The organism is Vibrio sp. 1CM24A (genome assembly GCF_023161725.1).
Lineage (GTDB): Bacteria > Pseudomonadota > Gammaproteobacteria > Enterobacterales > Vibrionaceae > Vibrio > Vibrio coralliirubri.
Map to the genome: position 1 here is coordinate 1 of NZ_JALNTS010000016.1, position 57,575 is coordinate 57,575.

Annotated in this window: 55 protein-coding genes and 1 riboswitch; of the genes, 17 read left to right on the forward strand and 38 right to left on the reverse strand. The window is 45.0% G+C overall.

All coding sequences use genetic code 11. The features are described from left to right. The first annotated feature begins 441 nt into the window (after positions 1-441). Positions 442-894, forward strand: coding sequence for an RNA-binding protein (locus MSG38_RS23140; RefSeq protein ID WP_017061054.1), 453 nt, complete (start codon positions 442-444; stop codon positions 892-894). On the opposite strand, the gene murI is transcribed toward MSG38_RS23140, so the two are convergent. From murI to btuB, 3 genes are read right to left on the reverse strand one after another with little or no spacing between them, the layout of a single operon-like run. Continuing rightward, positions 857-1,663, reverse strand: a complete 807-nt coding sequence (murI, locus tag MSG38_RS23145; RefSeq protein ID WP_248402747.1) for a glutamate racemase — start codon at positions 1,661-1,663, stop codon at positions 857-859. The two genes, MSG38_RS23140 and murI, sit on opposite strands and share 38 nt — an antisense overlap. Positions 1,664-1,723: 60 nt before the next feature. Continuing rightward, positions 1,724-2,389 carry an adenine nucleotide alpha hydrolase gene (locus tag MSG38_RS23150; RefSeq protein WP_248402728.1) on the reverse strand — a complete coding sequence of 222 codons (666 nt, stop codon included), beginning with the start codon at positions 2,387-2,389 and terminating at the stop codon, positions 1,724-1,726. 48 nt (positions 2,390-2,437) lie between these two features. Then, on the reverse strand, positions 2,438-4,255 hold the full coding sequence (btuB, locus tag MSG38_RS23155; protein WP_248402729.1) for a TonB-dependent vitamin B12 receptor: 1,818 nt from the start codon (positions 4,253-4,255) through the stop codon (positions 2,438-2,440). 39 nt (positions 4,256-4,294) lie between these two features. Beyond that, positions 4,295-4,500: riboswitch (cobalamin riboswitch) on the reverse strand. A gap of 154 nt (positions 4,501-4,654) precedes the next feature. Between btuB and trmA the strand changes: the two genes are divergently transcribed. After that, on the forward strand, positions 4,655-5,764 hold the full coding sequence (gene trmA / locus MSG38_RS23160) for a tRNA (uridine(54)-C5)-methyltransferase TrmA (RefSeq protein ID WP_017061050.1): 1,110 nt from the start codon (positions 4,655-4,657) through the stop codon (positions 5,762-5,764). 81 nt (positions 5,765-5,845) lie between these two features. On the opposite strand, the gene MSG38_RS23165 is transcribed toward trmA, so the two are convergent. Continuing rightward, complete coding sequence (locus MSG38_RS23165) at positions 5,846-6,217, reverse strand: YijD family membrane protein (RefSeq protein WP_050649833.1); 372 nt, start codon at positions 6,215-6,217, stop codon at positions 5,846-5,848. Further along, positions 6,217-6,858: an HTH-type transcriptional repressor FabR gene (fabR, locus tag MSG38_RS23170; protein ID WP_010438693.1), complete on the reverse strand. Its 642-nt coding sequence runs from the start codon at positions 6,856-6,858 to the stop codon at positions 6,217-6,219. Before fabR ends, MSG38_RS23165 begins: the two co-directional genes overlap by 1 nt. Before the next feature lie 327 nt (positions 6,859-7,185). On the opposite strand from fabR, the gene sthA reads away from it, so the two are divergent. Beyond that, the gene (sthA, locus tag MSG38_RS23175) at positions 7,186-8,586 is read left to right on the forward strand and encodes a Si-specific NAD(P)(+) transhydrogenase (RefSeq protein WP_017061048.1); all 1,401 of its coding nucleotides are present in this window, start codon (positions 7,186-7,188) and stop codon (positions 8,584-8,586) included. Between the two features lie 183 nt (positions 8,587-8,769). On the opposite strand, the gene dinF is transcribed toward sthA, so the two are convergent. The 4 genes from dinF to MSG38_RS23195 form a co-directional block, all read right to left on the reverse strand. Beyond that, a complete protein-coding gene (gene dinF, locus MSG38_RS23180) occupies positions 8,770-10,125 on the reverse strand; it encodes an MATE family efflux transporter DinF (RefSeq protein WP_181949961.1) in 1,356 nt (451 codons plus the stop codon). Between the two features lie 117 nt (positions 10,126-10,242). Then, positions 10,243-11,121 carry a class I SAM-dependent methyltransferase gene (locus tag MSG38_RS23185; RefSeq protein WP_048610739.1) on the reverse strand — a complete coding sequence of 293 codons (879 nt, stop codon included), beginning with the start codon at positions 11,119-11,121 and terminating at the stop codon, positions 10,243-10,245. 97 nt (positions 11,122-11,218) lie between these two features. Continuing rightward, positions 11,219-11,839, reverse strand: a complete 621-nt coding sequence (gene lexA / locus MSG38_RS23190; protein ID WP_019820514.1) for a transcriptional repressor LexA — start codon at positions 11,837-11,839, stop codon at positions 11,219-11,221. Positions 11,840-11,933: 94 nt separating this feature from the next. Then, positions 11,934-12,296: a diacylglycerol kinase gene (locus MSG38_RS23195; protein ID WP_048615036.1), complete on the reverse strand. Its 363-nt coding sequence runs from the start codon at positions 12,294-12,296 to the stop codon at positions 11,934-11,936. A 220-nt stretch (positions 12,297-12,516) separates the two neighbouring features. Between MSG38_RS23195 and plsB the strand changes: the two genes are divergently transcribed. Beyond that, positions 12,517-14,940, forward strand: coding sequence for a glycerol-3-phosphate 1-O-acyltransferase PlsB (gene plsB, locus MSG38_RS23200; RefSeq protein WP_050649834.1), 2,424 nt, complete (start codon positions 12,517-12,519; stop codon positions 14,938-14,940). Between the two features lie 104 nt (positions 14,941-15,044). On the opposite strand, the gene ubiA is transcribed toward plsB, so the two are convergent. After that, on the reverse strand, positions 15,045-15,899 hold the full coding sequence (ubiA, locus tag MSG38_RS23205; protein ID WP_048610746.1) for a 4-hydroxybenzoate octaprenyltransferase: 855 nt from the start codon (positions 15,897-15,899) through the stop codon (positions 15,045-15,047). Beyond that, entirely contained in the window at positions 15,900-16,442 is a 543-nt protein-coding gene (locus MSG38_RS23210) for a chorismate lyase (RefSeq protein WP_170930220.1), read from the reverse strand. 162 nt (positions 16,443-16,604) lie between these two features. Here MSG38_RS23210 and MSG38_RS23215 point away from each other — a divergent pair, with 162 nt between their 5' ends. Continuing rightward, positions 16,605-17,012 carry a flagellar basal body-associated protein FliL gene (locus MSG38_RS23215; RefSeq protein ID WP_048610748.1) on the forward strand — a complete coding sequence of 136 codons (408 nt, stop codon included), beginning with the start codon at positions 16,605-16,607 and terminating at the stop codon, positions 17,010-17,012. An 86-nt stretch (positions 17,013-17,098) separates the two neighbouring features. Here the strand turns inward: MSG38_RS23215 and glpG are convergent, their stop codons facing one another. The 6 genes from glpG to ftsY all read right to left on the reverse strand — a co-directional run bounded on the left by glpG (position 17,099) and on the right by ftsY (position 22,751). After that, positions 17,099-17,941, reverse strand: coding sequence for a rhomboid family intramembrane serine protease GlpG (gene glpG / locus MSG38_RS23220; RefSeq protein ID WP_050649836.1), 843 nt, complete (start codon positions 17,939-17,941; stop codon positions 17,099-17,101). Between the two features lie 58 nt (positions 17,942-17,999). Beyond that, complete coding sequence (gene glpE / locus MSG38_RS23225; RefSeq protein ID WP_050649837.1) at positions 18,000-18,320, reverse strand: thiosulfate sulfurtransferase GlpE; 321 nt, start codon at positions 18,318-18,320, stop codon at positions 18,000-18,002. Between the two features lie 440 nt (positions 18,321-18,760). After that, the gene (rpoH, locus tag MSG38_RS23230; protein ID WP_248402730.1) at positions 18,761-19,618 is read right to left on the reverse strand and encodes an RNA polymerase sigma factor RpoH; all 858 of its coding nucleotides are present in this window, start codon (positions 19,616-19,618) and stop codon (positions 18,761-18,763) included. Positions 19,619-19,795: 177 nt separating this feature from the next. Then, positions 19,796-20,764 carry a permease-like cell division protein FtsX gene (gene ftsX, locus MSG38_RS23235; RefSeq protein ID WP_248402731.1) on the reverse strand — a complete coding sequence of 323 codons (969 nt, stop codon included), beginning with the start codon at positions 20,762-20,764 and terminating at the stop codon, positions 19,796-19,798. Then, the gene (gene ftsE, locus MSG38_RS23240) at positions 20,751-21,428 is read right to left on the reverse strand and encodes a cell division ATP-binding protein FtsE (protein ID WP_248402732.1); all 678 of its coding nucleotides are present in this window, start codon (positions 21,426-21,428) and stop codon (positions 20,751-20,753) included. Before ftsE ends, ftsX begins: the two co-directional genes overlap by 14 nt. A 78-nt stretch (positions 21,429-21,506) precedes the next feature. Then, complete coding sequence (gene ftsY / locus MSG38_RS23245) at positions 21,507-22,751, reverse strand: signal recognition particle-docking protein FtsY (RefSeq protein ID WP_248402733.1); 1,245 nt, start codon at positions 22,749-22,751, stop codon at positions 21,507-21,509. 230 nt (positions 22,752-22,981) lie between these two features. Between ftsY and rsmD the strand changes: the two genes are divergently transcribed. Continuing rightward, complete coding sequence (gene rsmD, locus MSG38_RS23250; protein ID WP_017061036.1) at positions 22,982-23,584, forward strand: 16S rRNA (guanine(966)-N(2))-methyltransferase RsmD; 603 nt, start codon at positions 22,982-22,984, stop codon at positions 23,582-23,584. A 10-nt stretch (positions 23,585-23,594) separates the two neighbouring features. After that, positions 23,595-23,861, forward strand: coding sequence for a DUF1145 domain-containing protein (locus tag MSG38_RS23255; RefSeq protein ID WP_016784000.1), 267 nt, complete (start codon positions 23,595-23,597; stop codon positions 23,859-23,861). Between the two features lie 117 nt (positions 23,862-23,978). Here the strand turns inward: MSG38_RS23255 and MSG38_RS23260 are convergent, their stop codons facing one another. The 4 genes from MSG38_RS23260 to MSG38_RS23275 all read right to left on the reverse strand — a co-directional run bounded on the left by MSG38_RS23260 (position 23,979) and on the right by MSG38_RS23275 (position 27,057). Continuing rightward, positions 23,979-24,563 (reverse strand): YhgN family NAAT transporter, encoded by a 585-nt coding sequence (locus MSG38_RS23260; RefSeq protein WP_009848232.1) that lies wholly within the window; start codon positions 24,561-24,563, stop codon positions 23,979-23,981. Between the two features lie 244 nt (positions 24,564-24,807). Beyond that, positions 24,808-25,044, reverse strand: coding sequence for a YecH family metal-binding protein (locus tag MSG38_RS23265; protein ID WP_017061034.1), 237 nt, complete (start codon positions 25,042-25,044; stop codon positions 24,808-24,810). Positions 25,045-25,134: 90 nt separating this feature from the next. Then, positions 25,135-25,755 (reverse strand): lysoplasmalogenase, encoded by a 621-nt coding sequence (locus tag MSG38_RS23270; protein WP_050645414.1) that lies wholly within the window; start codon positions 25,753-25,755, stop codon positions 25,135-25,137. Between the two features lie 927 nt (positions 25,756-26,682). Beyond that, on the reverse strand, positions 26,683-27,057 hold the full coding sequence (locus tag MSG38_RS23275; RefSeq protein WP_004736595.1) for a hypothetical protein: 375 nt from the start codon (positions 27,055-27,057) through the stop codon (positions 26,683-26,685). 244 nt (positions 27,058-27,301) lie between these two features. Between MSG38_RS23275 and MSG38_RS23280 the strand changes: the two genes are divergently transcribed. Then, positions 27,302-27,631, forward strand: a complete 330-nt coding sequence (locus MSG38_RS23280; RefSeq protein ID WP_017061032.1) for a DUF2500 domain-containing protein — start codon at positions 27,302-27,304, stop codon at positions 27,629-27,631. A gap of 60 nt (positions 27,632-27,691) precedes the next feature. On the opposite strand, the gene MSG38_RS23285 is transcribed toward MSG38_RS23280, so the two are convergent. The 7 genes from MSG38_RS23285 to rhtB all read right to left on the reverse strand — a co-directional run bounded on the left by MSG38_RS23285 (position 27,692) and on the right by rhtB (position 34,328). Further along, positions 27,692-28,705, reverse strand: coding sequence for an acyltransferase (locus MSG38_RS23285; protein WP_136981723.1), 1,014 nt, complete (start codon positions 28,703-28,705; stop codon positions 27,692-27,694). A gap of 169 nt (positions 28,706-28,874) precedes the next feature. Then, positions 28,875-30,095: an organoarsenical effux MFS transporter ArsJ gene (gene arsJ, locus MSG38_RS23290; protein WP_048610756.1), complete on the reverse strand. Its 1,221-nt coding sequence runs from the start codon at positions 30,093-30,095 to the stop codon at positions 28,875-28,877. Between the two features lie 221 nt (positions 30,096-30,316). Beyond that, positions 30,317-30,808: a cyclin-dependent kinase inhibitor 3 family protein gene (locus tag MSG38_RS23295; protein WP_048615023.1), complete on the reverse strand. Its 492-nt coding sequence runs from the start codon at positions 30,806-30,808 to the stop codon at positions 30,317-30,319. A gap of 21 nt (positions 30,809-30,829) precedes the next feature. After that, the gene (locus MSG38_RS23300; protein ID WP_017061027.1) at positions 30,830-31,831 is read right to left on the reverse strand and encodes an ArsJ-associated glyceraldehyde-3-phosphate dehydrogenase; all 1,002 of its coding nucleotides are present in this window, start codon (positions 31,829-31,831) and stop codon (positions 30,830-30,832) included. 173 nt (positions 31,832-32,004) lie between these two features. Further along, positions 32,005-32,346, reverse strand: a complete 342-nt coding sequence (locus MSG38_RS23305) for a metalloregulator ArsR/SmtB family transcription factor (protein WP_248402734.1) — start codon at positions 32,344-32,346, stop codon at positions 32,005-32,007. 98 nt (positions 32,347-32,444) lie between these two features. After that, positions 32,445-33,665 (reverse strand): EAL and HDOD domain-containing protein, encoded by a 1,221-nt coding sequence (locus MSG38_RS23310; protein ID WP_248402735.1) that lies wholly within the window; start codon positions 33,663-33,665, stop codon positions 32,445-32,447. Positions 33,666-33,710: 45 nt separating this feature from the next. Continuing rightward, positions 33,711-34,328: a homoserine/homoserine lactone efflux protein gene (gene rhtB, locus MSG38_RS23315; RefSeq protein ID WP_048610767.1), complete on the reverse strand. Its 618-nt coding sequence runs from the start codon at positions 34,326-34,328 to the stop codon at positions 33,711-33,713. A gap of 81 nt (positions 34,329-34,409) precedes the next feature. On the opposite strand from rhtB, the gene MSG38_RS23320 reads away from it, so the two are divergent. Together MSG38_RS23320 and MSG38_RS23325 are read left to right on the forward strand one after the other, a co-directional pair. Then, the gene (locus tag MSG38_RS23320; RefSeq protein WP_248402736.1) at positions 34,410-35,390 is read left to right on the forward strand and encodes an alpha/beta fold hydrolase; all 981 of its coding nucleotides are present in this window, start codon (positions 34,410-34,412) and stop codon (positions 35,388-35,390) included. A gap of 182 nt (positions 35,391-35,572) precedes the next feature. Next, complete coding sequence (locus MSG38_RS23325; protein ID WP_248402737.1) at positions 35,573-36,400, forward strand: Cof-type HAD-IIB family hydrolase; 828 nt, start codon at positions 35,573-35,575, stop codon at positions 36,398-36,400. Between the two features lie 87 nt (positions 36,401-36,487). Here MSG38_RS23325 and MSG38_RS23330 read toward each other — a convergent pair whose 3' ends face one another. Further along, positions 36,488-36,955: an EVE domain-containing protein gene (locus MSG38_RS23330; RefSeq protein WP_017633148.1), complete on the reverse strand. Its 468-nt coding sequence runs from the start codon at positions 36,953-36,955 to the stop codon at positions 36,488-36,490. 39 nt (positions 36,956-36,994) lie between these two features. On the opposite strand from MSG38_RS23330, the gene MSG38_RS23335 reads away from it, so the two are divergent. Together MSG38_RS23335 and MSG38_RS23340 are read left to right on the forward strand one after the other, a co-directional pair. Next, on the forward strand, positions 36,995-38,539 hold the full coding sequence (locus tag MSG38_RS23335) for a hypothetical protein (RefSeq protein ID WP_248402738.1): 1,545 nt from the start codon (positions 36,995-36,997) through the stop codon (positions 38,537-38,539). Positions 38,540-38,541: 2 nt separating this feature from the next. Then, on the forward strand, positions 38,542-39,138 hold the full coding sequence (locus MSG38_RS23340; RefSeq protein ID WP_248402739.1) for a DTW domain-containing protein: 597 nt from the start codon (positions 38,542-38,544) through the stop codon (positions 39,136-39,138). 137 nt (positions 39,139-39,275) lie between these two features. Here the strand turns inward: MSG38_RS23340 and MSG38_RS23345 are convergent, their stop codons facing one another. The 8 genes from MSG38_RS23345 to MSG38_RS23380 form a co-directional block, all read right to left on the reverse strand. Further along, positions 39,276-41,756, reverse strand: a complete 2,481-nt coding sequence (locus MSG38_RS23345; protein ID WP_248402740.1) for an EAL domain-containing protein — start codon at positions 41,754-41,756, stop codon at positions 39,276-39,278. Between the two features lie 192 nt (positions 41,757-41,948). Further along, positions 41,949-44,447, reverse strand: a complete 2,499-nt coding sequence (locus tag MSG38_RS23350) for an EAL domain-containing protein (RefSeq protein ID WP_248402741.1) — start codon at positions 44,445-44,447, stop codon at positions 41,949-41,951. Positions 44,448-44,615: 168 nt separating this feature from the next. Then, positions 44,616-45,332 carry a 5-amino-6-(5-phospho-D-ribitylamino)uracil phosphatase YigB gene (gene yigB, locus MSG38_RS23355; RefSeq protein ID WP_086971510.1) on the reverse strand — a complete coding sequence of 239 codons (717 nt, stop codon included), beginning with the start codon at positions 45,330-45,332 and terminating at the stop codon, positions 44,616-44,618. 15 nt (positions 45,333-45,347) lie between these two features. Next, positions 45,348-46,280: a tyrosine recombinase XerC gene (gene xerC, locus MSG38_RS23360; protein ID WP_248402742.1), complete on the reverse strand. Its 933-nt coding sequence runs from the start codon at positions 46,278-46,280 to the stop codon at positions 45,348-45,350. Continuing rightward, positions 46,249-46,947, reverse strand: coding sequence for a DUF484 family protein (locus MSG38_RS23365; protein WP_017061014.1), 699 nt, complete (start codon positions 46,945-46,947; stop codon positions 46,249-46,251). Before MSG38_RS23365 ends, xerC begins: the two co-directional genes overlap by 32 nt. A gap of 44 nt (positions 46,948-46,991) precedes the next feature. Then, positions 46,992-47,822, reverse strand: a complete 831-nt coding sequence (dapF, locus tag MSG38_RS23370; RefSeq protein WP_017061013.1) for a diaminopimelate epimerase — start codon at positions 47,820-47,822, stop codon at positions 46,992-46,994. An 11-nt stretch (positions 47,823-47,833) separates the two neighbouring features. Then, positions 47,834-49,087, reverse strand: coding sequence for a diaminopimelate decarboxylase (lysA, locus tag MSG38_RS23375; RefSeq protein WP_017061012.1), 1,254 nt, complete (start codon positions 49,085-49,087; stop codon positions 47,834-47,836). 42 nt (positions 49,088-49,129) lie between these two features. Then, positions 49,130-49,342 (reverse strand): lipoprotein, encoded by a 213-nt coding sequence (locus MSG38_RS23380; RefSeq protein ID WP_032554288.1) that lies wholly within the window; start codon positions 49,340-49,342, stop codon positions 49,130-49,132. Here MSG38_RS23380 and cyaY point away from each other — a divergent pair. Next, on the forward strand, positions 49,322-49,636 hold the full coding sequence (cyaY, locus tag MSG38_RS23385) for an iron donor protein CyaY (protein ID WP_017061010.1): 315 nt from the start codon (positions 49,322-49,324) through the stop codon (positions 49,634-49,636). The two genes, MSG38_RS23380 and cyaY, sit on opposite strands and share 21 nt — an antisense overlap. Before the next feature lie 71 nt (positions 49,637-49,707). Here cyaY and MSG38_RS23390 read toward each other — a convergent pair whose 3' ends face one another. After that, positions 49,708-52,236, reverse strand: a complete 2,529-nt coding sequence (locus MSG38_RS23390) for a class I adenylate cyclase (RefSeq protein WP_017066755.1) — start codon at positions 52,234-52,236, stop codon at positions 49,708-49,710. Positions 52,237-52,580: 344 nt separating this feature from the next. On the opposite strand from MSG38_RS23390, the gene hemC reads away from it, so the two are divergent. Genes hemC through MSG38_RS23410 form a run of 4 tightly spaced genes read left to right on the forward strand, consistent with a single transcriptional unit; the run spans position 52,581 to position 56,677 of the window. After that, the gene (gene hemC / locus MSG38_RS23395; protein WP_248402743.1) at positions 52,581-53,519 is read left to right on the forward strand and encodes a hydroxymethylbilane synthase; all 939 of its coding nucleotides are present in this window, start codon (positions 52,581-52,583) and stop codon (positions 53,517-53,519) included. 2 nt (positions 53,520-53,521) lie between these two features. Continuing rightward, on the forward strand, positions 53,522-54,250 hold the full coding sequence (locus MSG38_RS23400) for a uroporphyrinogen-III synthase (RefSeq protein WP_248402744.1): 729 nt from the start codon (positions 53,522-53,524) through the stop codon (positions 54,248-54,250). Between the two features lie 19 nt (positions 54,251-54,269). Continuing rightward, positions 54,270-55,496 carry a uroporphyrinogen-III C-methyltransferase gene (locus MSG38_RS23405; RefSeq protein WP_248402745.1) on the forward strand — a complete coding sequence of 409 codons (1,227 nt, stop codon included), beginning with the start codon at positions 54,270-54,272 and terminating at the stop codon, positions 55,494-55,496. After that, positions 55,496-56,677: a heme biosynthesis HemY N-terminal domain-containing protein gene (locus tag MSG38_RS23410; RefSeq protein WP_248402746.1), complete on the forward strand. Its 1,182-nt coding sequence runs from the start codon at positions 55,496-55,498 to the stop codon at positions 56,675-56,677. Before MSG38_RS23405 ends, MSG38_RS23410 begins: the two co-directional genes overlap by 1 nt. Positions 56,678-57,575 lie beyond the last annotated feature (898 nt).

Genomic DNA, 57,575 nt, shown 5'->3' on the forward strand with positions numbered 1-57,575 from the left:
TTTATCTAACGATAAAACGTTTTGATATTCATCAACGAGTGCCCACACAGATTGATAGGTTTAAATTGTTAAAGAGCGCTAGCGTTTTGTGATTCACATCTCAGTCGCTAGGGGTGCGTACTATACCTGCACCACTTTGAGAGTCAAGGGTTATTTTCAAACTCTTTTTCTCTACCGATTTCGCCGTGTGACTTTCGTCTCACTCCGTGTCGGTGAGGCGGCATTATAGAGAGATTGAGATGGAGCACAAGGGCTTTTTGAAATAAAAGTTTTGTTCGCCTAAAAAGCCACCAGATCCGCATTTTTCGAATAAAAACTAAACATTTGAGACGTATCACAGCAATACATTGGAAAAATGGAAGCCATGAACGTAAGATTCATGTGTCTATTTTGTTAATGGTAGATGCGTCTATTTCGTTTATTAATATGTAGTATTCCGATATGAACTCAAAAAAATCGATGTTGTTAATTGTCGCACTGGCTGTATTAGGCGGCATTGTTTTCTCTCAGGTAGATATATCGCCTGCAATTACCTTTATCCTTGGTGTCTTGGCTTCCGCTTTTGTTGTTAACTTTTCAAGCACCGACTCAAAATCAGATTCAGAACCTAAGGCTTCAACCAAAACACTTTATGTGGGTAACCTTCCATACAAAGCGAACGAATCACATGTACGTGAATTATTCTCAGAGCATGGTGAAGTATTTGCAGTACGTTTAATGAAAGACAAACGTACTGGTAAAAGAAGAGGCTTTGGATTTGTTGTTATGGCAAGTAATGATGTGAATCATGCGATCTCTGCACTTAACGATAAAGATTACATGCAACGCACTTTAAAAGTACGTGTTGCAAATGATCCTAAACATCCTGAAGCGGACGAATCTGAACTGAGCTAAACCCTAACTGCTTTAACATACTATTTAGTGCACTTTCTTTTTTAGGAAGTGCACTACAAAAAACCTCACGCACTCCCCCTTCTTTATTAATGCTTTCCAAACCCAACAAATCTTGAACCCGTTTAGCTATCGCTTTACCAGAATCTATCAGCACTACACTTTCACCCAGTACTTGTTGAATCTCTGATTTGATCAATGGGAAATGGGTACACCCTAATACGGCTACATCAATTGTGTTGATCATCGGTTGAAGGATTTGCTGCAACTCTTCAAGGTTAATCTCCTCACCTCTGAGTTTATCTTCGGCCATATCCACCAGCCGAGTAGAACCTAACAGCTCTACTCTTTTATTACTCGAGAAGTTTTTGATGAGCTCGTGTGTGTATTCACGAGTAATCGTCGCGGGAGTCGCAATAAGGCCAACCGCTTTATTAGCCAGTAACGAAGCAGGTTTGATTGCCGGGACTACGCCGACAATAGGGATAAGGTTATTAGCGCGAAGTGTCGGCAGGACTATCGTACTAGCCGTATTACAAGCTATCACCACGATATCAATAGCGTGACTCGCCACAAAACTGGCGACGATACTTGGGACTCGCTGAATGAGGACTTGCTGATCGAGCTCACCATAAGGGTAAGCCTCGTTATCGAATACATAGATATAGTTGTGATTGGGTAGTAACTGGCTTATCTCTTTATATACAGACAGACCGCCAACACCAGAATCAAAGACCAATATGTTTTTTTGTATGCTTTCCGACACAACCATTACCTGTAAGAAGTTCCGCAGCAATGATACCCCTTCACTTAGTTTTCGCCAATCATCACTCTATATAATGCAAGCTCGGTAGCGTTGATGCACAAAGCGCTCACCCTGCTCTGTATTTTCTAGCGCTATCTTAAGCTTTCCTTTAAAGCATGGCGCTGACGTGACTAAGGTATGAAACTCACCATCTTCACCACATGGGTCGACGTGGTTTGGTAAACTATCTATTAGTTCAGGCGTGTATTGTTGCCCACAATAGCCAACACCTAATGCCTCACTATCAACCGTGACGAGAAAGGTTTCGATTCCTCTATTTATGATTTCTTGAGCCAGCGCTTGGCTACTCTCTCCCAGTAGAGGAAATACACACTCCCAACCCGCAGGTTCTATATAACTTCTTCGGTAATCAGCAATACCATTGCAAAACATATCGCCGAATGCCACGGCATCAATTGATAAACCCGACTCTTTAAGCGCCGTAACAATCGTACTTTGATAGATCTCGTTACTTGGGAAGACTTCCGGCAGCTCAATCGCTATTAATGGCAAGCCGATCAATGTTGCCTGCATTCCGACAACCTCGATTGGCGTGACTTGGAAAGGAACCTCATCTCCCACATACGTAGTATAGAGAGCAACAACTTCATACTCGGTGCTTTCAAGTAGACGTTCTAGGGTTAATGTAGAGTCTTTACCTGACGACCAACTTATGACGACTTTCTTTTTCATTGATATACCTGATAAGAAAAAACCGCCCGAAGGCGGTTTAGGTGATAATTAGAATTGGTAAGTAGCATTCACGTAATATGTACGCTCTGGTGATGGGTATCCACCAGCAGTCTCGTACTCTTCGTCAGTTAAGTTATCCACTCGACCATTTAAAGTAAGGTTTTCATTCGCATAGTAGTTCACAGAAACATCAAACAAGCTATACGCTGCGAGATCTTCAGAGAAGTCCGGTCTCTCACCTACATATTGGTAACCTAATGAAACATCAACATCATCGAAACTAGCCACTGCATTATACTTGTAAATCTTCTTAGCTCGGCGTATTAGTTGCTCACCAGATTGATCTTCTGGGTCTTGGAAATTAGCGCTCACTTGGTGGTTAATAAAGCTAGTATCAAATCCAACGACCATTTCCACGCCACGTAATTGGCTTTCGCCATCGGTATTGTAGTACTTACTTGTCGCGTAGTTGTAATCAATTAAGTCTTCGACGTTCGTGTCATAGCCAGTAATCGACCAATCAACATCCTTGATTAAGCCACCAAAAGTCAGCTCAAATGAATCTGCCTTTTCAGCTTCTAGTTGTGCATTTCCGTAGTAGCTATATAGTTGATATAAGTTAGGTGCCTTGAAGGATGTGCCATAAGCTGCTTTCACAACAAGCCACTCAGCATAACGATAGCCTAACCCTGTGTTGTAAGTAGTTTCTGTACCAAACTGCTCATTGTCATCAACACGAAGACTCAGTTCTCCGAACACTTTATCCGCGTCTGCGTTTAATGCAGCGAAGTACGCAACATTCGTTCTGTCGTATTCAGTATTCGAAGGCTTAACAATATAAGCCTCATCACGCCAATCTACACCGCCACTAAGAGTCAGTGCCGAAGTCAGTTTGTATGAATTCACCCATTGAACATTTAGCTGTTCAAGCTCATCAGATGTTGCTGACGCTGAGTTCTTGCCTAAAGACTGTTCGTAGTTCCAGTTATCTTGATTCTGATAGTTAACTAGGAAATCAGACTTAAGTTCACTGCCACTATATTTAACACCAGTAGCAAAGGTAGAATTTTGAACTTCAGCTTCTTTGTAAGAATGGTCTGTACCAAATGAACCATCGTACTGAGAAATGGTTTCAAACATACGGAAATTCGCGAAGCCACTCCATTTCTGATCAAAATTATGAACATAACCAATTAGAGCATTGCGTGATTCAAAACCATGGCGATCACCATCATTAACACCTGGTAATGGATGAACGTTGTATCCCTCATCAGAATCGTAACCAACAGATACGTTTAAGTGACCATTTTCACCGACCTTAGTACCACTAACAAAGCTCAACTCTTCGTAATCTAAGCTTCCCAAGCCAGCACTTACCACCGTTTTTTCATTGTCAGAGTTTGCAACGGTAATAATATTGATAACACCGCCGATCGCTTCTGAGCCATACATAGCGGCACGAGCTCCTCGAACGTATTCCACACGATCAACGAATGTAATTGGTAACTGGCTAAAATCGACACCACCTTTCGCAGCTCGCGCAAAACGAATACCATCAATTAGAACAAGTACCTGATCAGAATTAGAACCACGTACAAAGATCGAAGCTTGCTGACCTCGGCCTCCATTTTGTGAAACCTGGATACCCGTCAATCGTCTAAACACATCTGTTAGAGACTTAGCTTGGATTCGATCGATATCTTGGCGTGTTACTACTTCAACTTGAGCGACAACACTTTCCGTGCTCTGCTCAAAACGGTTAGCCGTCACCACCATGGTTTCGTCGGCAGATGCTTGTTGGGCGTGTAAATTGGAGATAGGTGAAAGCAGCGATGCTACAGCAACCGCTAAAAGGGATTTGTTCATGTTGTGATCCTAAATCGCGTAAAGTCCTACCAAACCACATCTTATGGTTTGGCCGCTGGCAGGTATTCGGACTCAAGAGCACAACCCTTATGGTTACCTAATATTCGACTTCCCACAAAAAGCTATTTGCAGTGTCTTATGAATACTCGTTCTCTTTTACCGCTGCGCGTCAGTTCTGGATTTACACCAGATTCCCTCTTCAGCCATCTATACATCTAAATGACACCAGCTTGCCGAAGATAGTATTGACCTCTGAATCATTTGTCTAGTCTAAGATAGTTATAAGCTATAGTTTTCATGGTCGATTTACATTGAATGGCTCTCAACACTGGACAAGCGCCTGTGATTGAATAAAATCTGCGCTCTTGATTTAAAAGCACGACAGCAAAAGGCATAACAATGGCGAATTTAGATGTAAACCCGCAACGCTACCAAGAACAACTGGCAGAAAAGACAGAGCGTCTTACAGAAATGTTCTCAGAATATGATGTGCCTGAACTGGAAGTGTATGAATCTCCAGAACAACACTACCGCATGCGTGCTGAGTTCCGTGTGTGGCATGAAGGTGACGATATGTATTACGTCATGTTCAATCAAGAGACTAAAGAAAAATACCGCGTAGACCAGTTCCCTGCAGCTAGCCGTCTTATCAATGACCTAATGCCTCTATTAACAGATGCAATGAAGGACAACCACTCTCTGCGCCACAAGCTATTCCAAGTAGATTTCCTTTCTACATTAAGCGGCGAGATTTTGGTGTCACTGCTTTACCACCGTCAATTAGGTGAACAGTGGATTCAAGATGCTAAAGCACTGAAGCAGCAATTGAACGATGAAGGTTTTAACCTAAACCTGATTGGTCGTGCGCGTAAGATGAAAATCGTACTGGACCGCGACTACGTCATTGAAAAGCTAGACGTGAATGGTGATAGCTACATCTACCAGCAAGTAGAGAACAGCTTTACTCAACCCAACGGCAAAGTAGCAGAGAAAATGTTGGAATGGGCTGTCGACTGTACTCAAGACAGCAAAGGCGACTTGCTTGAACTTTACTGTGGTAACGGTAACTTCTCATTAGCGCTGGCACAAAACTTCGAGCGTGTACTGGCAACAGAACTGGCGAAACCGTCAGTAGAATCTGCGCAATACAACATCGCGGCGAACAACATTGAAAATGTTCAGATCATCCGAATGTCTGCAGAAGATTTTACCGTAGCAATGGAAGGTAAGCGTGAGTTCCGTCGTCTACAGCAAGCGAACATCGATCTTAAGAGCTACAACTGCAACACTATCTTTGTTGATCCACCGCGTTCAGGTATGGATGTTGATACTTGTAAGATGGTTCAAGGTTACGAGCGTATCATGTACATCTCTTGTAACCCTGAAACATTGAAAGAGAACCTAGACATTCTGAGCGAAACGCACGATATCACTCGCTTTGCTCTGTTTGACCAGTTCCCTTACACCCACCACATGGAAGCGGGTGTGTTCTTAGAGCGTAAAGCATAAGTCTCGCTTTCTCGGTCTAAGACAAACAGCAGATACAAAAAAACGAGCCAATTGGCTCGTTTTTTTTATTTGTAGATTGGTTTAAGCGGTTTTACCGATAAAGCCTAGCTTCTTACCTATCCAGGCTAAAAGCAGCATCGCGACAATAATCGCAAAGAAGTTTGAGCCAGCATCAGGGTGTTGTGCTTTCACGAAAGCCGAGTGGCCAAATGCACCCACGAAGAAACAAGCTAGACCTACTAGTGGGATATCTTCAGATACTGGGTTAGTTAGGTATTCTTGGTAAAGCGCTTGTACTGCCAAAACTAAAGCGATCAGCGGAAAAATAGAGAAGCCCACTTCGCTCATTGTTACCCAAGATAACAATGCATCACCACACACACCGGCTACAACAGCAAGTACGAGTGTCTTTCTTTCAGAACCACGGTTTACAGTATTATTTTCATTCGACATTATTCAATCCCGCCTTTTAATCGGTTACGTTCACGTTCTTTACGATACCAAAAAGCTCCTTTGGCCATCATTCGCAATTGCATGATCAAGCGTTCAGCCAATTCATCTCGCTGACGTCGATCTAAATCTAATGCTTCTGCCCCTGAGTTGAAAACTAAGATGACCGAGGCTTCAGCTTGAGTAAAAGCTTCGTCCCTTGTCATGCCAGTCGTTATCAAATATTCGGTTAACTCAGCAGAGAAGTGCTGTATCTCACGAGCTACCGCTGCACGAAACTCAAATGAAGTTCCTGAGCGCTCTCGCAATAACAGTCTGAATACGTTAGGGCTGCTTTCAATGAATTCCATAAAGGTTTCAACCGATGTACGAATCACACTGCCTTCTTTTACTATGCGCTGCCTAGCTTGACGCATTAACTGGCGCAACAGTAAGCCACCTTCATCAACCATGGTTAAGCCAAGCTCATCCATGTCTTTGAAGTGACGATAAAAGGAAGTCGGTGCTATTCCAGCCTCACGAGCGACTTCTCTCAAGCTTAGATTGGAAAAACTACGATCAGCGCTGAGTTGGCTAAATGCAGCATCGATTAAGCTGCGACGAGTTTTTTCTTTTTGCTGTGCGCGAATGCCCATTGGTTTCATACTTTATCAATTTCTTCTTTTACAGCCTAAACAGGCATGTCTAATACTCTGTTCAATATAACGCGAATCACTTATTTATATAAGGCACTCTGGTTATATAAGACACTAAACATACCTCTTTGTTCACGTACCGAAGTAAATACGTTCGAAGAAAAAATTTCAATATCCACACTGTCATTTGGAGACATACGACATACCAAATATTATTTTTTCGATAACACTGCGTGATCCCACCGACTCTCTGATGCCCTTTTCATGTACCCAAGAACAGAATCAGTTAAAATCTCGCTAAAGCAATGTTAATCAAATATAACAAGGAAGATATCTATGCCGCACTCCAACCACTTTGATGTAATCGTAATTGGTAGTGGCCCCGGAGGAGAAGGGGCAGCGATGGGATTAACCAAAGCAGGGTTGAACGTTGCAATCATTGAAAAAGAGAGCAGCGTTGGTGGTGGTTGTACTCACTGGGGAACGATTCCTTCAAAAGCACTGCGTCATGCCGTAAGTCGTATTATCGAATTCAACAGTAATCCGCTGTTTTGTCAGAACAACAAAAGCATTCACTCAACGTTTTCCAACATTTTGGGTCATGCCAAATCGGTTATCGACAAGCAGACTCGATTACGCCAAGGCTTCTACGACCGCAACCAGTGCACGTTGGTATTTGGTACTGCACGTTTTATCGATACCAACACTGTCTCGGTAATGCAAAGCGATGGCACTGAAGAACATTACAGTGCAGACAAATTTGTTATCGCGACAGGCTCTCGCCCTTACCAACCAGATAACGTCGACTTCTTGCATGAACGTATCTACGACAGCGACTCGATTCTTTCTCTTAAACACGACCCGCAACACATCATCATCTATGGTGCTGGCGTTATTGGTTGTGAATACGCATCGATTTTCCGCGGTTTGGGTGTAAAAACCGATCTTATCAATACTCGTGACCGTCTGTTGTCATTCCTAGACAATGAAACCTCAGATGCGCTTTCTTACCACTTCTGGAACAGCGGCGTCGTGATTCGCAACGATGAAACCTTTGAGAAAATAGAAGGCACTGATGATGGCGTGATCATTCACTTAGAGTCAGGTAAAAAGATGCGTGCTGATTGCCTGCTGTATGCTAATGGCCGAACGGGTAATACCGATAAACTTAACCTTGGTGCTGTTGGCTTAGAAGCGGACTCGCGTGGGCAAGTCTCAGTAAACACCAACTACCAGACCAATGTTGACCATGTTTACGCTGTCGGTGATGTGATTGGCTACCCTAGCCTAGCAAGTGCTGCTTATGACCAAGGTCGATTTGTGGCTCAGGCAATTGTGAAAGGTGAAGCTGAGCGCCACCTTATTGAAGACATCCCAACCGGCATCTACACCATCCCGGAGATCAGCTCTGTTGGTAAAACCGAGCAAGAACTTACTGCAGCTAAAGTACCGTATGAAGTAGGACGTTCTTCATTCAAACACCTAGCTCGAGCTCAAATTGCGGGTAAAGACATTGGTAGCTTAAAGATTCTGTTCCATCGCGAAACCAAAGAGATTTTAGGTATCCACGTGTTTGGTGAGCGTGCCGCTGAAATCATCCATATCGGACAAGCGATTATGGAACAGAAAGGTGAAGCAAATACCATCGAGTACTTTGTGAATACGACCTTTAACTATCCAACGATGGCGGAAGCTTATCGTGTTGCAGCACTCAACGGGCTCAACCGCTTATTCTAGATAAAGAACCAATAGGAGTATTTGACCACCCATAGGCCAAATACATAAACAGCAAGCCATGCGCTTGCTGTTTTTATTTAAGACATTGAATAGTAAGGCATTGAAAGTAATTAGATCATGATGTTCTAAATACCTCTTTACCTGTACAGCCTCATTTATTCTCCACAAAAAGAGCCCTCAGAGCTAAGCGAGAAACTCACCCTTCTTCCACTGAGAAACAAACAACACACCAAGGCCAATTCCGCGCATTGCCATAAAGCTCAGCATCGCTAGCCAAAGTGCATGGTTCTCTAAACCTGATGCTAAGTAGAAAATCGCGAAGAAACTGCAGGTCGCAACAAACATACTATTGCGCATATCCTTGCCCTTGGTTGCTCCAACAAAAATACCATCTAATAAGAAGCACCACATAGACACCAATGGCATTGCGATTAACCACGGTAAATACACCTCAGCTTGGCTCTTCACGTCTGGGATTGTGGTGATCATATTGATTAAACTCGAGCCAGCGAGTGCGAACGCTATGGTCAGTACCAAACAAATATTGAAGCTCCAGAAGAAAGTACCAATCAATGACTGGTTCAGTTCATCTTTGTCTTTCGCGCCTATCGCTTTACCTACCATCGCTTCCATTGCGTAGGCAAAGCCATCCATCCCATAAGAGATGATCATTAAGAAACTCATCAACACGGCATTGGCCGCGACAACATCATCGCCAAAGCTTGCGCCTTGGAAGGTCATGAAAGTGAAAGTCGCTTGTAGACACAATGAACGAAGAAAGATATCGCGATTCAATTTCACGAAACGACTCAAACCTTGGCTGGTTTTCTTAAGCAGAGCCCATGCCGATGGTAACTGTTTCTTCGCCCAGATTCGGTAAACACAAATCAAGCCAAATGTTAGACCGGCATAATCAGCCATAACAGATGCCAATGCTGCACCTTCCACTTGCCATCCTAAGCCGATAACAAAAACGATATCCAAAACGATATTGGTGATATTGGTGATGATCACCATCCACATTGGCGCTTTGGCATTTTGAGTCCCGAGCAGCCAACCTAGAATCACAAAGTTAGTTAGCGCAGCAGGTGCACTCCAGGCACGGATTGAGAAATATTGCTGACCATAGTGCTTAACTTGATCACTGGCGCTACTCAATGAGAAAACTAAATCGGCGACTAAACTGTGTAAAAGTAAAAAGACACCAGCAAACCCTAAGGCCATGGTCACGCCCTGCACGAAGACTAAACCAAGTTGCTTGCCATCATTCGCACCATAAGATTGTGCGGCTAGCCCTGTTGTCGACATACGCAGGAAACCGAGCAACCAAAAGGTCACGCTGATCATTGTGCCGCCCAGTGCCACACCACCTAAATACCAAGAGTGCTCGAGGTGACCGATAACCGCCGCATCGACTAAGCCCAGCAGTGGAACAGTAATATTAGAGAGAACCATCGGGATCGCGAGCAACAGCACTTTTTTGTGCATCGCCTGATTGGATAGCGTTTGAAAAATAGTTTGGGGATTAAATAGCTTCACGATCACCTCTTAGATTAGAGGCGATAGTTTAACCTAGTGGGTGGGCTTTCACTATGTTGTGGAATTTTACTTATACCGGCTATGTACTCAGTTACTCGAAATACAAAACACCTAGGATTACCATTTCACGAGCACTAACTGTGGCGTTAAACGCTTTTTGACCTGAGAGATCTTACACAATAATCGCTGCCACAATTTCCAACGGTTGCATTGTTGGTCTAGTGGAGAAAACGCTTTTACCCACTGTGCCCATGGCAACCAATTGAGAACGCTGTCTATTGGAGAAGATAGGCCATGCGCATACTTTCCTGAACCAAGTTTTTGCCCCAACGTACTTGAGCTTTTATCTCCAGCTAACACTAAACACGCATGTGCATGAGTAAAGTAGCGGCTCAAAGACTGAATGAAGTTCGCCGTCTGCTGTTCATTGCAATCGAGCAGAGCATGTTCACACACCACCATCACCGAGGCTTGTTCTGGAATATTAAGCTCATCCAACCAAGTTAGGTCATCGACAGAACCACACTCCAAGCGATAGCGTTCATTTTTGTGGAACAGGCGTTGGCGCCACACTAGGTTTTCCGTCACATCCAACTCAACCCAATGGCAGCGTCCATTATCTAAACGGTAAAAACGGGTGTCGAGCCCTGCCCCAACATTGATGATCCAAGCATCTGGGTTGTGAGATAGAAATTGTTGAACTTGAGAGTCACAAAGTTGAGTCAGTGTTGCGTAGAGAAGCTGTTGTTGGTCAAGCTCACCAGTAAGACATTCAGGTGCGAGCTGGCAACGCTTGCAGGCTTGAGCTGCGATTGGGTCATAAACGAGACCATCATCGGCTAGGCTTTCGCGACTACGAAACCAAAGGTGTTGAACGAGGTTGGTCGGAACTTGGAATTCTTGATGTGCAGACCCTTGTTCAGAAGAAGCCTTTTGAACAGAGGAGCGCGGCTTACGAGTAAGCGGCTTCATTTGAGGTTTGGTTGGATTTGGCATCATCATCTTCCTTGTATCTCGACAAAGAAGATGATAATGAATATCAATTACAATAACAAGTTATTGAGAATAAATATCAATAAGCTGTTTGTACTGACTACATCCAGTCGGTGTTGCGAATAATACCAACCGCAAGCCCTTCAATAGACAAGTGTTGAGATTCTAGATCGACATGGATTGGAGAAAACTCTTCATTTTCAGCATGTAACAGCACCGTTGAACCTTTACGTTCTAGGCGTTTTACCGTTACATCATCATCGACACGAGCCACGACAACCTGACCATCGCGTACATCTTGTGTTTTATGAACAGCTAATAAATCACCATCCATAATACCAATGTCTTTCATACTTTCGCCATTTACACGAAGTAAGAAGTCAGCTTGTGGTTTAAACATGCCAGGGTCAACTTGGTAATGCATTTCTACATGCTCTTGAGCCAAGATAGGCTCACCAGCGGCAACCTGACCGATTAATGGTAAACCTTGCTCTTCGTTTGCTGCATCTTCAAGCAAAATACGAATACCGCGAGACGCACCCGGGATAATCTCAATCGCTTCTTTACGAGCAAGAGCTTTCAAATGTTCTTCTGCTGCATTAGCAGAACGGAAGCCTAGTTCACGCGCGATTTCTGCACGTGTCGGTGGCATACCGGAATCTTCGATCTTACCTTTGATAAGGTCAAAGACTTGTTGCTGGCGGGGCGTTAACGGCTTCATGATTCACCTGTCTTTTTATACAGTTGACTGTGAGTATATCCAGTAACTGAACAAAAGCAAAGCAATTGGTTGTTTTTAGTTCATTTTTAGCAAATTACAAAAACAGGATCTCTAGCCACACATAACCTGCGAGTGCCAAACAGATGAAAACCGCTGCCGAACCGACATCTTTAGCCATCCCAGAAAGCTCATGATGTTCACTGCCGATTCGGTCGACAACCGCTTCAATCGCGGTATTGATTAGCTCAACAACCATCACCAATACCACCGATGAGATCATCAAGATTCGCTCAACTTGGCTTACATCTAAGTAAAATGCCAACGGAATAAGCACGGCTGCCATGAAGACTTCTTGTCGAAATGCAGCCTCGTTTTTAAACGAACTCGTAATGCCTTGCCATGAAAAGCCTGCAGCTTTGATGATGCGTTTGAATCCGGTGTTTGATTTTTTGGTCATTTTTAACCCTATACTCAATCAGTCGATGAATGATTTTCCACAAACTTAACGGCAATATGACTATTTCCATTAAAAGGTTAGACCAGTTTCTGGTATTCTTGCATCGATTAAATTTACGCCTAGGCTTATCCCTATTTCACTCATAGGATTTATCCTTTTTATCAGAGAAATAGAGATACGCTTCAGCACATTGAAATAACTATTGAGGCAGTGAACCTATATGTCTTCTGGACAATCTTTTTCACGTTCATTAATGAAGCTACCTTTATCCCTATTGGTAAAGGGCACATCAATTCCTTCAAACCCTGTTGAGGATTTGAACATTGATTTGAGCAAACCGATTGTATACGCCTTACCGTTTCGCTCAAGTGTAGACATTCTTACATTGCAAAAACATGCACTTGAATTAGGCCTACCTGATCCGTTGAGCAAGCTTGAAATCAACGGTAAATCACTGCAACGCTACGTTTTCATCTCTTCTCGTAAAACTCTGCTGCAAGATGATGATTATGTACCAAGCTCTTCAATTGAAGTGTTCTCTGAATTGCTTTCACTGCACGCTGACGACTCTGAACTCGATGTTCAAGTTATCCCTGCTACAGTGCTGTGGGGACGCAAACCTGGTAAAGAGAATAACCAGAAGCCTTACCTACAGGCAATGAACGGCTTAGAGAAATCAAAAGCTGTATTGCTCGCAGGTCGTGACTGTCTGGTTCGTTTCAGCCCAGTGGTTTCTCTACGCTACATGGCTAATTCACATGGCACCGACAGCACCATCGCGCACAAATTGGCGCGCGTGGCACGTATTCACTTCTCTCGCCAAAAGCTTGCTGCATCAGGCCCTAACCTGCCAAGCCGCCAAGCTCTGTTTGATCGCCTACTAAAATCAGAAGCGATCAAAAAAGCGATTGAAGACGAAGCGCAAGCAAAGAACATCTCGATCGAGAAAGCGAGCAAAGAAGCTCAAGACATCATGGACGAGATTGCTGCGAACTTCTCTTATTCGCTAATCAAACGCGGTGAGAAGATTCTTGGTTGGTTGTGGAATAAGTTGTACCAAGGCCTGCATATCAGCAACGCTTCAACAGTTCGTAAGCTGGCTCAAGATGGTCACGAGATTGTTTATGTGCCTTGTCACCGTAGCCACATGGACTACTTACTGCTTTCTTATGTGCTTTACCACGAAGGCATGGTGCCTCCACACATCGCTGCAGGTATCAACCTGAACTTCTTCCCTGCCGGTCCTATTTTCCGTCATGGTGGTGCGTTCTTTATTCGTCGTAGCTTCAAAGGCAACAAGCTGTACTCGACGATTTTCCGTGAATACCTAGCGGAATTGTTCGCTAAAGGTTACTCAGTAGAGTACTTCAGTGAAGGTGGTCGTTCTCGTACAGGTCGTTTATTGCAGGCGAAAACAGGCATGCTAGCGATGACAATCCAAGCAATGCTGCGCGGCATGAACCGCCCGGTGACTTTGGTTCCTGTGTACATCGGCTACGAGCACGTGATGGAAGTAGCGACTTACGCGAAAGAACTTCGTGGTAAGCGTAAAGAGAAAGAAAACGCGAGCTTAGTGATTCGTACCATTCGTAAGCTGCGTAACTTTGGTAAAGGCTACGTGAACTTCGGTGAGCCGATTCAACTGAACCAATACCTGAATGAACACTCACCGGAGTGGACCAAAGACATCGACCCAATGGGCACCAGCAAACCACAATGGATGAACCCGGTGGTTAATGACTTGGCGACCAAAATGATGACGCACATTAACGATGCGGCAGCGACCAATGCTCTGACCCTTTGTGCAACGGCACTATTGGCTTCAAGACAGCGCGCATTGTCTCGTGACTCTTTGGTTTCTCAGATCAATTGCTACCTGTCTCTGCTTAAGAACGTTCCATATTCGGCAACGTTCACTGTGCCAAAAGACAGCGCTGAAGATTTGGTCAAACATGCTGAATCACTGAACAAGTTCTTGATTGAATCAGACTCAATGGGCGACATCATTTCGCTAGACCGTCACCAGTCAATTCTGATGACCTACTACCGAAACAACATCATTCACTTATTTGCTCTGCCATCGTTAATTGCACAGATGACCATTCGTCAACGCGGTTTATCGATTGACGCGATCCAAGAGAACGTTGCTGCTATCTACCCGTTCTTGAAGAAAGAGCTGTTCCTTAGCTACGACGAAGACAAGCTTGAAGACGTGGTTTCTAACATCATTGAAGAGCTGGCTAACCAAGGTATGCTTGTGGTTTCTGATAACGAAGTCACCATTAACCAATCAAACAGCCAAGCACTGATGCTGTTAGGTCGTACGATTTCAGAGACGCTACAACGCTACTCTATTGCTTTGAACCTGTTAGCAGAAAACCCTGATCTGGATAAATCCGATCTTGAGCAGAAGAGCCAAGACATTGCACAGCGACTTGGTCGTCTGCAAGGCATCAATGCACCAGAGTTCTTCGATAAAGGCGTGTTTGCGTCGATGTTCGCCACTCTGAAACAACAGCAATATCTGGATAACGATGGTAACTGTGATTTAGAAAAGACTCAGCAATTCGCTAAGCTTCTCTACTCAATGCTTTACCCAGAAGTACGTTTGACGATTCAAGAGAGTATCCACCAAGCGGAGTAATCATCAGCTTGGAATCTCTTGAATAGCGAGACCAAAACGCGATCAAAAAAGGCACCCAATGGGTGCCTTTTTCTTTAGCGTTCGTTAACTCGAAAAGCAGATGCTTACCAGAAGGTAATGAACAAGCCCGCTGTCACTGCCATTCCAACATAGTTGTTGTTTAGAAAGGCTTGGAAACAAAGGTCTCGATCACGGTGGCGCATCAGATGTTGTTGATACACAAATAAGCTTCCCGCTACCAACAGTGCCCAATAGAAGGTATCTCCTAGTTGGTAATGCATGCCTAACGCAATCAGCATCGCTAGGGTGACGAGTTGCAAAGAGCCAACAATCAGTTTATCGAAGCGACCAAATAAAATAGCCGTCGATTTAATACCAATCTTCAAGTCATCATCTCGGTCAACCATCGCATATTGCGTGTCGTAAGCAATCGTCCACAACGCATTAATCACGAAGATAAACCAAACAATGCTTGGCAGTTCATTGGTTTGTGCCGCCCAAGCCATTGGTATCGCCCAGCTAAACGCTAAGCCAAGAAACAACTGTGGAAGATGCGTAAAACGCTTCATGAAAGGGTAGATGAACGCCAGACCCACACCAATAAATGAGAGCTTAATGGTCAGTGGGTTCATGGTGAGTACCAGCAAGAATGAAACTACGGCTAGCACTAAAAAGAGCAGAATCGCTTCCTTACTGGAAACCAAACCTGAGGGTAATGGACGCTGCTTGGTACGTTTCACATGACCATCTACCTTACGGTCAGCAAAGTCATTGATCACACAGCCAGCTGAACGCATCAACACCACGCCGAGTACGAAAACAACCAAGACATCAAAATCAGGCATACCTTGTGCGGCGATAATCAGTGACCACAAGGTCGGCCAAAGGAGTAACAGGGTACCAATCGGGCGATTCATTCGCGTTAATTGCCAATACGCCTTCGCTTTGGTGGCAAGCATTTACACACTCTCCTTAGAGTAAATGGGTGATGTTGGTAAAAACAGTTCTGCCACAAGCATCGGTTTATGGTTCATCCATAATCGAGAACGACGCGCGAGTAATCGCTCATCGCCTGCAATAACCCAACCGACTTGCAGCGCATCTCGCTCCACGTTCTCAGCACTGAAAACGGTCAATCCAAGCGGGACATTACCTTGTTGAGAAAGGTCAGAGTGCTGATGATCTTCTAGCGTGACTCGGGGAATCAAGGTTCGACCTAACACCCACGGGTCATCATCACCCTTTAAAATCACTTTACGCAGTAAGCAATCAAACGATGATAAAAGATGTTCCTCGTCCTGTTGCAGCATTGAGCGTTCTACAACTTGATTATGAAGCAACTCAACAGACAGGTGCTGACAGCACTTCCCCAACTTGCGGGAAAGAGAACCTTGCTCCATCAGCCACTCTTTGGTGGTTTCATTAGGAAAATCAAATGTTTCTGTACTTTGCCAATCTACATTCATTAACGAATTAAGATACAGCGATATTGGCTGATTCATACTAGTATTCAATAGGTGACTTTACACGTACAATAAAGCTTCAACTTTCGAACAAAATTAAAGCGTTCTTCGAATTGTAAACGTATTTAGATTTAGACCGCTCATTGTAACAAGACTAATGCGTTTCGAATATCGCGAATAAACTAAAGAAAAGTCACAAATATGCACAAACGTTATGTAGCCCAAATATTTCTTGCGATTACCCTACTCTTTTCAGCATCAAGTTTCGCTGAAGAGGAGTCGGCAGCTAAACTCGCCTACTTCACGCTAGAGCCAGACCTGACCACCAATTTTTACACTAAAGGTAAAAAACTGGGCTACATTCAGGTTCGCCTCGACATCATGGTGGCAAATAGTAACGACTTGGCCGCTATTGAGCATCACCAACCACTGATTCGCGATGCGGTGATTGAATTGCTTGGCAAACAAAACGAAGAAACAATTAAATCTCTATCTGGCCGTGAAGACTTAAGAAAATCCTTAGTTGAACACCTCAACAAGATTTTGCTTCCAGAGACAGGTAAAACCCTGATTGCTGACTTACTGTTTACCAAATACCTTTATCAGTAATGATGTAAAACGAATCCCAATAAAAAAGCGGCTCATCTGGCCGCTTTTTTGTCTCTATCGTTTGGCTACTCATTAGAAGAGATGAGTTAGTCTCTTGCCGAGCTTGGTGCTTTCATCGCATCGATAAAGCCAATAATCACACCAGCGGCTAGGCCAGCTAAATGCGCCGTATTGGCGATAGCCATAAATGGCTGCATATACCCAAGCACCAACCACACCAACATAAAGCCGACAATCTGTCTTGGGATGCCTAAACCAAGTTGTGGCGCCTTCGCACCGACCACCCATAAGTAACCAACCAAGGCATATACAACACCGGACAAACCACCGAAGTTCGCCCCTTCAACCCAATACTGCCCAGCGCCTGAAAGCGCAGAAGAGACAGCAAAGATCTGAAGTAGCTTGAAGCTGCCTAGTTTCTTCTCAATGTCTCCGCCTAGCTGCCACCACCACAAAATATTAAATGCGATGTGCATAACAGAGAAATGCAGAACGGCATGACTCAACCAACGCCACAGCTGCCATTGCTGTCCATCCACCGCTGGGAAATGTAGGGCATTGAAAATAGCTTGGCCAAAACCGATCTGTTGCAGCGCAAAAATCACTACACACACCAACATCAGGCTTAGTGTCACAGGGCCTGCTTTGGCTTTGATCATGCCCATGAAGCTTGGCGTGTGGTAATGGAAGTTGCTCTTTCTGGTCTCTGCCATATCCCAAGACGCCGCTTGATAGCGCTTATGATTGGGTTCAGCCAGAAAACGATTCAGCTCAGCTTCGGTTTCAACCTGAAATTGGCCATCAAGAAGCCAAAGAGCAAAACGCCCTTCTCCCTCTGGAGACATCTGAATAGGGATCTGACGAGAGGCCATATAATCAATAAATGCTTGAGCAAGACGTGGATTGTCTAACACCATCAATCTAATCATTGTTACTTCCTATTCATTCTATGAGGGATGCTTGAAGCGGTTCAGGTGACGAAAGTAATTAACCTGCGATCACTGGAAGTTCAGCACGATGCCAAGCTTCGAAACCACCATCAACACTATATACCTCTTCAAAGCCTTGGTTCACTAAATATTGTGCCGCACCTTGGCTACTGATGCCGTGGTAGCACATCACTAAGATAGGTTGTTCGAACTCCACCTCATCCATGAACGACACCATCGTATCATTAGTCAGGTGGTAGGCTGTTTTTGGGTGGGCAACCGCAAAAGACTGCGGGTCACGTATATCGACAAGTCGAGCTTCGCCTTGTTCGATGAGGGCTTGAGCGTCTTTAACATCGATATGTTTAAACTGGTCCATGACTTTCTCTTTTTATACTGATTTACTTTGCTGCCATTGTAACCTATCCCAAGGCTAACATTCACATCCACTTAATAAGGTTATCCACCAGCGATCACTTTTACACCATTTGTGGATAAATCTGTGAATTACGTGAATAAAGTGCCTTTTCAAAAATAGATCCACAACATGTAGTAATGATCCTGATCTAACTGTGGGTTAACTGAAACATATCCCCACTCGAAAAACCCCGTCAAAGCCTTACTACACCCTGCTTTTAGACAGCTGACGAATAAACTTCTCACAGAGTTATCCACAAAATCATTTTGCAAATTTCGATCGCAAAAGTTGAGAAATCGATCCAAAACAAAAAGGCCGAGATCTCTCGATCTCGGCCTTTTCAAAATTCAGTTATTTGTTAGCTCTACTAGAAAGTAGAAGCTAATAGAAACTAGATGCTATTAGAAATCACCAACGGCTTGTTTCAATTTCTTCATCGCATTCTTTTCTAACTGGCGAACACGCTCAGCAGAGATACTGTAAGTATCCGCCAAATCTTGCAGTGTTGCCTTGTTGTCATCTAACCAACGTGAGCGAACAATGTGTTGGCTACGCTCGTCTAAGCTTGCTAGTGCTAGCCCTAGGCGATTATTGGTGTGTGACTCCCAGTTAGCCGCTTCAACCGTCTCAGCAACGTCTGACGCTTTGTCTTCTAGGTAGTAAACTGGAGCAGTGTAAGCAGAACCGCTATCGTCATCGTCCATAGGCGCTTCAAACGTCGCATCTTGTGCTGCTAAGCGAGATTCCATCTCACGAACTTCTGAAGGCTCAACACCCAGTTCACGAGCAACCGTCTCAACTTCACCGTTATTGAACCAACCCAAACGCTTTTTAGACTTACGAAGGTTAAAGAACAGTTTACGCTGTGCCTTAGTGGTCGCAATTTTAACGATACGCCAGTTACGTAGAACGTATTCATGGATTTCAGCTTTGATCCAGTGAACAGCAAACGAGACAAGACGAACACCAACTTCTGGATTGAAGCGCTTAACAGCCTTCATCAAGCCGATGTTACCTTCTTGGACGAGATCAGCCATTGGCAGCCCGTAGCCAGAGTAGCCTCTTGCAACGTGCACCACGAATCGTAGGTGGGAAAGGATCAAGCCTTTCGCAGCGTCGATCTCACCTTTGTAATGTAATCGCTCTGCAAGTCCACGTTCCTCTTCAGGTGTCAGCATTGGGTAGCTGTTCGCTGAGCGGATATAGCTATCTAAACTATCTTGTGTGACTAAAGCCATTTGATACGCTTGGTTTGCCATTCGGTTCCTCATCAATCTCTGATCTGGAGTAATACATCTATTAAAACCCGACAATCTTGAACCTAAAATGAACAGGTTTCAAGGAGGGGGAAGTAATTATGCATAATCAATTCGTCTATACAAGGCAAAAACTGGTTAAGAAGTGCCTATTTTTCGTCTAAATATGACTCTATTCACCTAAACTGGTTCAATTTCTTTTAGGTGACGCTGTGCAGAAAGCTTCGCAGCCACACTACCAAGCAGGGTTCCGACGATCAAAAGCAGTAAAGATTCATCCCAACTCAGGCCAATTAAACGGAAGTGACTGTCGTATAACTGAGCCAAGTCATCCACTGCGCTGTTCAGTAATACGGTAATCAATGCCGTCATTACCCAAGCGCTAATCGAACCTAAAACGCCAAACCACATCCCAGCATAAAGGTATGGTCGAAGAATGTAGCTGTCGGTCGCACCAATCAGCTTCATGGTTTGAATCTCTTCTTTATGCGCCAACACATTAAATCGTAGTGTATTGCCGATAATCAGAAATACCGCGCCCAACATCAATACCGTTAAGGTAATCACGATGACCGCTGCTAATGCTTTGATCGCATCTAATCGCGCTAACCAATCTTCGTCTAGGCGAACATCGGTGACTAATTCTTGTTGTTTAACTGTGCCTGCCAGTTCTTTGATTAGGGTATCGCTGTGTACGCTTGGCGTAATCACCAGCACACCTGGCAGTGAGTAATCGTCGAGGATGGTTAGGGCGTCTTCAAAACCAGAATACTGGCTGAGGTCTGCAAGCCCTTGCTGCGGAGAAATGTACTCCACCAGCTCAACTTGATCCCAACTTTCGATTTCATCCTTAAGCACCATTACTCGTGGCTCAGGAATACCATCCTCTACATAAGCACTTATTTGTGACGGGCTAGTGACATCTTGCGCTACTACACCGACATTTTTACCCAATAGGTACAAACAAGCAGGCATCGCCAACGCCATAGAGATCACCGCAAGGGTCAGCAAGTTGCCTAACGGACGCTGCCACATTTGCGAGAACGATGACTTGGCTTGTTTCCAGTGAACAACAAAGAAGCCGTCGCTTGAAGCGCGGTTTGCTGCTCGATTAGATTGAGGTTTCTTGATGCGCTTATTCGCGGCCATAGTCTTCAACCTCACTCAAAAATCCTTGGTTTAATTCAAGATGGCGGTACTGAGGGCGAGTGTTCACTAACCCGATATCGTGCGTCGCTAGGATGATCGTCACACCTGCGCGGTTGAATTCTTCAAATAATCGCAACACACGGTTAGATAATTCAGGGTCTAGGTTACCAGTAGGCTCATCGGCTAAAAGCAGAGTTGGGCGGTTAACCACGGCGCGAGCAATACCCACGCGTTGTTGTTCACCACCCGAAAGTTGGCTTGGCAAACAACGGGCTTTATCTAATAAACCGGTTTTATCCAACGCAGCACTTACTCGGCGTTTTATTTCGTTTTCAGAAATAGATTCAATACGCATGGGCAGAGCGACGTTCTCGAAAATCGAACGGTCCATCAGCAGGCGATGGTCTTGAAAAACAATCCCAATATTACGGCGTAAGAAAGGAATGTCTTTGGCTGGGATACGAGTGATATCGTGATCGTTGAACCAGACACGTCCATCGGTTGGACGCTCTATCGCGCAGATCAACTTCAGCAAGGTACTTTTACCAGCCCCAGAGTGCCCACCCAAAAAAGCCATCTCTCCACGTTTCAGGTGAAAGTCCACTTTTTGGAGCGCTTGTCTTCCACCTCGGTAGGCTTTACTCACTTGCTGAAATTTGATCACCGAAAATTCCTCTTACGATCACTAATATCAAATTTAAAAACGGTAGCAGATTAAGGATAAACCACTTTGCTACTCGCGTTACTCTTCGCGGCTAAATAGTGCTTCAATGAAGTCTTTAGATTCAAATGGACGCAGGTCATCGATACCTTCACCCACACCAATGTAGCGGATTGGAATCTGGAACTGGTCAGCAATTGAGAAAATTACACCACCTTTCGCCGTACCGTCTAACTTAGTCAGTGTAATACCCGTTACTGGAGCCACTTCACTGAACAGCTTCGCTTGACTGATAGCATTCTGACCCGTACCTGCATCGAGCGTTAGCATGATTTCGTGTGGTGCAGAGTCATCAATCTTCTTCATTACACGAACAATCTTACGCAGCTCTTCCATCAAGTTGCTCTTGTTCTGCAAGCGACCTGCCGTATCGGCAATCACAACATCAACGCCACGCGCTTTCGCTGCTTCAATCGCATCGTAGATAACAGACGCACTGTCCGCACCCGTGTGCTGAGCGATAACCGGCACATCGTTACGCTGACCCCAAACCTGAAGCTGTTCAACGGCTGCTGCACGGAAGGTATCACCCGCCGCTAGCATCACTTTCTTGCCTTCATTTTGGAATTGTTTCGCCAGCTTACCGATCGTAGTTGTCTTACCTACACCGTTCACACCCACCATTAAGATAACGTAAGGTGTTTTAGTGGTATCAACAACCAGTGGCTGTTCCACTTGGCTTAAGATGTCTGCCATCTCTTCTTTGAGCAGACCATAAAGCGCTTCACCGTCTTTTAGGTCATTGCGAGATGCTTTTTCTGTCAGGTTTTCAATGATCTTAACCGTGGTATTCATGCCCACGTCAGCAATCAGAAGTTGCTCTTCTAGCTCTTCAAACAGGTCTTCATCGATTTGCTTGCCTTTGAACAGACCAAAGAAACCCGCACCGATGTTTGCTTTAGTGCGGCTTAGGCTGCGCTTAAGGCGAGCAAAGAAGCTTTCTGTCGGCTTCTCTTGTACTTCTTCAACCTTAGCTTGAGGAGCCGCCACTTCTTCCTGTTCTGCTTCTGCTTTTGCTTCTGCTTCTGCTTCTGCTTCTGCTGCGACAGGTTGCTGCTCTTGTTGAGCTTCTTCAAGCGCTTGCTCAGGTTCAGTTGGCTTAGATTGTTCAGCTTCAGGCGCGACCTGTTCAGCCTCAACTTGTGATTCAACTTCAGTTTGATCTTCAACGCTTTCTACGTTCGCTTCATTCTGAGTTTTTGGGCTTTGTTCTTCTTCACCAAAACCAAGCCACGATAATAATCCGCGCTTCTTTTTTTCCGTCATCAGAGGAGTTTCCTAGATCTACTAATTAGCTGTATTGACTTAATACACGTCGACTCTTTGCTATTGTTATACAATACAAGCTTGTACAAACGAATAGTAAAGAAAAATGACAAAGCAGTGATAAGTTTGCTTTTAGCTTGATACACTTTGTCATTGCAAATTTATTTAATACACGAACCCACTTAAATTGGGCTCGGTATAGTATCACTTTATTAGCGGTCAAAAAATCTATGGTAAGACGTCGCCAGCAAAACACATCACAAAAAAAGCCATCCGGAGGCTTTGTTCGAATTATTAGTGGCTCATGGAGAGGTAGAAAGCTGCCTGTTCATGATTTAGAAGGATTACGCCCAACCATTGACCGAGTAAAAGAAACACTCTTTAACTGGGTGGCTCAAGATATCCCACATTCAACTTGCTTGGATGTATTTGCCGGCTCTGGCGGTCTAGGTTTTGAAGCAGCTTCTCGCCAAGCAAAAATGGTGACACTGCTCGAAATGAATCAAAAGGCGGCTAAACAGCTTTCTGATAACGCGAAAGAGCTCAAGGCAGACAACATCAATGTCGTGAATACTGATGCTATCTCTTTCCTTAAGAAACCAGGCACTCCTTACGATATGGTTTTCCTTGATCCACCATTTCGCAAAGGCTTACTGGCAGAAACAGTACAACTGCTTGAGAGTAACGGTTGGCTTGCAGACAATGCCATCATTTACGTCGAGACAGAGAAAGAACTGAAACTCGAAGCTATGCCAGAGAACTGGGAATTGCATCGCGATAAGACCACCGGACAGTCAAGCTACCGACTGTTCAATCGAATTACTGAAGAATAGGAGTTATTGAATGAAGTTCTTGCTTCCACTAGCAAAAGCAGCCATCGCCTTTGTTTGGTTTATCTTGATCGTAAATATTTTCTACCCGTTCCCGGGTAATGCTGCGATTGCGCTTTATATCATGACAGCATTCTTGTTCTTCATGCACGGCCTGCAGATGCTGATTTTCATCGGTGCTTTCGGCGACAAGATCGAGATGTCACGTTGGGAGAAGTGGTCAATATTGATTTTCGGTGTCTTCGCCTTACTCGATATCCGACGCAAACACATGATGTAATCGAGCTTAAGCCCAGATATAAAACGCTTAGCTACAGAAAACATCATGACAGAAACAGTAGAGACAAAAACGCCGCTCATTTGAGCGGCGTTTTTTTATTCAGCAATGATATTGATGTTAGCCCATGTAGCCTTTCACACCATCGAGGAACATTTGCGTCGACAGCATAACCAACAACAAGCCCATCAAGCGTTCGATGGCTTTAAGACCTCTCTCTCCCAGCACTCGCAGGAAGAAGCCATTAAACATCAGAATAAAGAAGGTAGCACCCCAAGCCAGCATCACTGCGCCTGAAAGCTCTAACATATTGTCAGGGTGCTGTGTCGACAACAGAATCAATGCCGCAATCACTGAAGGGCCAGCAATCATTGGGATCGCCATCGGCACAATAAACGGTTCTTCACCCGCCGCGAGGCCAGTAATACTACCCGCACTTGGGAAAATCATCTTAATCGCGATAATAAACAGAATAATACCGCCAGAGATACTCAAGGTTTCAGGCTGCACGTGCAGGAAGTTCATGATGCTTTGACCAGCAAACAAGAACAGCAGCAGGATAATCAGCGCAAACATCAGTTCACGAACAAGAACAATACGGCGACGCTTCGGATCAATATGCTTAAGGATAGAGAGCACGATTGGTAGATTGCCAAGCGGGTCCATAATAAGAAACAGCATGGTTGCTGCAGATAAAATTTCCATAAGTTTGTCTCGAAAAGCGTAAGTGCGCGGAGTATAGCAGCCTCAACATTGATTTTCGAACGCAGTAATAAAAGGATTAACTTATGTAATTAGAAGGGAATTTTGCGAGAGCAAAGAGAAAAGAGAAAAGAGAAAAGAGAAAAGAGAAAAGAGAAAAGAGAATTTAAAGAGTGAAGCCGAAACGTCGCATCCACTCTTCTTATCTATAAAAGCCAAAAGGCTCTAAAAACCAAGTCACTGGGAATCAGTGGTTACACACACGTTCGCGATTAGTGCAAAGCTTGTCATCAATAACCACGACCTTTTCCATCTTCAGGAAAAACTTCAGCAATCCATCTAAATCCAGACCGTTCAGCTTACACGTATGAAAACGCGCTTCTGCGCCATAAGTTTGAGCGAGTTCTTGCGTCAACTCTTCACGAGTCAGTGGCTTTTCACTCAGTAGGTTTAAAACGTTGTGTGCATGAATTTCGGTAGTCATAACTCTATCTCATGTTTAATGAAGTAGACGTAGAGTACCTTCTTTCATCTGAGCTGCCTTGATGTAGCTCAGAGTTAAGCGAGCTCTACCCTAAATTGTAAGGGAAGCAACAATGAGAGCGTGCGCCAGAAAGTAGCTGCCCGTCACCCAAAAGTAGGCACCCTTAATTGGGCTACGATAAAAATTTAGCGCGTACGCCAATGCTGAAAGCAGCAACACGACACAACCCGCAAAACCCACCGCATGCGACAGTTGAGGATCAAGCAACCAGAGCTCACCAGAAGCCCATGCAAGCTGAATAAGCACGATACCCATGATAACCACAGGAAAGACGAGTTTGTCTAAACGAGGCAGAAGCAAGAAGAAAGCAACGACACAAGCCGCCAACAGCAGCGCGAACAACCACCAGACCATTTCTCCTGATAGCTGTAACCAAAATGCTTTGCTGTAACAGAGCTGAGCTAACAAGAAGCAAACAAAATGCAGAGGACGTTTTTGAGTAACAGTATGCAGGACATCTGCGATCGCAGAGACCGCCAACCCAGCAACGACCCAATAGGTAAAATCAGCAACGACAGATTGAGTTAAAGCAATGGTCGCTAATAATACATAGGTAAAAACCTTATACGATAAGGCCTGACCGATATGTCCATGTTTCGTTCCTGCTATTGCTCCGATACCAGACAAGGAAACCGCCAACCAACTCCACATACCATTTGTCCTATTGCTTTAAATCGTCGCCAGTCTAGGCACACGAGTGTTGATGTAAAGCCTCAGCCCCTCAAAATTGGATCTTGATTACGCTTCCACTAAAAAGAGTCTCTTTAGATTGAAGTCGTAACAATTACCACCATGACAATGGCCATTCGTTTAAAACTAGAACGAATCATCATAAAACCCATTCAAATTGGCATTAGAGTCGCCATACTTGAATTTTGGCCAATTCTAACCTATCGACCCCACCAAAACTGGCCTAATCCCGTCAAATGCCACACTTAAAAAATTAAAATGACCACATTTAAAGCAAATAATAACAACAACTTAAATAAACAAACTCAAGATTAACAGGGAAATAAAAACGCCAACCAAGCCTAGACTTATAAAGTAGCCAGTTTTCTTTTTTAACGCCCAGTTTTGTCAGGTTATTTCAAGCCTCCGGTGAAAATCGCCACAAAAACTAAGCCGAAAACTTAAAAAACCAACCAAAACAAACCTAGCCACCACCAGCCCCTATTAATACAGTTTAACAACCTTTAACAATATAAATTACACAAAACAACCATTACAAAACAACAAGTTAAATCAAATTAGAACAAACATAAATCACAACGAACAAAATAAGAACACACCATAAAACACAGTTAAACACTGCCAAACAAGCCAAAAACTCATAGTTTTCTACTACTTTTAAAGCTTTCGAAAGTAATTCTTGATCTAAAGCCATAAGTAGTGCTATTCTTTAAAACATAGCGAGAGACAACCAAATTTAGGAGTAGTGTTATGATTTCATCTTCGCAAAGACAAGGACTTGTAATGATCGCGGTAGTTGTAGGTCTAATGACACTACCGATGATGTACTAAGCAAGTTACAGATAAAAAAAGGGACGCCATGAGCGTCCCTTTTTTTGTTCAATTTTTTCACTTCGAAAACAGATGCAGTGTTAGCACATCCCAGTTCGCATAATAGAAACCTGCGGCAGCTAAAGTCATTGCCATCATCAGTAAGATCGCAACTCGCCAGATAAAACGACCACTACGTGGAGTCAGCTCCTTCTCACAGTCGTTACACATCATGATGAACTTATGTTGGTCTTCCAACTTAGCCTCATGTTCATTGACTACCTTGTTACGACACGTTGCGATATAGCGCAGCTTGCTCACCATATCGTGCGGTAGCCTCTCTTCACAGCTTGTTACAAGCTCATGCAATCCTTCGCCTTCGGCATGATATTGAAGCCTCAATAATTTCTCTATATTGCGAGTTCTTGTCACCACTTTTTCAATATCGGTCATCTTGGCCCTCCCACTCCACACTATAATTCTAGTCGAGCATTTCCCTATTCTTATACAAAATCACTGTTATTTACGAGAGAAAGAGACAATAAATAACAATGCTTTATCACAAACTGACCATTAAATGTGATGTCTGCCGAAAAATAATCAGCTTGGCTCACAACAGTTCACGAATAACGGCTTTAAACACATATCCCTATTGCCTGAAAGACTAGAATAACCATCACGACTACATGGAGGTTATATGCCTAATTCACTCTTTTTTGCCATCTTTGCTCTCGCTGCTCTAGCGGCTTGGGTATTTATTGGTTTCTATCGAAAACACTCGCAAGGTGAAAATGCGCCAGAGAAGAAAGTGAATGTCACGGTGTTAGACAAACAATCCATCGACCTTCCTGACGCAGAACCTGGCCAAGAAGATCAAGAGTACTGGATTTACGTTCAACGTGGTGTGGTAGGTCCGAAGCGAGAATTCCAAGTCGGCATCCACTATTTCCACGCCCTGAACCCTGGCGACAAAGGAACCTTAACCTACCAAGGCGATAAGTTCTTACACTTTGCGTTGAAGCGCTAAACGTCAGCCGCTTCAACTGTCTCCCCTAAGCAATCCATCAGAAAGCCTTAGCAGTCACCGCTAAGGCAATAACCAACGCGTTTTCTCTGACTTAGACACCAACCAGCTCATCCATAACGCGCCAGCTCCGCTGATCACAATCCATAATGGAATAACCCATGCCGGATGTCCTTGGTACCAACCAAACTCTTTCATCGGCCACAAGAAAATCGGGTGCAGCAAATAAATACCCAAGCTGTGCTTACTAATAAAGCCAACCACTTGGTTACTCTTCTCAGACAAGCCTTCACCATAGTAACGGCATACCATGAACACCATGCTCGCGGCTAATACGGTATTCAACGTCTTGTAAGATAACCAACGCCCTACCGTGTACTCTTCTGCTACCAAGCTTGCATCAACCACCATGTAAACCGTGGTTAGCAACGCGAGCCCACCCAGTAACACACTCACGCCAACTGTCATCTTGTTAAGTGGCACAATCTTGTACAGCAAGTAACCCAATGGTAAGTAACCGGTGTACAACCACAATTCGTGACTCCAAGGGCCATCGATTTTTAGTAAGAACAGCAATGTTGTGAACAACCATACCGCCGTAAAGGCATAGACCGATCTATCACCGTACTTTCTGACCATGATCTGCAAGAACGGAATAACAAAGTAGAGCGGAATGAAGTAATAGAAGAAACCAAGGTGGTAATAGGTGTAATGATGGTAGCTATTAAGCAACACGTCCCAACTGACGTTGGCATCAAAGCCCATTGCCGACCAACCCGACAGATAGGTATAGAAAAGCGACCAGACAATGAAAGGTATCAGTACCTTGCCCAGACGACGCTTGAGGTAGTATTTGGCGTCAAACGGGCGCTGATCACTGAGCATCAGTGCACCAGTAATCAAGATGAACACAGGTACTGCCCAGCGGCTGAAGCCGTTTACCGTAATGGCAGTAAGCCATTCACCGAAAGGAATAGTGCCCAATTCATTGCGATAAGGCGCCAAAACATGAATCGCGATAACCGCTACGGCCGCGACACATCGTGCTAAATCAAAAAAGAGAATTCGCTGCTTCATGTAAATGCCTGATTAATATTCAATCATTCTACTATAGCAATAAAAAAGCTGACCGGAATAAATACCAAGTCAGCTTAGTGTTAAAGGAGATGCTTATCGCGAATTTAGCTCATACGACGCTAGCTTCTGCGACTTGAGCTCTCACAAATGAGGCTCATGTGGCTGAAGCTTATGCCGCTGAAATTTGCGGCACTTTCGGTAAACGCAGAGAGATCACCGTCGTTATCGCCAAGAATGCGAAGGAAACCCACAGACACGCAGACAAACCTGCCATTTGGAATACCAAGCCCGACAATATCGTGCCAATCAAACGGCCCATCGCGTTTGCCATGTAGTAGAAACCGACATCAAGAGAAACGCCATCGCCTTTCGCATAACTCACTATCAAATATGAGTGAAGTGATGAGTTCACCGCAAAGATGGCACCAAATACCATCAAACCACCCACGATAACGAGCTCTGGTTGCCAGCCAATCTGTACCGCATAAGCGATAGCAGCGGTCACTATAGCCAGCGCACCAGCCCATAACAGCGCGGCATGCCCATCTGGCACCTTGCCTTGAGCTTTACCAGTAATCTTCGGCGCTATGCCCTGTACAAAGCCATAAGCGATAGTCCAAGCCGCTAAAAAACCGCCAACCCATGAGTGATCCCAACCAAACACACTGCCTAGGTAAATCGGCAAAGCAATCACAAACCAAACATCACGAGCACCAAACAGGAACATACGTGCTGCAGATAGGATGTTGATGGATTCAGACTTAGAGAAGATCTGTTTGAACTTAGGTTTAGTTTTCGCTTTACCCATGTCCGCTTCTAAGCTCAACACACTGCCAACGAAGACCAATGCCAACACGGCTGCCATCGCAAGCACTGCGTATTGGAAGCCAATCGTTGAAAGCAGCAAACCACCAATAAAGAAGCCTGCTCCTTTAAGCGCATTCTTAGATCCGGTCAGAATCGCAATCCACTTATAAAGCGCGCCCTGTTGTTCATCAGGAACCAGAGTCTTAATAGAACTCTTGGCACTCATCTTATTGAGGTCTTTAGCGATACCAGACAAGGCTTGCGCCGCCATTACCCAAGGAATGGTCAGCATTGCCGTTGGCACCGCGAGCATACCCAAGGCGACAACTTGCATGCCTAACCCGATATTCATGGTCTTATTGAGGCCAAGACGTGCCCCTAACCAGCCACCGATTAGGTTAGTCACCACACCAAAGAATTCATAGAAAAGGAACAGTGAGGCGATTTCTAACGAACTGTAACCAAGGTCGTAAAAATACAGAACCACCAGCATGCGAAGTGCACCATCAGTAATGGTGAAGTTCCAGTAGTTAAAAGTCACCAACATGTATTGGCGAACGCTCTTACTTAGATTTGAAAACATAACGCTATCTCTGCAATCTAAACAAAAAGAGCTTTTAGATCATAGGTGTCCAAAAGCTCTAATTCTTACTTTCCACTTAACTTATACTCAAAATAATTGGAGTTGCAGCTAGGCAACAAGCAAGTTCAGCCCTATGAGCATAGGTGTTCTATGTGATTAGGGCGGCCGGCGTTCCGGTGAACTTGCGCAGTTAACAACGCTGCAGGTTCAAGTATGAAGAGCTACGCAGAAGCTACGCCGTTGATATACTCAACCTGAATAGGCTTAGTAAATGCGCCGGGACGCAGTGCCTGCACTTCTTGAACAACCTTGCTCAAATCCCAGCCTTTTTCTAACAGTAGGTGAGCCGCGAACAAACCAGTGCGACCAGAGCCACCCATACAATGCATCGCAACCTTGCCGCCGTTATCAACGATGTTATGTAGCTCAGGGCTAGCCGCTTGCCACTTCGCAGCAAAATCAGCACCCGGTGCACAGTCGTCTTCAATTTCGATTTGGAACCATTGCATGCCTAGCGCACGTGTTTTTTCACCAAGTGCCGCCACGTCTTTGCTTGCAAGCTCATGGTCATCAAGTGCTGTCACGATAGCTTCAACGCCTTGCTCTTTTAGCTGAGCCAGTGATGCATCAAGCGTTGCTTCTTTTGTACCTGGGCATGGAGTCAGGATTAGCGCACCTTGCTCTAGGTCTAGTTGCCATGTTGGATGTGTCATTATATCTTCTCCAGATTCTTATTAAGCAAGGCCAACGGTACGAACAAGCTCAGCGGTACGTGTTGCGTAACCCATCTCGTTGTCGTACCAAGCGTAGATCTTAACCATGCGCTTACCGACCAACATCGTTGATAGTGCATCCACGATTGTTGAGCGTTGGTCGCCTTTGTAATCGATAGAAACCAGTGGACGCTCTTCAAAGCCAAGAATGCCTTTTAGTTCATTCTGAGACGCTTCTTTCAGCATCGCGTTAACTTCTTCTGCCGTGGTGTCTTGCTTCACTTCGAAGATGATGTCTGTCAGAGAAGCGTTCGCTAGCGGTACACGAACTGCGTGGCCGTTGATGCGGTTTTCTAGCTCAGGGAAGATCTCAACAATCGCTTTGGCGCTGCCCGTCGTTGTTGGGATAAGACTCATGCCACATGCACGTGCGCGGCGTAAGTCTTTGTGCGGCGCATCAAGAATAGTTTGCGTGTTAGTTAAATCGTGAATAGTGGTGAAGGCTGCGTTCTCGATACCAAGCTTCTCGTTGATCACCTTAACCACTGGCGCGATACAGTTCGTTGTACAAGACGCTGCCGTTACGATTTTGTGTACCGCAGGGTCGAAGATATTGTCATTCACACCAACAACGATGTTTGCGATGCCTTCTTCTTTCACTGGCGCCGATACCACAACACGTTTCACGCCCTGCTCTAGGTATTTGTTTAGGAAAGAGGTCTTACGGTGAACACCTGTCGCTTCGATAACCACATCACAACCAGACCAGTCGATCGCATCGATGTCGCGCTCTTGTGTGGTCTTGATGCGCTGGCCATTAATGATCATCTCATCGCCTTCTGCAGTTACTTCGTGGTGAAAGCGACCTTGAACTGAATCAAATTCTAGAAGGTGGGCCAGTGTTGTTGTGTCGCCAGCAACATCGTTAATTTGAACAAATTCTAGCTCATCCCAATCGAATGCTGCGCGAAGTGCTAGACGGCCGATACGACCAAAACCATTAATACCTACTTTGACTGTCATTTTCTGTTCTCTCAGTTAATTGCCTTCATATTTGAAGCCGCAGCGTTGTTGACTACGTTCACTTACCGGAGCGCCGGCCGCCCTAATTACATAGAGCCACTATGCTCATAGGGATAAGTTCACTTGTCGCCTAGCTGCAACTCCAACTATTTCGGCATTAAGTTTTAATGTATTTAAACGCAACATACTGGGCGTGAGTTCATCGACTCTAAGTGCTCAATATCTTGCTGGTATTCAGTTTTCAAACAGTTCGATGCAATAAGGTCGTCAATTAACTTTAGCATCCAACCTGGTAAATCTTGTGACAGGCGGTAAAACACCCACTGCCCCTGGCGAACATCAGTCAAAATACCGTTTGAACGCAGCTGCGCAAGATGGCGTGAAACCTTTGGCTGACTTTCTTGCAATGCCTGAGTCAACTCACCAACCGATAAGCACTCATTGCGAACTATCAACATTAAGCAACGCACTCGCGTTTCATCGGACAGTAATTTAAAAAATTGGTGAGGAAGCATAAAACATACTCATATATGGATATGCATATATCTTAGATATAAAAAAACGCACGTCAAGGCGTGCGTTTCAATTGTCATAAAAGTTTAATGAAGAAATATCAGAGCTGGTTGGTCACGGTATGGCTCCAACGGCGAGCTTCAGTAAGCTCCGTTTTGACCTGATCCACGCTTAATCCTAAATCAGCACAGTGCTCATCAATCTGTTGCCAATCAGCATGCTCAAAGCTCTCTTCAAGCGCAAGCAAGGTACCATATGGCCCTTCTCTACGAAGCAAAGCCACCTTGATACTTTTACACAAAGGCAGTTGCTCTACTAAATTCTCTAACGATAGATCGAGCAATGCATCCAGCAACGAGAACAGACCAATCATAAAGGCTTGCTCGGAATGTCCTTCAAATGCCTGATAACGAGACATACGCTGACAAAACTGTGCGCGCTGCAAAGACAAACCGTACAACTCTTTCGGTTTTTTATCCGAGACGTAAGACGCCACCGCCAGCGAGACAAACATTTTCAGTTTTTCTTGCCCTAGATACACCAAGGCCTGACGGAATGAAGAGATGGTCACCTCTAGACGAGGCGACATGGTGTTCACAAAGCGCAGTAGCTTATAAGACAAGGCGACATCTTTCGCGACGATACTCTCGACACGCTGAAAGTCGACATCGGGCTTACACACTTCTTGGAACAGCTCCATGGCAATCACTTGCTCAGGGCTGATGTACTTGGTCTTGATGATTTCCGGCTTACTAAAGAAATAGCCTTGGAAGAACTTAAAGCCCGCGTCTTTGGCTTGCTGGAATTCTTGTTCGGTTTCGACTCTTTCAGCAAGAAAACTAAACTTTTTCCCTTGATGAGCTTTGACCAAATCACACGCCTCATCCAAGCCCATCTGCATGATATCGAGCTTAACAATATGCGTGTATTTGAGGAAACGTTCCCATTCTGGCGTCGAAGTAAAATCATCTAGGGCAATCATGTACCCCGCTTGATAAAGCTCTTTAACGGCTTCTAATAATTCGTCGGTCGGTTGGCAGGTTTCAAGGATCTCAACCACCACCTTGTCTTTCGGCAAGCTCAAAGGCAACCGACGAATCAAGCTTTGGTACGGGAAGTTAATAAAGCAACGTGAAGATGGGATCGACGGGTTAAGCCCAACCGATAAGAAATTCTCAACGATCAGACGATACGTTGCTCGATTAGACTCTATATGCGCTGGATAGGCATTCCTTTCTCCGTCACGAAACAGCAGCTCATAACCAAGCGTGTTCTTCTTACGGTTTAAGATAGGTTGTCGAGCAACGTAGGTAGCGGTCATTTCTTGATAACTCTAATTGGTTTAACTTTAACTCTATTGCTTTGATTAGGCTTTGGCGGCAGCCAGCAATGCGCCGCAGCCCATGAACATACCACCAAAGATTTTATTTATCTTACCCATTATGCGATCTGAACGAATAAAACGTCCCATTTGTGAAGCTAATGAGGTGTAACCCAACATAACAACGCTATCAATGAATACCGTTGTAACACCTAGCACTAATAATTGTGGTGCTTGCGGTTGTGTTGGATCGATAAATTGAGGGAACAGAGCCACCAAAAACACGATAGATTTTGGGTTAGTAAGGTTAATCAGCACCGCATTTCTAAGCAGCTTGCCACTCGATAGCGTCGAGTTTTCTTGTGAAGCCACTAAGCTAGAGTTGTCACGCCACTTTTGAATACCCAACCAAAGAAGGTAAACCACACCCACCCATTTGATGATAGTGAACGCCAACGCGGATTGAGCGACTAATGCACCAATGCCCGCGCCCACCAGCATGATGTGGAATGCAAGACCGAGTTGTAAGCCCGCGATCGACGCAAGTGACTTCTTGGTGCCATAACTTAGCCCATTGCTGATTGAGTTAACGGTACCTGAGCCCGGAGCCAAACTAAACAATATCGCCGTAACGACATAAGCAAGCCAAACATGAGTATCCATTTGCATTTCCTTACTAGTTCTTTAATCTAACAACATTAGTAGCAATAAAGCTCTCACACGCATCAGTTCAGGTAATTTCCCATGGAAAACCACAGCGGCGCCCCGATTTCGTACACGCAAGAACCTCAATTCGAGCAAGCGATTAAACACCCGATCCCCACCCTTTGGCAACAACGAAAAGATGGATATGTAACAACATCTGGTAAAAAGAAGCTGTACTGGTGTAGCCTGACTTCAGAGACTCATACCAAGGCGATTGTTATTTCAAATGGCCGCATTGAGTGCTGCCAAAAATACCAAGAACTCTTTTATGATTTCTATCAACAAGGCTATGACGTTTATTCATTTGACCACCAAGGTCAAGGCCAGTCTGAACGAATGGTAACAGACTCTGACATTGGTCACATTCATGAGTTTGATGATTATGCATCTGACATGTCTGACGTCATTGCCAGTTTCGATCTCAGTAAGTATTCCAATCGCTACCTGCTCGCACACTCAATGGGCAGCACCATAGCCACCCGCTACCTACAAACTCATCCAGGCCACCCATTTGATAAGGTGACTCTGTGCGCTCCGATGTTTGGTATCAATACCGAGTGGTACCTGAAACCTATCGCGATGGTCGTCGGACAAGTGCTTACCGCGTTTTATGCCAAGCCGACTTACGCGCCAGGGCAGCAAGCGTATTATTCGAAGCCATTTGAAAACAACTTACTGAGCCACAGTAAGGTTCGCTATCAGTGGTTCCGCCGCTTATACGACGAGTCTCCATCTTTGCAGGTGGGTGGACCAAGCACGCGTTGGGTGTGGCAAGGGTTAATGGCCGCTAAGCAAGCAATTCAACAAACTCGTCAAATCAAGATCCCTCTGCTATTGATTCAAGCTGGGGACGAAAAAATTGTCAGTAACAGTGCCCAAGTAAAGTTCATCTCTAAGCTGAAGAAAACCAACTCTGATTGCCAGTTTAAGTTGGTTGAGGGTTCTAGGCATGAGGTGTTGTTTGAGCAAGATGAATATCGCAATCAAACACTGGATGCGATCAATCAGTTTTTCGCCTAGAGCTAATAGGCTAAGCAACCTACCAAGAAAATAAGCGCTAAAGAGGAAGAGAAGTAAGTGAGCTTTACCCTCTTTTCTTGCATGAATTTGGCATACAATTTCTACCTAGAGATATTGTAGTTAAAACGATTCTAGCGTTGGCTAGCGTCAATATTGGTTAAGCATTTTGCAATGAGGGTTAAATGAGTATTCCTGCACTAAAAGATTCCGTGAAAATTGTTGCTTCTGATTTAGATGGTACGCTTTTGGCTCCCAACCATCAGCTAAGCGACTTTACCAAGCTAACGCTTAAGAAATTACACGACCAAGGTTATACCTTCATCTTCGCTACGGGTCGTCACCACGTCGATGTGGCGGGTATTCGTCAGATCGCAGGCATTCCGGCGTACATGATCACTTCAAACGGTGCACGCGTGCATGACCAAAACGATCAACTGATGTATAGCCAAAACGTGCCTCAGGAACTCGTTCAGCCGGTTATTGATATTGTGCGCCAAGATCCAAACCTCTTTATTCACATGTACCAGAATGAAGATTGGTTACTAGACCGTGAAGATGAAATGTTGGCTAAATTCCATAGTGAGTCTGGCTTTAGCTACAAGCGCTTTGAAGCTGAAAACGCACCAAGCGAAGGCATCGCGAAAGTCTTCTTCACACATCCAGAACAAGACCACGAATATCTCGTCACGTTTGAACAAAAGCTAAGGGATGCTTTTGGCGACAAGCTGAACATCGCCTTCTCTACACCTTGGTGTCTGGAAGTGATGGCCGCTGAAGTATCTAAAGGCCACGCCCTAGACGCTGTTGCGAAATCACTGAACCTGACACTGGACAACTGTATTGCCTTTGGTGATGGCATGAACGACGCTGAAATGCTGGCTATGGCAGGTAAAGGGCTAATCATGGGCACATCACATGAGAAAGTGATAAAAGCACTACCAGACAATGAAGTGATTGGCAGTAACGCAGACGATGCTGTTGCTCACTATCTAGAAAAGCACCTGCTCTAATCTCGCTCGTTGAACAGATCTGAATAAATAAAAAGGCAGCCAACAGGCTGCCTTTTTTGAACCTTACGTAAAAAGCACTCTCTAACGCTATCGAGAACCTAGCACTTCTTTACTTAAGATTGCCTGCCACTCTTGTTCGGTAACCGGCATGATCGATAAGCGATTACCGCGTTTCACCAATGGCATTTCGGAGAGTTCAGGCATGGCTTTAAGCGTAGCCAAAGGAATCAAGCGCTCAGTCACTCGCACAAACTCGACATCCACCATAATCCAGCGCGGGTTATCGGGTGAAGACTTAGGATCGTAGTAATCACTCTCTGGGTCGAACTGAAAGTGGTCTGGGTAGGCTTCTCTGGTTACTTTAGCGATCCCCGCTACGCCAACTTTTTTGCATGATGAGTGGTATATCATCACCAAATCTCCAAGCTTGACGTCATCACGCATCATGTTTCGAGCCTGATAGTTGCGTACACCCTCCCAACAAGAGGTTTTTTGAACCCTCAGAGTCTGAATAGAGAAGGTGTCGGGTTCTGTTTTAAATAACCAATATGCCATAATAAATCCAATTAACGGTTGCTCCGAGGAAGATATAACATGAAGGTAATGAAAAACCCAGTGACATGGCTAGTCGCGTTCGCTCTACAAGGCTGTGTTACGGCACCTGATACGCCGCAACAACCGGAACTGCCCCCAGCAACCTTGGATGAGCCACTAAGCATTCAACCGCAAACCTTCATCATGCGTGGTCAGGTGGTGGTTGGTCACGAAAGTCGAACCTTCACTCCTTGCGGCAGCCAACAACAATACTGGTTAGACTTATCTCCAGAGTTAGCGCTAGAAGCACAAGGGCTCTCAACGAGACCTTACCAAGCTTTATATGGCGAGCTGATTGGTCACCTAACCGTGCCGAGCCAAACGGGTTATAACGCAGACTTCACAGCGCGTTTCGTGGTTGACCAAGTGAACATCCTAACCGCAGAGAACCCAGAGCGCTGCGACCAACCACTGCGTTCAACACGAGTATTTGGTAATGAACCCTTCTGGTCAGCAACCTTCGATAAAGACCAGCTGAAATACACTAAGATGGGCGAACAGCCACAAACCCTCGATATTGAATCAAGCCGCACCACATCAAGCAGCCGTGATTACCAATTAGAAGGTAAAGCTGCACAAGGCAAACTCAACCTTACGAAAGAGAGCTGTAGCGACGGCATGAGCGATTCTATCTATGGGTGGCATGCCAAGCTTAACCTCAATGACAGTGACTATAATGGTTGTGCGACGGTCTCTAACCAAGATCCAACACTGGATTGGAGCGGACTCTACTTCGCTAGCTCAACGCAAAGCTCAGGGTTCTCTATCAACCTTGAACTCAACAATGACCACAGTGCTATCACGACTTATTCATACAGCAATGGAGACCCTTCTATTGTTGAACAAGGCTTCTGGCAGCAACTGAACCAAAATCAGGTACAAGTGGTTATGACTCGCCACCAGCAACAGTATTTGATTTCCGAGCGCATCTTCACATTCGATAATGGCAAGCTAATCGCTGAAAAAGAGAAAGTGGGCAACGTGGTGTATCCGATTGCCAATGGCGGTCTGGTGCTATTCGAAGCTAAGAGTGCGCAAGCGCAAGTAAACACCACCACTAACGTTGATCTAACCGCAAAACAGGTGAACTCTAGTGATCAACTTGATCCAAAAGTCGACCAAGCGATCCGCGAGTATTTTAAGATCAACAACAGCTCACCTGACGATACCAAGTACCGCTGGTTAACCTACGACCTCAACGGCGACGGTAAAGAAGAGCTGTTCGCCCAACTCGATTGGTGTGGTTCTGGTGGCTGTACACTGCTGATTTTCGAAAACCATCAAGATAACTGGCGCTTCAATAGCCGAGTGACACTGGTTAAGGGCGACATACGCTTAGGTAAATCGCAAAACCACGGCTGGCAGGATCTGATCTTCAATGTCAGTGGCGGCGGTGCAACACCGGCGAAACACACCCTGTCATACTCAGGTGTCAGCTACCCGCTCAACCCAAGTATCGCTCCAGTTGCAGATGATGCTGATATCAGCGACGTGGTTTTGTTTGCTGATGGTATCTCACCCGCACAAAGTGGAGTGAAGCTGTAAAGATGAGTAACCAACAAGCTTGCCCTGGTTGTGGCTTCACTCACCAATGTATTTGTCACCTGATACCTAGTGTCGAAAGCCAAATCGATCTTGTACTGCTCACTCATGAGAATGAACTGTCGCGCGATACCAATACCGGAAAGCTGCTTCAGCAATCCCTTGATCAGTGTCAGTCCATTGTATGGCAAAGGAAAACACCACCAGCGGAGCTAATGGCAGTGCTTGACGATGAAACACGACAACCGTTTCTTTTATTCCCAAGAGATCAAAGTGTCGAGTGCCAGCAAGCTGTAATGACCCAAGCCCAGAGTCGTAAGCCGCTATTCATCATCTTGGATGGCACATGGCAAGAAGCGAAGAAGATGCTTAACAAGAGCTCGTGGTTACAAGCCGTTCCGCAAGTTCACCTCGACATTACCAGCGAATCTTCATACACCTTACGCCGCAACCAAGACAGTGGCCACTTGTGTACTTGTGAAGTGGGTATTGAGTTACTCAAATCTTTAGGTGAAAGTGAATCTGCCAAGCTCATTGATGACTACTACCAACAGTATCTAAAAGTATTCCACGCCGACAAATGTGGCCACGCTCTCAAATAGATCAGCGAGAAGGCAATAAGCACATTTCAGGACGGGACAGATACTAAAAACAAAAAGGGTGAGCCATAAGCTCACCCTTTTTACATCGTACTTTCGTTATTGAGCCAATCAGTGTTTCACGTGAAACGCTCGCTCCATCAAAACAAACGCTGAGGTTGGCCAAAGTAATACCCTTGCAAGTAATCGACCCCCATGTCTTCAGCAATACGACACACCTGTTCGTTATGAACGAACTCCGCCACCGTCTTAGCATTCAGAATCTGGCATAAGCTCACTAGCTGCTGAGCGATCTTGCGCTGCTTTTTATCTTTATCAATATTGCGAATCAAACTGCCATCAAGCTTGATCACCTGTGGTTCCAGTTTCAATATCTCATCAATGTTCGAATAGCCCGAACCAAAGTCATCAACAATAATATTCACACCAAGATCGCGGAAGTGATTACACACCTCAATCAAGCGACCGTAATCCTGAATTTGTTCCGTTTCTAACACCTCCAAGCCAATACGCTGGGGGTGACTGATTTTCTTGATCGCTTGCTCAAGGTGAAGAATGGTTTTCTCATTGCTGAAATCTTGTGGCGCTAAATTAATTGAGAACGAATCGGTTCGCTGACTCATAAAATCGAAGGTGCGCGTTATCATCTGACGACTGAGGCGTGTATAGAGATGAGTTCCTTCAATGATTGGCAAGAACTTACCCGGTGTAATCAACTGACCGTCCTCTTCAATTCGAACCAAACACTCGTAGCTCTCTACCTGATGACTGTGTGCTGAGACTATGGGCTGAGAGCACGCCACAATATTCTGATTAAGCACAGCGCGACTCACGCACGACAGCCAACCAAGTTGCTCTTGGCGATGCTTCTCCAATTGAATGAGCGTCTTGGCGCTCACTAGGTGTTTGTTTTGGCTGACTGCGCTGCGCCTCGCATCAATCGCCTTCAACAATAAGTCATCAATAGAGGTAGTCGGAAAATCTCGACGGCTAGCAATACCCGCACAGATAGACACCGACAAGTAATCAATATCGGGTAAACCGGTAGGCTCAAAATTCACATGCTCGGTTTGATCAGCAAATTCCGAGAATCGCTGGTGAATATGTTCTTGGCTCGCCCAGCTATCAAACACCACCGCCCACTCACCAATACCGATACTGTAGAGCTGACAACCCTCATCAAAGAACTGCCACAGCGCCTTTTGAAAGTACTCACTCAAGTCATGTAGAAGCTTGTCACCCACTCGATAGCCATACTTCTCATTGATCTGACCAAAGGTCGTGACCTTCAAAGCTAACAAGTGGCTGTCACTGCTCATCTTTGACAGCTTCTCACGCAACACACTTCGATTGGGTAAGCCAGTACGGTGATCAATTCGGTAGCTTGCCGTCAATGCGGTGGCTTGCTGCTGAATCTTACTCGCCATGCTGTTGTTCATGTCATCGACATCAAGCAGTGCATTTCGGATCAATGAAAACAGAGGGGATATGTTGGTCGCGGGTTGTGTCTCTAATGGCAATACCGCCTTACCCTCGCCTTCTCTAAGCGCAAGGTAAGTGAGGCTATGGTGCAAGATTCGCTGTTGGCTATTCTCTTGATAAAGTTCTCCCATGCAGTAAACGCCATAGCTGTCGGCCAATTTTTGGAAAACCTCAACCTCTTGGTTACCATCGATAAAGTCGATACGAGAGGTGCAGTTGTAAATGAAGAACTGTTCTGGCCTATGAGAAGCGATCTGTTGAACGCCCAGTCGTATTTGCTCTAGGGTTAATGATGGATGGTCATAACAAAACCGGACCTCATCGCCCACTTGGAACAGGCCGCTGAATTCTATCTCTCCACTTTCCGTTACCTTGAGCGGTAAGTGAATGTTTTGCTCTTTCGGGTCACCGACCATCAAGGGAAAGTTATGCAGTTGCTCAAAAGGTACTTCGAGGCCATCAGCAAGGTAACGATTATAGAGTTCACGAACAGGCATCCCATCCAACTCCAGCAACCGGTTCTCTTGAGCACCTGTCACTCGGAAAGTCCGACCAATCGGATTCCATTCAGTGTAGTAACCCTTAGCGATGGAGAGCTCGACACTATGCAGCGCCAACATCACATAGGCATTTTCATAGCAAATGCCGTCTAACATCACCCAACGTCCATTATCTGTAATGGTCGATGCACCGCCACAGATCGGTAGTGAATACCTCGACTGCTCAAACGCTGAAAATAGATCTCGGTTATTTATCTGCAAACGGTCTGCGAAACAGATGATGCTTTGAGTATTATCATTGCACCCAAGCTGTTGCCACATAGCGTGGCTATCGAGCAATGGTTGTTCGCTATATTCAACAACACCACAGGAGTATGACGTCACGTCAAAGCGGGTAACAATCAGATAAAGACCTTGGTGCAGGATGACACCTTGGCTGATGTAGTGGTTAGCACTGCAACCAATCAGTTTGGCATTGGGAAAAGTCGATTGAATCACTTGGCAGGCAGCCAAAACAGAACCTTTCTCGAAAGACGAAAACACCTGAATCAGTAGGCTTTCATGTTGATGAAAATCTATCTTTTCCAATTCACGTTGGGTTTGCTCAATGTCTTGTATCAGGAGAGAAGTCGACTGCATATTCACATTAATCGTTACGTTAATGATTTGTTATTGTGCTTATTATAGATAAGGCTTGCACGGAATACTTACGATCGTGTTATGAATAATGTGACCTTAGTTAGACATCATTCATTCCACCAAAAAGCAGTCATTAATGGCGGCGCAGTACTTTTATCGTCAGTAGTTACACAATGCTAGAAGCTTTAACTGCTAAAACAGTCGCTTAGGCTCACCAAAGTAGTACCCCTGCAGATAATCGACACCCATTTGCTCTGCTATCTCACAAACCTGTTGGTTATGGACAAATTCAGCGACCGTTTTGGCATTGAACACTTGGCACAAACGGACCAACTGAGAGGCGATGTTTCTTTGTTTTTGGTCTTTGTCGATATTACGAATCAAGCTACCGTCGAGCTTAATGATCTGCGGCTCTAGCTTAATGATTTCATCGATGTTGGAGTAACCAGAGCCAAAGTCATCAACAATGATTCTCGCCCCGAGAGCTCGGAAGTGATCACACACCTCAATCATGCGGCCATAATCTTTAATCTGTTCTGACTCGAGAACCTCTAAACCAAGTCGAGTAGGATCGTTCATACCACTGATCGCAGCCTCAAGCACCTCAAGCGTCTTGTCGCTCAACAAATCTTGTGGAGATAGATTGATAGAAAACGAGCTCTGCTTATCCGCCATATAGCCAATAGTACTCTTAATCATGTGTCGACTAAGGCGTGTATAAAGGTGGGTGTCAGCAATGATCGGTAAGAACTTCCCTGGTGGCACAATGGTACCGTCCGACTCCATGATTCTGACCAAACACTCTTGGCCAATCATTTCGTGCGTACCCGATTCCACAATCGGCTGTGAATAGGTGATGATGTTCTGATCTAAAATCGCACGGCTCACACAGCTCAACCAACCGAGTTGCTCTTTGCGGTCCTCTTCGCTCACCTGAATGTCTTTGGCATTGGTGATGTGGGTATTGTTACGTACTCCATAGCGTCGAGCTTCGATCGCTTTCAATAAGATCTCGTCACCACTGTCGGTTAAGAAGTCACAACGACTAGCAAAACCGCCACACAGAGAAACTGACAGGTAATCAATATCAGCCAAACCATACGGCTCAAAATTTATGTGTTCGATGTCATCGGCGAACTCAACGAACCCTTCTTTTATTTTCGCACTGCCAACACTGGCGTTAAAAATAATCGCCCACTCTCCGACACCAATACTGAACAGCTCAACCTTCACACGAGGCTCTTTGACGACACGAAGCTGCAATCGTTCGATAAAGTGATTAGACAGATCAAGCAGTAACTGATCACCCACCTGATAACCGTACTTTTCGTTAACTTGATGGAAATTCGTGAGCTTTAACGTGAGTAAGTGTTCACGAAACAGAATCGTATTGAGGCGTTCTTTTAATACGATACGATTCGGCAAACCAGTACGCGAGTCAATGCGATAGCTTTCGGTTAAGCGACGCGCTTGTTGATGGAGTTTTTTCTCCATCTGAGTATTCATACTGTCGAGATCAGCGACTGCATTTCTGACAAGGTTAAGCAACGGCGACACGGTTGAGCCGCACTGAAAGTCTTCACAATGAAACTCTTTAATCTCGTCAGACTCGCGCATAGCGATATAAGTCAGGCTGTGGTGCAGTATCTCTTGGCGGTCTTCATTACGGTATAGCTCCCCCATGCAGTAGGCACCACATGTATTCACTATCCCTTCAAATGGCTTGAGCTCAAGTTTGCTGTCGATAAATTCAAGTCGAGATACGCAGTTATAGATGATCACCGATTCAGGCTGATGCATGGCTAGCATCTCAGCCCCGTGGCGCACCTTTTCTGCAGTCAACGAGGGGTGGTTATAACAAAACTGCGCCTCCTCACCGACATGCCAAGGGCTATCAAACTCGATACTGCCATCATCATTAATACGTAGCGGCGTCGAGATCCCCTTCTTTCTGCCAAGTTCTCGATAAAGCGGAAAGCTCATCAGCTGGCTAAAAGGAAGGTCTTTGCCATCCGCAAGGTAATGTTTGAATACTTCGATAGCTGGCTTGTCGTTCAAAGCGTATAAGCGATTTCCAACGGCATGTGTGACTCGTAGCTTCATCCCAATCGGGTTCCACTCAGAGTACGCGTCCGACCAAACCTTCAATCTTGGGTTAGTCAGAGCCACAGCAACACAGGCGTGCTGGTAGGTTTGCTCGTTATACATAACCCAACGGCCAAATTCATTCTCATGGCACAGTCCACCAGCTATCGGCAAGGCGTAAGGCAAATTTTCAAAAGCGCTATAAATAGGATAATCACGCCCTTCAACCTGATCGCACAAGCTGATGACCGTTTTGGTGTCTTCTGTAAGGCGCAGCTGAAAAGCTAAGTCTTGGCTGTCTTGATTTGGATTGCCGGAAAAAGGCTGGACCGCAGAGGTTAGATGGGTTTCGTTGAACTCACTGATGATGACTAAGGTGCATGCACTTTCCAGGCAATTATCACAGATAACATGACGAGCACTCTGGCCAATTAGCGTCGCATTATTTAAACGATTGAGGGCAACACCCGCGATTTGACGAGCTAGATCTGAAGATTGAGCTGAGAAAATTTGAATAAGGTACTGTTTGCTGTCACACCATTCTCGCTGATCAAATTGAGCTCTAAATAACGCCTCAGTATTTGCGAGAAATGTAAATGTTTGCATGCCAACCCTTGTTCAAAATCGAGTGAAGTAACAACCCGCAACCACTGCTATGACTGAAATGAATCGATAAAAAGTAGTCGCCAATTATCCTAGCCTAATCAGGCTTTTATAGGCGACTAATGTAACAATTCACTATCATAAATGCGACACAATAAGCTTACCGAGCCATTAAATTAGTCGCATAAGATCGCTAAGTTGGTCTATTTCAACATCAGGGAGCACGCTCGCCTTCGGGGAGCGGTATAAATTGGAACCAGTGTCATTAAACCAGCACGCTTGGAAGCCATTTTGCTTGGCTCCATAGACATCCGTTTTGAGGTGATCGCCAACATGAAGAATATTCTCAGCGTCGCAATCTAGGTGTTGCTGAGCTTTTTCAAACATATCTGGATAGGGTTTTGCTCTACCATCAGGGCCAGCTTTAAGGATTAATTGAAAATACTGCCCTAAGCCAATTTTATGAGGATCGACATTGCCATTGGTAATCGCAACCAGAGGAATACGTTGGCTAAGCTCAGTCATCACTCGATGCGTTTCTTGAGGGACATCGACTTGATTACGCAACCACAAGGCATGCTCAATGCCTTCACGAGCCGCTTGCTCTGCTTGCGGCAGGGAGTAACCCAATTGCAGCAAACCACTCTTAATCTGAGTTTCACGCCACACGGTGACATCATGTTTCAAAGCTGGGTTTTCAGATGCGACTTGCTGCTTAATGCCCTGCCACTCTTCAAGCGATAAAGAAGCCGACACTGGGTGCTTTTGATAAAGCCACTGTGCCATCTCTTTCTCAACCTTCATGATCACAGGCCAGTTGTCATACAGGGTGTCATCCAAGTCAAAGGTCATGGCTTTAATGGGCTTTAACCCTCGATAAATTCGCATAGTAAACCCTTTAATCTAATCTTTATTCTTCTTACGAGCTCTCGGGTGAGCCTGATCATAAGCTTGTGCTAAGTGTTGGAAATCTAAGTGGGTATACACTTGGGTTGTCGAGATGTTTTCGTGCCCCAACAACTCTTGGACAGCACGAAGATTCTGGCTCGATTCAAGCACGTGCGTTGCAAAGGAGTGACGCAGTTTATGCGGGCTGATGTGGCTTGCAACAGATTGCTTCTTGCCCCACTCTTCCATACGCTTTTGCACGCTGCGGTGAGAGATACGAGTCCCAAGTTTAGAGACAAACAGCGCGGTTTCACTCGGTGAAGCCAATTCACCACGGACTTTGAGCCATTTATCGACCCACTCTTTTGCTAAACCAGAAAAAGGCGCTTTGCGTTCTTTGTCGCCTTTACCAATTACTCGAATTTCGCCTTGTCGACCCAACACATCTTTCAGATTGATGCCGACCAGTTCTGCCAGTCGTAATCCAGCACCATACATCACCTCCATCATCGCTCGGTCACGGATCGACAATGCATCGTCCTCATTTACATCAAGCAGTTGACCCACTTCATCAACATCGAGGTTTTTAGGCAAAGGGCGTTGTTTGCGAGGTGCAGAGACACCTTTGGCTGGATTGGCGGTCATTTCGCCACGCAACACAAGGAAATCAAAGAAGCTGCGCAGTGAAGATAAGCGCGTTGCAATGCTGCTCGCCTTCATTCCCTCACGCATGCCTTTACTGGCCAGTTGTCTGACCCACGCCGCATCGACTTGACCCCAGTCTTTCAATCCTAGCGTGACTAAATGACCGGCCATGGTTTCAAGTTGTTGTTTGTAATTACGTTGGGTGTGTAGACTGAGTCCCTTCTCGCTTCGGAGATATTCATAGAAGCGAGAAAGTGGCTTTTGAAGGCTGTTAGGAAGAGGTATTTTGGGCTCTAGGCTCATTATTTATCTGCCAAGGTAAGGTGTCCGCCAAATGAGCGACAACAAGTGCTAAATGGCGTAAAAAGAGCGTATCCATATGAGGTTGGAAATGTCCGCCATCTTCACTAGAAAAGGCGAGCAAACCCAATGGAGACTGCTTAGCAAGCGGTAGTACTACATAAGAGCCTAGCTCTGGAACTGGATAATCACCAAACAAATCGTGTCTGTCGGCTTTTCTCAAGCGTCCAAGATAAGCATCTTTACCATTGAAATGGTTAAGCGAAAACTTAGAGTAACCCTCAGCACTCAACTGATAAAAGCCAGATTGCGAAAGAATTCGAACATGAGCCTTAAGCCCAAGATCTAACGCTTTTTGTTCAACGGCTTTTATCACCTGCATGAAGTCACTGCATTTCAGCACTTGCGCTTGCAGATCCATAAACTCATAGAAGGTTTTATCGTTATTTGCTGCCAACGACATCAAGCCAGTGATCTCTTCTTCAAGCTCTTCGATTCGATGACGCTGGCGTTTAAGCTGAACCTCAACCAGAGAAACAGCGCCCTGCTCAACGTTATTGATAGCAAGGCGATCAACCAAATCTTTTCGGTCTTGGAAAAAATCTGGGTTATCACGTAAATATTCCGCGACCACTTCTGCGGTGAGTGCGTCGGCTTCAACGTAAGACAAAACCTATCCTTTATTTTTATGAATCTATTTGTTTTGGGTCGTTATTAGCAAGAAAGTTGACCATCAAACACATGCGTTGCAGGGCCGGTCATAAACAGAGGTTTACCCGGGCCTTGCCAGCTAATGTGTAAGTCACCGCCTGGTAGACGAACCTTCACATTCTCAGCCAGTAAGCCTTGAGTGATACCAACGGCAACTGCGCCACACGCTCCGCTGCCACATGCCTGAGTTTCACCCGCACCGCGCTCATAAACACGCAAACGAACTTCTTCACGGTTAACGACCTGCATAAAGCCAGCATTAACACGCTCAGGGAAACGTTCGTGTGATTCAAGCAGCGGGCCTAAGGTGTCCACATCAGCCGTGTCGACATCATCAACCACGGTAACCACATGTGGATTACCCATGCTTACCGCACCACAGAATAAGGTGTGTACATCCGTTCTTAGGATATACGTCTTCTCTGGCTGCTTGGCCTTGAATGGAATCTTACCGGGTTCGAACTCAGGAATACCCATGTTCACCGTGATCAGGTCATTCTCTTCAATCTTGAGAACCATTTTACCTTTCTTGGTGCTCACGTTGATGCTGTACTTATTCGTTAAGCCTTTCATGCGAACGAATCGTGCAAAACAACGCGCGCCATTGCCACACTGTTCCACTTCACTGCCATCCGCATTGAATATGCGGTAATGGAAATCAGTTTCTGGATCATAGGGAGCCTCAACCACAAGTAGCTGATCAAAGCCCACGCCAGTGTGACGATCCGCCAAACGACGGATCAAATCTGGAGAAAAGAAAATATTTTGAGTAATGCAGTCCACGACCATGAAATCATTGCCCAAACCATGCATTTTAGAAAAGTGGAAGTGCATAACGCTTAAAATTACTCCGGAAGAATGTTTTCAAGTTCCCACAGACTCGTAAGCTCTTCACGCTGACGAACCAAGTGAGTTTTATCGCCATCCACCATCACTTCAGCCGCACGCGAACGAGTGTTGTAGTTAGATGACATCGCGAAGCCATAAGCACCCGCTGAACGAACTGCTAGCAGATCACCTTCTTCAAGAACAAGGTCACGATCTTTACCTAGGAAATCGCCTGTCTCACAGATTGGGCCAACCAAATCGTAAGTCACAGCTTCACCCTGACGAGGGCTCACAGGAACAATATCCTGCCAAGCTTGGTAAAGTGCTGGGCGCATTAGATCATTCATTGCTGCATCGATGATGGCAAAGTTCTTGTGCTCTGTTGGCTTGAGGAACTCGACTTTCGTTAATAATACACCAGCGTTAGCAGCAATCGCTCTTCCAGGCTCGAAAATCAGCTCTAGATCAGAATGATTGTCTAGACGAGCCAATAAGGCTTTCGCGTAGTCAGAAGGCTGTGGTGGTAATTCATCACGATAAACCACACCCAAGCCGCCACCGACATCAAGGTGTTTGATGTTGATACCGTTAGCACGTAGCTGGTCGATCAGCGCAAGCAGGCGATCGGTTGCATCGATGAAAGGTTCGATATCCGTTAACTGAGAACCAATGTGGCAATCAATACCATGGATAGACAAGTTATCGAGTGTTTTTGCAAACTCATAGACAGCAGGAGCACGGTCGAAAGCGATACCAAACTTGTTATCACGCAGACCCGTAGAGATATAAGGGTGAGTGTTGGCATCAACGTCTGGGTTGATACGCAGTGAAATCGGCGCTTTAACACCAAGCTCACCAGCTACTTTATTCAGTCGCTCTAGTTCTGGTTCAGACTCTACGTTGAAACACTTAATGTTCAACTCAAGCGCACGCTTCATTTCAGCGGCTGTTTTACCGACACCAGAGAATACAACTTTTGCTGGATCGCCACCGGCAGCAACCACACGCTCTAGCTCACCGCCAGATACGATGTCGAAACCAGAGCCCAAGCGAGCCAAAGTGTTCAACACGCCAAGGTTTGAGTTAGCTTTAACGGCATAACACACCAAGTGCGGATGCTCACCAACCGATGAATCAAACGCATTCCAGTGGCGTTCTAATGTTGCACGAGAATATACATACAGCGGTGTACCATATTGCTCTGCTAGTTGTGAAAGTGCGACGTCCTCAGCCCAAAGCTGGCCATCTTCCTGATAGTTGAAGTAATCCAAAGTTCTTATCCCTTATAAATAACGATTTCTGCGTGTTTTCACTTATTGTGATTGTTCGGTTTGCTGAACTTCATCAGGATCGTACAAAGGACCCGTTTGACCACAACCAGAAAGTCCAATAACGGACAGCATAAATAGAGCAGTAATTAATTTTTTCATTTTGCATATCGTGATTATTAACTCAATGCCCCCTATAATCGCACCACACTCAGGAAAAGCAATAGGATAGAAAGGATGAACGAGACTGAATTTCATCAGCTGGTCGATATACAGATGCAAAACATCGAAGAAGCTATCGATGAATCAGAGGCAGATATTGATTACGAAGTGACTGGTAACGTGATGACGCTGGAGTTTGAGAACCGCAGCCAAATCATCATTAACCGCCAAGAACCAATGAAAGAAATCTGGTTAGCGTCTAAATCTGGTGGCTTTCACTTCAAGCTAGTTGACGACAAGTGGACATGTTCAAAGACGGGCATGGAGCTGTTTGAGATGGTTAAAGAAGAATGCGTGAAACACGCAGGTGAAGCGATCGATTGGGTCTAATCATTTGTAAGCAAAACTAAAAAGGAGTGAATCAATCACTCCTTTTTTAATATCAATCAGTCTTAGTAAGACTAGATGTTAACTATCTTTGAGCTCCGAGAAGCTAAAGTTGCATCGTTACGATAAGGCACAACGTAAGAATTGCCCTCTTCAGGATGAACGATTTGGTAGTACTGAGGTAGATTAAAGTTAATCAACTTAGACGACATCTTCGACTCGTCTTTTACCGACGTGTAGAAAGAATTCACGCTCGCGATCATCTCATCTTTTTCACCGCTGTACTGGTGGTAGACCTCAACTTGGTTCGACTCGTCCAATACATAAATATTGAAGCCTTTGTCGGTATCTTCGAAAAAGAACTGAATCAAACCCTCACTCGCAAAACCATCAACCACTTCTGGCAGTTGATACTCTTGCTCTTTATCGAGCATCAACAAAGGTGAGCCCTTCAGCTTATTGGTTGAGATGCTACGGTAGAAATCGACCGAGTTTTCCAACATCTGTACCGACACACCACGACGTTCGAAGAACAGACCAAACATCTTATTAGCTAAACGAATAGCCTTAAAACGGCGGCGCTTCTCTGGTTCAATCGGTTTCAATCGTAAGTCGATACACTCAGCAAGCAGTTGATACACCATGTTACGCATCACACCACGCAGATTTTTGCTGTAACAGAACACATCAACCGACTCTGGTGGCAACGCATCTTGGTGCATTTTACCAAGTACCGTCTTCAGCGCATCCAGCATTGCCGTATCACCTTGGAAATGCAGAGTACGTACTTCATGCCAAGAGTTACGATAAACCAAGTCGACACTGCCGACTAAGCTCTTACCTTCTTCACCAAAACTGAAGATATCGGCGTTCTTAAGATCCACTTTTAATGCACGACCACTTAATTCAGACGTCGGGTCATTTTCAAAGTTGATGAACATCGCTAGCTGGCTTATCTCACACGGGCTCGCCAGTGCTTGCATACTTGGGCGACGCTTACGCAAAGAAAACGTATTACGCAGGTCACTCACCATTTGATAGAACTTATCGATGTCAATGTGAGCGTCACGAACCACAGAGTGCAAACGCGTCGACTCGGTAATCAAGCCATTAAAAAACGACCATGCTACCAACTTACTCAAGTACTCATGGTGCTCTAGAGAAGGCTGGCCAAGAATGCGGTGTGCAACCAGTGGCTGCTTATACAAGTACCAACCTGCTTTATTCGACTGACCCTGGCGAACTTCGATGAAGCTCAAATCTGGTTCATGCAGATCCGGAGAGATTTGTGGGTTCAGTAGCGTCACTTTACCCGGCAACACCTCAAACGCAGCGTAAAGCTTACGTGCCAAGATACTGATATCTTGTGGACTGATTGCCGAAGTAATGTCGTTACGACGCGCAAATTGAATCAGATTACGGTAGCTCAGCATCAAGGCATCAAGCAGTGCATGGTGCACCACTTTAACCTGCTCAACCTTCCAGTTACGGCGGTTATCAAGCTCAGCAATGGTTTCATGTCCCCAATTCCAAGATTTAGTCATCTCGGTTAAGGCTTCTCGACGCCACGCAACAGAGCCAATGCCCGCATCTCGTGACAACTTCTCGTGGGTCTTAAGGTAGAAACAGCGTCTCACCAAGTCCAACCGAGTGTGGTCGTTAATGCGTTCTAGATAGCGCGTTACCTTTTCAAGCATTAGATAGTAGCTATCCATGCCATACAGATCCGGTTCATCCGCGAAGAAGCGACGCTTGGTATCAATACTCAGCAGTTGGGTGTTTGGGTATTCCCATGAATAGGCTTCTAACAAGATCGCCTTCAAAACCGATTTATACGGTGAGTCGATACTCTTATAGAGCTGCCACAGGTTTGAACCAAAGTACTCTTCAGCGGGAATGCGATTAAGCTTGCCGAAATCGATCCACTGCGAGCAATCAAGATAGCCATCCTGACACAAGCCTTGAACATACTCGTCGTAACACTCTTCCATTTCTGGCGGAATGATTTGCCACAACAAACGCTGACCAGCTAAACGAACCGCAGAGCGATAAAACTCATCAAGCAGTAATAAATGCTGTGAAGAACCACAGTTATCGCCTGTCATCTCTTCTGAATGATTCGAACGGAAACGCTCTTCATCCATCAAAAAGAAGTTCGCTTCTACTCCTAAGGTCTCAGCCCAATCGGTAATCAGCAAACACTTGTTGGTTAGGCTATCGCGAGATGCGCCATCCATATCCGGGGAAACACACACCCAGATATCAAGATCACTTGAAGTGCTCTGACCAATAGAAGAAGTACTACCCATGGTGTACAAACCAAGGATTGCAGGTTCATCCGTCTCGGTGAGTTTGCCACCCAGCGTTAATTCGGTATCAGAGACAAATTGCTTTTGGAATTCATTAAGCGTGAAGCTACGAATTCCAAAAGGAACTTGTTGGTCATAATAACCAGGCATCATCGGGTGATTGAAGTGAAGCAGTGCGGGAATAAGGTTGAATACTCGCTGGCCTTGCACATTCATCAACGCCAACGCACGATCAATGCGCTGCTGATTTAGATTGTCTAATCGTTGAATCAAAGTTTGAGTGTAAGCCTGCAAGGTAAGTCCTTGGTTTGAGGTTAAGTGCAGTTCTGTTTAGTTACTGAACGAAAGGAGCAACAAAACGTGATCAATTTAACACTTTTACCCTTAATGGTAAAGCAAAGGAACCCGTCATACTGGTCAATTCCTTGATGACAGAAAGTTAAACTCACGGCGCCGTAGTGTCCTCTTTATTGACTATTTCTAATAATAGCCCATGTTTCAAATGAGATACCAATCACACTATTTTGGTGAACTCATGAAAATCTCTCAGCTATCAAAGTATGGAATGATCAAACAGTAAGAATTCTCGCCTCATAATGGTAGGATTAGGCTATTACAGAACCTATATCGGAAACACCATGACAAATTCAGCACCAATCCGTATCGCGACCAGAAAAAGCCCTCTTGCCCTTTGGCAGGCATACTTTGTAAGGGATGCACTACAAGCTGCTCACCCTGGTTTAGAGGTTGAGTTGGTAACTATGGTGACCAAAGGTGACATCATCCTCGACACTCCGCTTGCTAAAGTGGGTGGTAAAGGACTGTTCGTTAAAGAACTTGAAGTAGCAATGCTAGAAGGTCGTGCTGACCTAGCCGTTCACTCAATGAAAGATGTACCTGTCGACTTTCCTGAAGGTCTAGGTCTGGTAACGATTTGTGAGCGTGAAGATCCGCGTGACGCCTTCGTATCAAACACTTACAACAACATCGACGAACTCCCACAAGGTGCTGTCGTGGGTACATGCAGCCTGCGTCGCCAATGCCAACTGTTAGAATACCGCCCTGACCTCATCATCAAAGAGCTACGCGGCAACGTTGGTACTCGTCTAGGTAAACTCGATGATGGTCAATACGATGCGATCGTACTGGCTGCTGCAGGCCTTAAACGTTTAGAGCTAGAAGAACGTATTCGTAGCTTCATCGAACCAGAACAGTCTCTACCGGCTGTCGGCCAAGGCGCTGTTGGTATTGAATGTCGTCTAGATGATGAACGTCTAATCAAGCTTCTTGAGCCGCTGAATCACAAAGACACGGCTGAACGCGTACTTTGCGAGCGTGCAATGAACCTTACTCTAGAAGGTGGTTGCCAGGTGCCTATCGGTAGCTATTCACTATTAGATGGCGACAACATCTGGCTACGTGCATTAGTTGGTGAACCGGATGGTTCTAAGATGGTTCGTGGTGAGATCTCAGGCCCTCGTAAAGATGCAGAAGCACTTGGCGTGACTCTGGCAAATCAATTGCTGGATGATGGTGCAAGAGAAATCTTAACCAAGCTCTACGCTGACCAAGAATAATCATGACAGTGTTGGTGACTCGTCCCGGTTTTGAGGGACAATCGCTTTGCCAACAACTAGCGGATGAAGGTATTCAAGCAATCCATCATCCGCTGATTCGTATCGTGGATAATCCAAACTCTGCGGATTTAAGCACCCAGCTTAATAACAGCGATATCATTATTGCAATCAGTCACCACGCCGTGACGGCTGCCCAAAACATCCTTTCGAAAACCTCATCCATTTGGCCCACTTCGCCGCTTTATCTTGGCGTTGGTCAAAAAACTGCGCACGTTTTAAGCAAAGTCTGTAAACAAAAAGTAAACTACCCTCAAGTTAGTGATAGTGAACATCTTCTTAAACTTACTGAACTTAATGGCGTAGAAAATAAGTCCATTTTGATACTACGTGGTAATGGTGGGCGTGAGCTCATTAGAGATTCTCTACTCAATCAAGGTGCACAAGTCTCTTATTGTGAGACCTACCGTAGAGAATATATTCCTATTTGCGACCACAATACCTATCAAACATGGATAAACAAAAAAACGTCCAAAGTTGTCATCACTAGTCAGGAACAATTGGAGTATCTCTGCTCAATTACCCCTGATGAGTATTTGGCTTGGCTTTCAACAAGACATCTATTTGTCCCAAGCCAGCGCATTGTAGAACGAGCACAACAACTCGGCTTCTCGAACGTGACCAATACTCACAGTGCTACGAACCAAATATTACTGGCTGCTCTCCGGCCCTAGCTAGAAACAGGAAATAAGCATGACAAGCAAAAAAAATAATGAGCATATTGAACCTGAAAAGAAACAAGATATTCAGCCAGTAGTTATTGAAAACGAAAAAGCTGACTCTACAGAGACAAAACAGCCTGAACAGAAGCTTGATGCCTCTGCGTCAAATACCGCTAAAAATGAGCAGCCTCAAGCTGAGCATAAAGAGCAAATAGAGAAAGCAGAAAAGCAAGGTAAGCGCGGTGTCAAACTAGGCGCTATTGCGATCGCTATTTCTATTATCTTCAGTGGCGGTATCGCATTTCAAATGCAGCAAAAGAGCGCTGAGCACTCTGCTCAAATCGCTGCTCTTCAAGCACAACTGCAAAATACCCAATCTGAAGTAAATAAAGACCTACAAACCATCAAGCAAGAGACTATCCAAGAAGCCTCACACGCAGTAGAGAAAACTCAGGTCGTGCAGTCTCAACAGCAGAAGAGCATTCAAAGCCTGCAGTTAGCAGTCGCTGACGTGAAAGGTCGCCGCCCGAATGACTGGTTACTTGCCGAAGCCGATTACCTTGTGAAACTAGCAGGGCGTAAACTGTTCCTAGAGCATGATGCCGTTAGTGCAACCAAGTTAATGGAAAGTGCCGATCAACGTATTGCAGCACTGAATGACCCGAGCTTAGTGTCACTGCGTCAATCAATGACCAATGACATTACCAAACTTCGTACCATTCCTCTGATCGATCGTGACGGCTTAGTTCTACGCATCACAAGTCTACAACAGCAAGTCGATACACTGCCGCTTGCCAATGCGATTCTTCCAGAAGCTGCAGCTGTTGAGAAAAAAGCGGTATCGCAAGATATTAATGATTGGCAAAACAACCTGATGACGTCGATGAAAGACTTCTCAGAAAACTTCATTACCTTCCGTAGTCGTGATGGCGAAGTTATCCCTCTACTATCACCAGAACAGCACTTCTACCTTCGTGAAAACATCAAAGGTAAATTAGAAACCGCGATTCGCGCCGTCTACAAAGAACAAGGTGAACTCTATAGCGCAGCTCTTAATACCGCTAGCGAGTGGTCGAAAGCTTATCTAAATCAAGATAACAACTCAGTGATTGAATTTGAGAAAGCGATTAAACAGCTAAGTGAACAAAACATCTCTGTGAAATACCCTGTAAAGCTTGAATCTCAAAATGAGTTGTCAGATGTGATACGTGAGCGCCTACGTCGTGAAGTCACCGTTATGACCACGGAGGAAAAATAATGATTCGTTGGATTTTTCTTTTTCTCGTTCTAGGTGCTGGGTTAATTGTTGGTACTCAGTTCTCTGGTCAACAAGGCTACGTTCTGATCTCAATTGCGAATAAGACCATTGAGATGAGCGTGACAACACTGGTTATCTTCGTCATCGCTCTTCTAGCGGCTCTATTCGGCTTAGAGTACCTATTTAAAAAGCTTATGTACGCAAGCTCGACAACTTGGAATTGGTTCAGTGTTCGTAAACTGAAACGCTCACGTCGTTATACCAATGAAGGCATCATCAAGCTGCTTGAAGGTGACTGGAAAGGCGCTGAGAAGAAAGTAACGCGTTGGGCTAACCATCACGACATGCCTCTACTTTGTTATTTAGTCGCTTCTCAAGCGGCGCACGAACAAGGTAATACGAGTGAGCGTGATAAGTACATCGAGCTTGCTAGCCAACAGGACGACTCTCTACTGGCGGTTGAGCTAACCAAAGCTAAACAGCAAATCAGCGAGTCAAACTTCGAAGCTGCATTCGATACACTTTCTACCCTAAAAGGCACATACCCTAATAACACTGCTGTACTTGGCCTGTTAAAAGCCACTTACTTGCAACTGAAGTTATGGCAGCCATTGCTAGAGCTAACGCCTAAATTAGTTAAGAACAAACTTCTAACAGCTGATGAGCAACGTGAATTAGAACAGAAAGCACAATGTGGGCTACTTCATGATGTGGCACAACAGCAAGGTAGCGAAGGTTTAATCAGCCATTGGAACAAGCTTTCAAGAAAACAGAAACAAAGTTCGCACCTTGTATCCTGCTTTGTGAAGCAACTTATCGCGCGTAAAGCTGATTCAGAAGCCTTCACTGTGATCAAAGAGAACATTGCAAAGAGTGGGTCAAATGAACTCTACATGTTGCTTCCAGAGCTGAACCTAGCCGATCACCACCCAGTCGTGGTCATGCTAGAACGTGCAATCAGTAAAGACAGTAGTAATGCCGAAGCACACAGCGCTCTGGCTCAGTTCTACCTAAGAGAGCAGAAGTGGGCGGAAGCACAAAACCACTTCGAAAAAGCCCTAGCACTTCGTTCAAATGTTTCAGATTACGGATACCTGTCTGACGCCTTAGAGAAGCAAAACTTAACGAAAGCAGCTCACGAGGTTTCTCGTAAAGCGCTCGCTCTAGTTCAACCCGCTTAAGTCTAAGCGATGCAAACTAAGCCGATGTCTAGCATCGGCTTTTTTGTATCTGTTACTTACCCCTAGGTAACTTCTACAATACCTATAAACCAAACGCCTCAAACCCTTACCCATCCAATGCCACCAAACCAACTGATAATGAAATTGCTCAATCGAGCCTCTCAAACAGGCGGAGAACGACTTTAATTATGTCTGTACGTAGTTTTACCATTCTTATAAACAAGCCCATAGAAGAGACTCAGGGGGAGTCATAGAGAAAAGTGACACCTTTAAGCCCAAGAGTAAATGAATCTCACCTTGAGAGAAGGCGTTTAAAGATATTTACCCGCAGACAGATGCCCACTTAAAGTCACGCTAAATTAACAATTAAATAGCCATCAATGTTCCAACTATAAACCGTTATAACCGGGGACTTCACGTAACTGCCTGTAGATTCATCTATTAAGTCGAAGGGGTATAGCAAGAGTTACCGACCAACAAAACCTTGTTATTGAAAACGAGGCAGCTTTATCAGTCACTTCAAAGTAGTAGGAAATAGAGCTCTCGAGACGTTCTGGAAAAGTTAACCATTGAATCAATAGCCACAAATATAAACTTACGTAATCAAGCGCTGTTAGAGAGAGCAGAGCTTGATAATAAGTGTCGGAATATGAGAGATCGAGATCAACGAATGGACAACGCTTCTACAAAACTCGAAGACGAATACTAAGCTCAGATACTGGAAACGACGAAAGCCTAGTCGTCAGACTAGGCTTTCTAATATGTTCCCGAATAGCGTTAAGTGCAGGGGCTCATTGCCTTTACAACACTCATACAACCTAATACCAATTCCATTAAATTCATGATCTAATATAGACTCTGAAAGGAGCCTATATGAACTCAGATTTATCAAAACTTA

Bases quoted from the DNA above. Each gene is read 5' to 3' on its own strand.
- MSG38_RS23405 (WP_248402745.1), top strand. From the start codon at position 54,270: ATGACAAGCAAAAAAAATAATGAGCATATTGAACCTGAAAAGAAACAA.
- rhtB (WP_048610767.1), bottom strand. From the start codon at position 34,328: ATGGATACTCATGTTTGGCTTGCTTATGTCGTTACGGCGATATTGTTT.
- dapF (WP_017061013.1), bottom strand. From the start codon at position 47,822: ATGCACTTCCACTTTTCTAAAATGCATGGTTTGGGCAATGATTTCATG.
- ubiA (WP_048610746.1), bottom strand. From the start codon at position 15,899: ATGCTTGCCACCAAAGCGAAGGCGTATTGGCAATTAACGCGAATGAAT.
- MSG38_RS23380 (WP_032554288.1), bottom strand. From the start codon at position 49,342: ATGAAATTCAGTCTCGTTCATCCTTTCTATCCTATTGCTTTTCCTGAG.
- plsB (WP_050649834.1), top strand. From the start codon at position 12,517: ATGTCTTCTGGACAATCTTTTTCACGTTCATTAATGAAGCTACCTTTA.
- MSG38_RS23410 (WP_248402746.1), top strand. From the start codon at position 55,496: ATGATTCGTTGGATTTTTCTTTTTCTCGTTCTAGGTGCTGGGTTAATT.
- MSG38_RS23260 (WP_009848232.1), bottom strand. From the start codon at position 24,563: ATGGAAATTTTATCTGCAGCAACCATGCTGTTTCTTATTATGGACCCG.
- MSG38_RS23255 (WP_016784000.1), top strand. From the start codon at position 23,595: ATGAAGTTCTTGCTTCCACTAGCAAAAGCAGCCATCGCCTTTGTTTGG.
- MSG38_RS23300 (WP_017061027.1), bottom strand. From the start codon at position 31,831: ATGACAGTCAAAGTAGGTATTAATGGTTTTGGTCGTATCGGCCGTCTA.
- arsJ (WP_048610756.1), bottom strand. From the start codon at position 30,095: ATGTTTTCAAATCTAAGTAAGAGCGTTCGCCAATACATGTTGGTGACT.
- glpG (WP_050649836.1), bottom strand. From the start codon at position 17,941: ATGATTAGATTGATGGTGTTAGACAATCCACGTCTTGCTCAAGCATTT.
- MSG38_RS23150 (WP_248402728.1), bottom strand. From the start codon at position 2,389: ATGAAAAAGAAAGTCGTCATAAGTTGGTCGTCAGGTAAAGACTCTACA.
- MSG38_RS23305 (WP_248402734.1), bottom strand. From the start codon at position 32,346: ATGCTTCCTCACCAATTTTTTAAATTACTGTCCGATGAAACGCGAGTG.
- MSG38_RS23295 (WP_048615023.1), bottom strand. From the start codon at position 30,808: ATGACACATCCAACATGGCAACTAGACCTAGAGCAAGGTGCGCTAATC.
- MSG38_RS23165 (WP_050649833.1), bottom strand. From the start codon at position 6,217: ATGTCGAATGAAAATAATACTGTAAACCGTGGTTCTGAAAGAAAGACA.
- MSG38_RS23195 (WP_048615036.1), bottom strand. From the start codon at position 12,296: ATGACCAAAAAATCAAACACCGGATTCAAACGCATCATCAAAGCTGCA.
- MSG38_RS23265 (WP_017061034.1), bottom strand. From the start codon at position 25,044: ATGACTACCGAAATTCATGCACACAACGTTTTAAACCTACTGAGTGAA.
- ftsX (WP_248402731.1), bottom strand. From the start codon at position 20,764: ATGGCCGCGAATAAGCGCATCAAGAAACCTCAATCTAATCGAGCAGCA.
- xerC (WP_248402742.1), bottom strand. From the start codon at position 46,280: ATGAGCCTAGAGCCCAAAATACCTCTTCCTAACAGCCTTCAAAAGCCA.
- rsmD (WP_017061036.1), top strand. From the start codon at position 22,982: ATGGTAAGACGTCGCCAGCAAAACACATCACAAAAAAAGCCATCCGGA.
- MSG38_RS23275 (WP_004736595.1), bottom strand. From the start codon at position 27,057: ATGACCGATATTGAAAAAGTGGTGACAAGAACTCGCAATATAGAGAAA.
- fabR (WP_010438693.1), bottom strand. From the start codon at position 6,858: ATGAAACCAATGGGCATTCGCGCACAGCAAAAAGAAAAAACTCGTCGC.
- trmA (WP_017061050.1), top strand. From the start codon at position 4,655: ATGGCGAATTTAGATGTAAACCCGCAACGCTACCAAGAACAACTGGCA.
- MSG38_RS23185 (WP_048610739.1), bottom strand. From the start codon at position 11,121: ATGCCAAATCCAACCAAACCTCAAATGAAGCCGCTTACTCGTAAGCCG.
- MSG38_RS23400 (WP_248402744.1), top strand. From the start codon at position 53,522: ATGACAGTGTTGGTGACTCGTCCCGGTTTTGAGGGACAATCGCTTTGC.
- MSG38_RS23340 (WP_248402739.1), top strand. From the start codon at position 38,542: ATGAGTAACCAACAAGCTTGCCCTGGTTGTGGCTTCACTCACCAATGT.
- glpE (WP_050649837.1), bottom strand. From the start codon at position 18,320: ATGGACCAGTTTAAACATATCGATGTTAAAGACGCTCAAGCCCTCATC.
- hemC (WP_248402743.1), top strand. From the start codon at position 52,581: ATGACAAATTCAGCACCAATCCGTATCGCGACCAGAAAAAGCCCTCTT.
- cyaY (WP_017061010.1), top strand. From the start codon at position 49,322: ATGAACGAGACTGAATTTCATCAGCTGGTCGATATACAGATGCAAAAC.
- sthA (WP_017061048.1), top strand. From the start codon at position 7,186: ATGCCGCACTCCAACCACTTTGATGTAATCGTAATTGGTAGTGGCCCC.
- MSG38_RS23325 (WP_248402737.1), top strand. From the start codon at position 35,573: ATGAGTATTCCTGCACTAAAAGATTCCGTGAAAATTGTTGCTTCTGAT.
- MSG38_RS23280 (WP_017061032.1), top strand. From the start codon at position 27,302: ATGCCTAATTCACTCTTTTTTGCCATCTTTGCTCTCGCTGCTCTAGCG.
- MSG38_RS23215 (WP_048610748.1), top strand. From the start codon at position 16,605: ATGCACAAACGTTATGTAGCCCAAATATTTCTTGCGATTACCCTACTC.
- MSG38_RS23330 (WP_017633148.1), bottom strand. From the start codon at position 36,955: ATGGCATATTGGTTATTTAAAACAGAACCCGACACCTTCTCTATTCAG.
- yigB (WP_086971510.1), bottom strand. From the start codon at position 45,332: ATGCGAATTTATCGAGGGTTAAAGCCCATTAAAGCCATGACCTTTGAC.
- MSG38_RS23285 (WP_136981723.1), bottom strand. From the start codon at position 28,705: ATGAAGCAGCGAATTCTCTTTTTTGATTTAGCACGATGTGTCGCGGCC.
- MSG38_RS23140 (WP_017061054.1), top strand. From the start codon at position 442: ATGAACTCAAAAAAATCGATGTTGTTAATTGTCGCACTGGCTGTATTA.
- MSG38_RS23310 (WP_248402735.1), bottom strand. From the start codon at position 33,665: ATGACCGCTACCTACGTTGCTCGACAACCTATCTTAAACCGTAAGAAG.
- MSG38_RS23210 (WP_170930220.1), bottom strand. From the start codon at position 16,442: ATGAATCAGCCAATATCGCTGTATCTTAATTCGTTAATGAATGTAGAT.
- btuB (WP_248402729.1), bottom strand. From the start codon at position 4,255: ATGAACAAATCCCTTTTAGCGGTTGCTGTAGCATCGCTGCTTTCACCT.
- MSG38_RS23320 (WP_248402736.1), top strand. From the start codon at position 34,410: ATGGAAAACCACAGCGGCGCCCCGATTTCGTACACGCAAGAACCTCAA.
- MSG38_RS23270 (WP_050645414.1), bottom strand. From the start codon at position 25,755: ATGTGGAGTTGGTTGGCGGTTTCCTTGTCTGGTATCGGAGCAATAGCA.
- MSG38_RS23345 (WP_248402740.1), bottom strand. From the start codon at position 41,756: ATGCAGTCGACTTCTCTCCTGATACAAGACATTGAGCAAACCCAACGT.
- lexA (WP_019820514.1), bottom strand. From the start codon at position 11,839: ATGAAGCCGTTAACGCCCCGCCAGCAACAAGTCTTTGACCTTATCAAA.
- rpoH (WP_248402730.1), bottom strand. From the start codon at position 19,618: ATGGCAAACCAAGCGTATCAAATGGCTTTAGTCACACAAGATAGTTTA.
- murI (WP_248402747.1), bottom strand. From the start codon at position 1,663: ATGGTTGTGTCGGAAAGCATACAAAAAAACATATTGGTCTTTGATTCT.
- MSG38_RS23335 (WP_248402738.1), top strand. From the start codon at position 36,995: ATGAAGGTAATGAAAAACCCAGTGACATGGCTAGTCGCGTTCGCTCTA.
- MSG38_RS23350 (WP_248402741.1), bottom strand. From the start codon at position 44,447: ATGCAAACATTTACATTTCTCGCAAATACTGAGGCGTTATTTAGAGCT.
- ftsY (WP_248402733.1), bottom strand. From the start codon at position 22,751: ATGACGGAAAAAAAGAAGCGCGGATTATTATCGTGGCTTGGTTTTGGT.